This window comes from Streptomyces sp. NPDC088124, assembly GCF_040685895.1.
GTDB lineage: Bacteria > Actinomycetota > Actinomycetes > Streptomycetales > Streptomycetaceae > Streptomyces.
In genome coordinates, this window is sequence record NZ_JBFBJB010000016.1 from 1 (window position 1) to 57,671 (window position 57,671).

Annotated in this window: 45 protein-coding genes and 1 pseudogene (1 of these 46 running past the window's edge); 18 read left to right on the plus strand and 28 right to left on the minus strand. The window is 72.8% G+C overall.

What is annotated here, in order from left to right; genetic code table 11:
* Positions 1–162 precede the first annotated feature (162 nt).
* Genes AB0P17_RS15050 through AB0P17_RS15065 form a run of 4 tightly spaced genes read right to left on the minus strand, consistent with a single transcriptional unit; the run spans position 163 to position 6,267 of the window.
* Positions 163–1,050, minus strand: a complete 888-nt coding sequence (locus AB0P17_RS15050; RefSeq protein ID WP_365811029.1) for a carbohydrate ABC transporter permease — start codon at positions 1,048–1,050, stop codon at positions 163–165.
* Positions 1,047–2,033 (minus strand): sugar ABC transporter permease, encoded by a 987-nt coding sequence (locus AB0P17_RS15055; protein WP_365811031.1) that lies wholly within the window; start codon positions 2,031–2,033, stop codon positions 1,047–1,049. The genes AB0P17_RS15050 and AB0P17_RS15055 overlap by 4 nt, the downstream gene beginning before the upstream one ends.
* Positions 2,030–3,340, minus strand: a complete 1,311-nt coding sequence (locus tag AB0P17_RS15060) for an extracellular solute-binding protein (protein ID WP_365811033.1) — start codon at positions 3,338–3,340, stop codon at positions 2,030–2,032. The genes AB0P17_RS15055 and AB0P17_RS15060 overlap by 4 nt, the downstream gene beginning before the upstream one ends.
* Positions 3,337–6,267, minus strand: coding sequence for a family 78 glycoside hydrolase catalytic domain (locus AB0P17_RS15065; RefSeq protein ID WP_365811035.1), 2,931 nt, complete (start codon positions 6,265–6,267; stop codon positions 3,337–3,339). Before AB0P17_RS15065 ends, AB0P17_RS15060 begins: the two co-directional genes overlap by 4 nt.
* A 414-nt stretch (positions 6,268–6,681) precedes the next feature.
* On the opposite strand from AB0P17_RS15065, the gene AB0P17_RS15070 reads away from it, so the two are divergent.
* Entirely contained in the window at positions 6,682–8,295 is a 1,614-nt protein-coding gene (locus AB0P17_RS15070; protein WP_365811036.1) for an alkaline phosphatase D family protein, read from the plus strand.
* Between the two features lie 115 nt (positions 8,296–8,410).
* On the opposite strand, the gene aspA is transcribed toward AB0P17_RS15070, so the two are convergent.
* The 7 genes from aspA to AB0P17_RS15105 form a co-directional block, all read right to left on the minus strand.
* Complete coding sequence (gene aspA / locus AB0P17_RS15075) at positions 8,411–9,829, minus strand: aspartate ammonia-lyase (protein ID WP_365811038.1); 1,419 nt, start codon at positions 9,827–9,829, stop codon at positions 8,411–8,413.
* Positions 9,830–10,181: 352 nt separating this feature from the next.
* On the minus strand, positions 10,182–11,285 hold the full coding sequence (locus AB0P17_RS15080; RefSeq protein ID WP_365811040.1) for an asparaginase: 1,104 nt from the start codon (positions 11,283–11,285) through the stop codon (positions 10,182–10,184).
* Positions 11,282–12,796, minus strand: coding sequence for an amino acid permease (locus tag AB0P17_RS15085; protein ID WP_365811042.1), 1,515 nt, complete (start codon positions 12,794–12,796; stop codon positions 11,282–11,284). Before AB0P17_RS15085 ends, AB0P17_RS15080 begins: the two co-directional genes overlap by 4 nt.
* Positions 12,793–13,530: a FadR/GntR family transcriptional regulator gene (locus AB0P17_RS15090; protein ID WP_365811044.1), complete on the minus strand. Its 738-nt coding sequence runs from the start codon at positions 13,528–13,530 to the stop codon at positions 12,793–12,795. The genes AB0P17_RS15085 and AB0P17_RS15090 overlap by 4 nt, the downstream gene beginning before the upstream one ends.
* Before the next feature lie 119 nt (positions 13,531–13,649).
* Complete coding sequence (locus AB0P17_RS15095) at positions 13,650–14,609, minus strand: TauD/TfdA family dioxygenase (RefSeq protein WP_365811046.1); 960 nt, start codon at positions 14,607–14,609, stop codon at positions 13,650–13,652.
* 354 nt (positions 14,610–14,963) lie between these two features.
* Positions 14,964–15,587: a peptide deformylase gene (locus AB0P17_RS15100; protein WP_365811048.1), complete on the minus strand. Its 624-nt coding sequence runs from the start codon at positions 15,585–15,587 to the stop codon at positions 14,964–14,966.
* Between the two features lie 126 nt (positions 15,588–15,713).
* Positions 15,714–16,154 carry an SPW repeat protein gene (locus AB0P17_RS15105; RefSeq protein ID WP_365811050.1) on the minus strand — a complete coding sequence of 147 codons (441 nt, stop codon included), beginning with the start codon at positions 16,152–16,154 and terminating at the stop codon, positions 15,714–15,716.
* Positions 16,155–16,355: 201 nt separating this feature from the next.
* Here AB0P17_RS15105 and AB0P17_RS15110 point away from each other — a divergent pair, with 201 nt between their 5' ends.
* From AB0P17_RS15110 to AB0P17_RS15130, 5 genes and pseudogenes are all read left to right on the plus strand, one after another.
* Complete coding sequence (locus AB0P17_RS15110) at positions 16,356–17,045, plus strand: GntR family transcriptional regulator (RefSeq protein ID WP_365811052.1); 690 nt, start codon at positions 16,356–16,358, stop codon at positions 17,043–17,045.
* A gap of 94 nt (positions 17,046–17,139) precedes the next feature.
* Positions 17,140–18,149 (plus strand): annotated as a pseudogene (locus AB0P17_RS15115) (1-aminocyclopropane-1-carboxylate deaminase).
* 195 nt (positions 18,150–18,344) lie between these two features.
* Complete coding sequence (locus tag AB0P17_RS15120; RefSeq protein ID WP_365811053.1) at positions 18,345–19,211, plus strand: hypothetical protein; 867 nt, start codon at positions 18,345–18,347, stop codon at positions 19,209–19,211.
* A 100-nt stretch (positions 19,212–19,311) separates the two neighbouring features.
* Complete coding sequence (locus AB0P17_RS15125) at positions 19,312–20,022, plus strand: response regulator transcription factor (protein WP_365811315.1); 711 nt, start codon at positions 19,312–19,314, stop codon at positions 20,020–20,022.
* Positions 20,019–21,521, plus strand: a complete 1,503-nt coding sequence (locus tag AB0P17_RS15130; protein ID WP_365811054.1) for an ATP-binding protein — start codon at positions 20,019–20,021, stop codon at positions 21,519–21,521. The genes AB0P17_RS15125 and AB0P17_RS15130 overlap by 4 nt, the downstream gene beginning before the upstream one ends.
* Here the strand turns inward: AB0P17_RS15130 and AB0P17_RS15135 are convergent.
* A complete protein-coding gene (locus tag AB0P17_RS15135) occupies positions 21,496–22,350 on the minus strand; it encodes a hypothetical protein (RefSeq protein ID WP_365811055.1) in 855 nt (284 codons plus the stop codon). The genes AB0P17_RS15130 and AB0P17_RS15135 overlap by 26 nt on opposite strands.
* 142 nt (positions 22,351–22,492) lie before the next feature.
* Here AB0P17_RS15135 and AB0P17_RS15140 point away from each other — a divergent pair, with 142 nt between their 5' ends.
* Positions 22,493–23,566 (plus strand): bile acid:sodium symporter family protein, encoded by a 1,074-nt coding sequence (locus AB0P17_RS15140; protein WP_365811057.1) that lies wholly within the window; start codon positions 22,493–22,495, stop codon positions 23,564–23,566.
* Positions 23,567–23,647: 81 nt separating this feature from the next.
* Here AB0P17_RS15140 and AB0P17_RS15145 read toward each other — a convergent pair whose 3' ends face one another.
* The 7 genes from AB0P17_RS15145 to AB0P17_RS15175 form a co-directional block, all read right to left on the minus strand.
* On the minus strand, positions 23,648–24,280 hold the full coding sequence (locus tag AB0P17_RS15145) for a TetR family transcriptional regulator C-terminal domain-containing protein (RefSeq protein WP_365811059.1): 633 nt from the start codon (positions 24,278–24,280) through the stop codon (positions 23,648–23,650).
* Positions 24,277–26,298, minus strand: a complete 2,022-nt coding sequence (locus AB0P17_RS15150) for a CocE/NonD family hydrolase (RefSeq protein ID WP_365811061.1) — start codon at positions 26,296–26,298, stop codon at positions 24,277–24,279. The genes AB0P17_RS15145 and AB0P17_RS15150 overlap by 4 nt, the downstream gene beginning before the upstream one ends.
* Before the next feature lie 101 nt (positions 26,299–26,399).
* Positions 26,400–28,256 (minus strand): ABC transporter ATP-binding protein, encoded by a 1,857-nt coding sequence (locus AB0P17_RS15155; RefSeq protein ID WP_365811063.1) that lies wholly within the window; start codon positions 28,254–28,256, stop codon positions 26,400–26,402.
* The gene (locus tag AB0P17_RS15160) at positions 28,256–29,176 is read right to left on the minus strand and encodes an ABC transporter permease (RefSeq protein WP_365811065.1); all 921 of its coding nucleotides are present in this window, start codon (positions 29,174–29,176) and stop codon (positions 28,256–28,258) included. Before AB0P17_RS15160 ends, AB0P17_RS15155 begins: the two co-directional genes overlap by 1 nt.
* Positions 29,173–30,132: an ABC transporter permease gene (locus AB0P17_RS15165; RefSeq protein ID WP_365811066.1), complete on the minus strand. Its 960-nt coding sequence runs from the start codon at positions 30,130–30,132 to the stop codon at positions 29,173–29,175. Before AB0P17_RS15165 ends, AB0P17_RS15160 begins: the two co-directional genes overlap by 4 nt.
* A 7-nt stretch (positions 30,133–30,139) precedes the next feature.
* Entirely contained in the window at positions 30,140–31,789 is a 1,650-nt protein-coding gene (locus AB0P17_RS15170; RefSeq protein WP_365811068.1) for an ABC transporter substrate-binding protein, read from the minus strand.
* 147 nt (positions 31,790–31,936) lie between these two features.
* Positions 31,937–32,959: a WYL domain-containing protein gene (locus AB0P17_RS15175; protein WP_365811070.1), complete on the minus strand. Its 1,023-nt coding sequence runs from the start codon at positions 32,957–32,959 to the stop codon at positions 31,937–31,939.
* 103 nt (positions 32,960–33,062) lie between these two features.
* Here AB0P17_RS15175 and AB0P17_RS15180 point away from each other — a divergent pair, with 103 nt between their 5' ends.
* Positions 33,063–34,007 (plus strand): D-2-hydroxyacid dehydrogenase family protein, encoded by a 945-nt coding sequence (locus AB0P17_RS15180; protein WP_365811072.1) that lies wholly within the window; start codon positions 33,063–33,065, stop codon positions 34,005–34,007.
* Between the two features lie 135 nt (positions 34,008–34,142).
* On the opposite strand, the gene AB0P17_RS15185 is transcribed toward AB0P17_RS15180, so the two are convergent.
* The 3 genes from AB0P17_RS15185 to AB0P17_RS15195 all read right to left on the minus strand — a co-directional run bounded on the left by AB0P17_RS15185 (position 34,143) and on the right by AB0P17_RS15195 (position 37,987).
* Positions 34,143–34,787, minus strand: a complete 645-nt coding sequence (locus AB0P17_RS15185) for a hypothetical protein (protein WP_365811074.1) — start codon at positions 34,785–34,787, stop codon at positions 34,143–34,145.
* A gap of 56 nt (positions 34,788–34,843) precedes the next feature.
* Positions 34,844–36,778, minus strand: coding sequence for a cellulase family glycosylhydrolase (locus AB0P17_RS15190; RefSeq protein ID WP_365811076.1), 1,935 nt, complete (start codon positions 36,776–36,778; stop codon positions 34,844–34,846).
* Positions 36,779–36,964: 186 nt separating this feature from the next.
* On the minus strand, positions 36,965–37,987 hold the full coding sequence (locus AB0P17_RS15195) for a LacI family DNA-binding transcriptional regulator (protein ID WP_365811078.1): 1,023 nt from the start codon (positions 37,985–37,987) through the stop codon (positions 36,965–36,967).
* A gap of 253 nt (positions 37,988–38,240) precedes the next feature.
* Between AB0P17_RS15195 and AB0P17_RS15200 the strand changes: the two genes are divergently transcribed.
* From AB0P17_RS15200 to AB0P17_RS15210, 3 genes are read left to right on the plus strand one after another with little or no spacing between them, the layout of a single operon-like run.
* Positions 38,241–39,602, plus strand: a complete 1,362-nt coding sequence (locus tag AB0P17_RS15200) for an extracellular solute-binding protein (RefSeq protein ID WP_365811080.1) — start codon at positions 38,241–38,243, stop codon at positions 39,600–39,602.
* Positions 39,599–40,471: a sugar ABC transporter permease gene (locus AB0P17_RS15205; RefSeq protein WP_365811081.1), complete on the plus strand. Its 873-nt coding sequence runs from the start codon at positions 39,599–39,601 to the stop codon at positions 40,469–40,471. The genes AB0P17_RS15200 and AB0P17_RS15205 overlap by 4 nt, the downstream gene beginning before the upstream one ends.
* Positions 40,468–41,301: a carbohydrate ABC transporter permease gene (locus AB0P17_RS15210; RefSeq protein WP_365811083.1), complete on the plus strand. Its 834-nt coding sequence runs from the start codon at positions 40,468–40,470 to the stop codon at positions 41,299–41,301. Before AB0P17_RS15205 ends, AB0P17_RS15210 begins: the two co-directional genes overlap by 4 nt.
* Here AB0P17_RS15210 and AB0P17_RS15215 read toward each other — a convergent pair.
* Positions 41,279–41,773 (minus strand): NUDIX domain-containing protein, encoded by a 495-nt coding sequence (locus tag AB0P17_RS15215; RefSeq protein WP_365811085.1) that lies wholly within the window; start codon positions 41,771–41,773, stop codon positions 41,279–41,281. The two genes, AB0P17_RS15210 and AB0P17_RS15215, sit on opposite strands and share 23 nt — an antisense overlap.
* 70 nt (positions 41,774–41,843) lie before the next feature.
* Entirely contained in the window at positions 41,844–43,451 is a 1,608-nt protein-coding gene (lnt, locus tag AB0P17_RS15220; protein WP_365811086.1) for an apolipoprotein N-acyltransferase, read from the minus strand.
* A 254-nt stretch (positions 43,452–43,705) separates the two neighbouring features.
* Between lnt and AB0P17_RS15225 the strand changes: the two genes are divergently transcribed.
* The gene (locus tag AB0P17_RS15225; RefSeq protein WP_365811088.1) at positions 43,706–44,788 is read left to right on the plus strand and encodes an O-antigen ligase family protein; all 1,083 of its coding nucleotides are present in this window, start codon (positions 43,706–43,708) and stop codon (positions 44,786–44,788) included.
* A gap of 103 nt (positions 44,789–44,891) precedes the next feature.
* Here AB0P17_RS15225 and AB0P17_RS15230 read toward each other — a convergent pair whose 3' ends face one another.
* Positions 44,892–45,458, minus strand: coding sequence for a hypothetical protein (locus AB0P17_RS15230; protein WP_365811089.1), 567 nt, complete (start codon positions 45,456–45,458; stop codon positions 44,892–44,894).
* A gap of 73 nt (positions 45,459–45,531) precedes the next feature.
* On the minus strand, positions 45,532–46,314 hold the full coding sequence (locus AB0P17_RS15235; protein WP_365811091.1) for an aspartate/glutamate racemase family protein: 783 nt from the start codon (positions 46,312–46,314) through the stop codon (positions 45,532–45,534).
* Positions 46,315–46,372: 58 nt separating this feature from the next.
* Here AB0P17_RS15235 and AB0P17_RS15240 point away from each other — a divergent pair, with 58 nt between their 5' ends.
* Entirely contained in the window at positions 46,373–47,581 is a 1,209-nt protein-coding gene (locus AB0P17_RS15240; RefSeq protein ID WP_365811093.1) for a glycosyltransferase, read from the plus strand.
* Between the two features lie 31 nt (positions 47,582–47,612).
* Here the strand turns inward: AB0P17_RS15240 and AB0P17_RS15245 are convergent, their stop codons facing one another.
* The gene (locus AB0P17_RS15245) at positions 47,613–48,956 is read right to left on the minus strand and encodes a TerD family protein (RefSeq protein WP_365811094.1); all 1,344 of its coding nucleotides are present in this window, start codon (positions 48,954–48,956) and stop codon (positions 47,613–47,615) included.
* 258 nt (positions 48,957–49,214) lie between these two features.
* Between AB0P17_RS15245 and AB0P17_RS15250 the strand changes: the two genes are divergently transcribed.
* The 4 genes from AB0P17_RS15250 (at position 49,215) to AB0P17_RS15265 (ending at position 54,258) form a co-directional block, all read left to right on the plus strand.
* A complete protein-coding gene (locus AB0P17_RS15250) occupies positions 49,215–49,709 on the plus strand; it encodes a DUF6643 family protein (protein WP_365811095.1) in 495 nt (164 codons plus the stop codon).
* A 135-nt stretch (positions 49,710–49,844) separates the two neighbouring features.
* Complete coding sequence (locus AB0P17_RS15255) at positions 49,845–50,708, plus strand: MOSC domain-containing protein (protein WP_365811096.1); 864 nt, start codon at positions 49,845–49,847, stop codon at positions 50,706–50,708.
* 220 nt (positions 50,709–50,928) lie between these two features.
* A complete protein-coding gene (locus tag AB0P17_RS15260) occupies positions 50,929–51,528 on the plus strand; it encodes a hypothetical protein (RefSeq protein WP_365811317.1) in 600 nt (199 codons plus the stop codon).
* A 297-nt stretch (positions 51,529–51,825) separates the two neighbouring features.
* The gene (locus AB0P17_RS15265) at positions 51,826–54,258 is read left to right on the plus strand and encodes a right-handed parallel beta-helix repeat-containing protein (protein WP_365811097.1); all 2,433 of its coding nucleotides are present in this window, start codon (positions 51,826–51,828) and stop codon (positions 54,256–54,258) included.
* Here the strand turns inward: AB0P17_RS15265 and AB0P17_RS15270 are convergent.
* Positions 54,210–56,681, minus strand: coding sequence for a hypothetical protein (locus tag AB0P17_RS15270; protein WP_365811098.1), 2,472 nt, complete (start codon positions 56,679–56,681; stop codon positions 54,210–54,212). The genes AB0P17_RS15265 and AB0P17_RS15270 overlap by 49 nt on opposite strands.
* Before the next feature lie 294 nt (positions 56,682–56,975).
* On the opposite strand from AB0P17_RS15270, the gene AB0P17_RS15275 reads away from it, so the two are divergent.
* Positions 56,976–57,671, plus strand: the 5' portion of a protein-coding gene (locus AB0P17_RS15275) for a DeoR/GlpR family DNA-binding transcription regulator (RefSeq protein ID WP_365811100.1). Its footprint extends 156 nt past the window's final position; only the first 696 of its 852 coding nucleotides appear in the window; it begins with the start codon at positions 56,976–56,978; its stop codon lies off the right edge, out of view.

Sequence of the window (57,671 nt, forward strand, 5' to 3'; positions counted from 1 at the left end):
GGTGACCGCGCGGCCGACCGGCTCGCCTCGTAGCCCTGCGCCTCGTGGCCCTGCGATCCGTCCCTCGCCCGCCGTCGGCCGGGCGTCCCCGGCGGCCGAGCACCCGCCGCAGCCGGGCCGTCCTCTCCGCCGGGCATCCGCCTCAGCCCATGAGGCCGTGCCTCAGCCCTTGAGGCCGCTCGCGAACCCCTTGATGACATAGCGCTGGAGCAGCAGGAACACGATCAGTATCGGCAGCGCGGCCAGTACCAGTCCGGCGAAGACCAGGCCGTAGTCGGAGACGTACTGGCCGACGAAGGAGAACACCCCCACGGGCACGGTCTCCTTACCGGAGCCGCCGAGGTAGAGCAACGGGGTGAAGAAGTCGTTCCAGATGAACACCGCGTTCAGGATGATCACGGTGCCGGTGATGGGCCGCAGCAGGGGGAAGACGATCCGGGTGAAGGCCTGCCGGTGGTCGCAGCCGTCGATCAACGCCGCCTGCGCGTAGTCCGCGGGCAGGGCGCGGATGAAGCCGGTGTAGAGGAAGACGGTGAACGGGAGCTGGATGCCCGTGTAGAAGAGGACCATGCCCTGGTAGGTGCCGAGCCAGCCGAGGCTGTCGACCAGCTTGTAGAGCGGGATCATGCCGAGCTGGAACGGCAGCACGATCCCGAGCAGGAAGAGGACGTAGAGCCCGTACCCGAGGCCGCGTGCCCGGCGGGCCAGGTAGTAGGCGCCGGTGGAGCCGAGGACGATCAGCAGGAGCAGGCTGACGGTGGTGATGAGCGCGCTGCTGACCAGGGCGGGGCCGAGCGAGGCGGAGGACCAGGCGTCCCCGAAGTTGGCGAAGGTGGGCGGCGCGGGCGGGGACAGCGGCGACTCGGCGATCTGCCGGGGGTCCTTCATCGCCAGGGTGACCAGCGCGTACACCGGGAAGAGGAAGACCACCGCGACGGCGATCATCACCAGTTCCAGGGCGTAGCCCCCGAACCGGGAGCGGGTCCGGCGGCGTTGACGCGCGTTCCGGGCCGCGGCGGCGTCCTGCGGGGCGGTGGCGGTGGTGCTCACGCGGTGACCTCCCGGGCACGCAGATAGCGGAGCTGGACCAGGGAGACGGCGGCGACGAACAGCGCGAGGACGAGTGCCACCGCGGTGCTGTAGCCGAACTTGCCGTAGACGAAGGCCTCTTTGTAGAGCACCGTGGACAGGGTCTCGCTGGAGGTGCCGGGGCCGCCGTTGGTGGCGGCGTACACCTGGTCGAAGAGTTTCAGCCCTCCGATGGTCGACAGCATCAGGTTGATCGTGAGCGCCGGGGCGAGCAGCGGCCAGGTCACGTAGCGGAAGCGCTGCCAGGCGCCCGCGCCGTCGATCCGCGCCGCCTCGTGGAGTTCGGCGGGCACGCCCTGGAGCCCGGCGAGAAAGATGACCATCGAGTACCCCGCGTACTGCCAGACCACCATCGCGGCGACCGACCAGAGGGCGAGCGCGGGGTTGCCGAGCCAGTCCTGGCGCAGCCCGCCGAGCCCGACGGCGCCGAGGATCCCGTTGAGCCCGGCGCCGTCGTCGGGGTTGTACACGTACTTCCAGAGGAAGGCGACCATGACGGGGCTGACGACGGCGGGCGCGAAGAAGATCACGCGGAGCAGGGAGCGCGATCTGATGTTGGCGTGCACGCCGAGCGCCAGCAGCAGGCCGATGCCGTTCTGGACGACGACCACGGCGAGGGTGAGCAGCAGGGTGTTGGCGACGGACTCCAGAGCGCGCCTGTCGTCCAGCAGCGTACGGAAGTTGTCCACGCCGACGAAGGAGAAGCCGCCGACGCCGGACCAGTCCGTGAAGGCGTAGACGACGCCCGCGAGGCTCGGGTAGAGGACGACGACGGCGTACACCACGAGCGCGGGAACGACGAAGCCCCACGGGGGGAGGGTGCCGTCGCGCACCCGGCGGGCGGTGCGCGCCGCCCCGCTCCCGTCCGTCTTCCGGGCCGTCCCGGGGGCGGCGGGGGACGGCGGCCCCGGGCGCGGTGTGGTCCGCTCGGGCAGGGGGTTCACGATGTCTTGCCGTAGGCCGCGTCCAGCTGTCCCAGCGCGCCCTTGACGTCCGTCTTGCCCGCGAGGAGATCCTGTACGGCGGCGAAGTGGGCGGGCTGCACCTCCGCGTTGGGCCATGCCTGGTCCATGAAGGGGACGGCGCGGTCGGCGTCGATGATCGGCAGGAAGTCCGCCAGCACGGGGTCGATCCTGGTCGTGGCGTCGCGCTGGAACGGGATCGCGGAGACGGCGGTCGCCCAGGCGTTGATGTTCTCCTGCCGGCCGAGGAAGTCGACGAACGCCTTGGCCTTGTCCGGGTTCTTGGCGTGGGCGGCGACGCCCAGTCCGACCACGATCCCCGCCGGTATCCACAGTTGGGCGGCGTTGTCACCGCCGGGGAAGGGGAACATGGCCAGGTCGTCGGGGGTCCTGGTGGCGTCGCGGAAGGTGGAGAGCACCGCGGAGACCTGCACGGCCATGGCCGCCTTGCCGCTCGCGACGAGGGAGGCCTGCTGCTCGAAGGTGGTGCCGTTGGGGTTGTCGTTGAAGAAGCCCTTGGTCTGGAGTTCCTTGTACTTGCCGAGGGCGTCGGCCCAGCCGGAGTCGGCGAACGTGGTGCGTCCGGCGGCCATGTCGGCGTCGAAGCCGGGGGTCGTGGCGTAGACCGCGTTGGGGACGAGGGCGTACGTGATGAGCTGGGTGACCCAGGGCGTCTGCGCGCCGAGGGCGATCGGCACGATGCCCTTGGCCTTCAGCGTGGCGCAGACGTCGAGGAGTTCGGCCCAGGTCGTGGGCGGCTGGACACCGGCCTTGGCGAAGGTCTTCTTGTTGTAAATGGCGCCGATGACGCTGCTGCCGGCCGAGTAGAGGTAGGTCTTGCCCTCGTAGCGGTAGGCGGCGTCGAAGTTCTTGGGTATGCCCTGGGTCCACTTCTGCGCCGAGAGGTCGGTGAGCAGCCCCGCCTTGGCCAGCTCGACCATGGACATGGCGCTTCCGCTGCCGGGGAACAGGACGTGCACGTCGGGGGCGTTGCCGCCGGCGAGCTGGGTGCGTACGACGGTCTGGACCTGGTCGGTGGGGGCGAAGGAGGTGGCGAAGGTGTCGTCGGGGTGGCTCTTGCGGTAGGCGGCCAGCAGTTCCTCGACGGGCTTCTGCTGGTCGGCGACGCCGACGATACGCACCTTGCCGTCGCCGGAACCGCCGGAACCCGCACACGCGGTGAGGGCCGGGGGCAGTGCGGCGAGGGCCGCCGCCCCGCCGCCCATGCGGAGCAGCCCTCGTCGGCTGAGCGTGCCGGGGAGGGGCGGGACGCGGGAACCCGTGGTCATGTCATGTCCTCCTCGTGGGGGCCGGCGTGCGTCGGCGTCGCCGGGCCTGGTGTGCGCGGGAGTGCGGCGGCGCGGTGCAGCGGTCCGCGCTCCGGTGTGCCCGCCGGTACGTAGGCGGCGGTGAAGCGGTAGACGCCGGAGGCCACGCGGTAGACGGCGCGGCCGGGGCCGGTCCCGGCGAAGGTGAGGTGGGCGCCGTCGACGGGTACCTCGCCGGACTCGCGGACGGACCGGGGGTCGGTGGTGGGTACGTGGATCTCGGCGGTGGCGCCCGGGGGCACCCGGACCCGCAGGGAGAGCGTGTCGCCGCGCCGTTCCCAGCGGACGGTGACCGTGCCGCGGACCGATTCGTACCGGGCGCTCGCGTGGGTGAGGTCGCCGGGGGCGGGGCGTACGGTCAGGTGCCGGTAGCCGGTGGAGTCGGCGCTCTGGTCGAGTCCGGCGACGCCCCGGTAGAGCCATTCGCCGATCGAGCCGAGCGCGTAGTGGTTGAAGGAGTTCATCGCCGGGGCCCGGAAGCCGGCGTCGGGGGTCCAGCCGTCCCAGCGCTCCCAGATCGTGGTGGCGCCGTGGTGCAGCGGGAAGAGCCAGGAGGGTGCTTCGGTACGGCGCAGCAGGGCGTGGGCGAGGTCGGCGCGGCCGTGCGCGTCCAGGACGGGCGCGGCGAGCGCGACCCCGAGGAAGCCGGTGACGAGTCCGGGGCCCGCGGACTCGACCAGTTCGGCGAGGCGCCGGGCGGCCGCGGGCGCCTGTTCTCCGGGGAGCAGGTGGAAGGCGAGCGCGAGGAGGTAGCCGGTCTGCGTGTCGCCGTCGATCCGCAGGGAGTCGCCGTCCGGGCCGTCCTGCCCGTCCTGCCCGTCCGGGCCCGGCGTCCGGGTGACGAAGCGGTCGTTGAAGGCGGCCCGGACGCCGGCGGCCAGCCGGTGGTGCTCGCGGGCGAGGTCGTGGTGGCCGAGCACCTCGGCGGCGCGTGCGGTGAGGTGGGCGCTGTGCGCGAAGTAGGCGGTGGCGACGACCTCGCGCGGGGTCGGGGTGCCGGGGGCCAGCCAGTCGGAGAAGTGCGGGCCGACGCGGTGGCGCCAGACGAGGTCCGGGTTGTGACGGCGGATCAGCTCCACCCAGGCGCACATGCCGGGCAGCGCGCGGACGAGGAAGCGCGGGTCGTCGTACGTACGGTAGAGGTGCCAGGGGATGATGACGCCCGCGTCGGCCCAGCCGGGGGCTCCTTCGTCGGCGACCCCCACGAGGCGCGGGGCGACGTTGGTGAAGCCGCCGTCGGGGGTGCGGGCGTCGTCCACGTCGCGCAGCCACTTGGTGAAGAACGCGGCGACGTCGGCGTTGAGGGCGGCCGTGGGCAGGAAGACCTGCGCGTCCGCGAGCCAGCCGAGGCGTTCGTCGCGCTGCGGGCAGTCGGTGGGCACGCTGACGAAGTTGGAGCGCTGGCCCCAGGTGACGCAGTCGTGGAGCCGCCGGATGTCCGGGTCGGAGCAGTCGAACGAGCCGGCCCACGGGGTGTCGCTGTGCAGCGCGACGGCGACGATGTCCGGCGCGGCCAGCTCGGCGAGGCCGGTGACCTCGGCGTAGCGGAAGCCGTGGTAGGTGAAGCGCGGCTCGAAGACGGTGTGCGCCCGCCCGTCACCGATGAGCAGGTCGGTCGCGGCGGCCGTGCGCAGGTTGGCGGTGTAGAGCTCACCGTCCTCGTCCAGGACCTCGGCGTGGCGCAGCGTCACCCGGGCGCCGTGGGCGAGGCCGTCGACGCGCAGCCGTACCCGCCCGGCGAGGTTCTGGCCGAAGTCGACGACATGGACGCCGTCGCGCAGCCGGGTGACCGTACGGGGGGTCAGTTCGGCGGTGGCCCGCACGGGTTCGTCGGGCGCGGCGACGAGCAGCCGGTGGTCGGCGTCCGTGACCCGCGCGGGCGACCAGTCGGCGTCGTCGAAGCCGGGCAGGTCCCAGCCGTCGGCGGAGCGGCGCAGATCGTGGCACTCGCCCATGAGCAGGTCGGCATGGCGAACCGTTCCGGTACGGGTGCGCCAGGTGTGGTCGGTGACGACTCTCGTGGTGCGGCCGTCGGCGTCGACCAGGTGGAGTTCGGCCAGCAGCTGGGGCGTCGAGCCGTAGTGGGCACCCGCCCTGCGGGGTTCGAAGCCGACGAACCCGCTCCACCAGCCGTCGGCGACGGTCGCGGCGAGGACGTTCTCGCCGCCGCCGTCCCGGATCAGTTCCGTCACGTCGTACGTCTGGTACTGGATCCGGTGGTGGTAGTCGGTCCAGCCGGGGGCGAGTTCGGCGTCGCCGACCCGGGTGCCGTTGAGCCGGATCTCGTAGAGCCCGCGCGCGCTCACGTACAGCCGGGCGCGGCTGACGGCCCCGGGGATGCCGGGGAACGCGCGCCGCAGGACGGGGCAGGGGGTGAGCCCGTGGTGGTCGAGGGCCGCCTCGCCCTCGGTCGGCGCGTCCATCACCTCGATCGGGTCAGGGTCGTGGGTGATCCAGCTCGCGCGCCAGCCGTCGCCTGCGGGGCGATCAACGGCCGGGTCGACGGCCGGGTCGACGGCCGGCGCCATGACGAGGCCGGTCTCGAACCAGGTGCCGGCCGCCGAGGGAGCCCCCGGCCCGGCCGGGTCGACGGTGACCTGCCAGTGGTAGCGGGTACGGGGCTCCAGCGCGGGCCCGGTGTAGCGGACGCCGACCGCCCGGGAGTCCGTCAGCGGACCGCTGTCCCAGAGGGGTTCACCCCCCGCGGCGAGGTCCTCGGGCCGCCGCCCGACCCGTACCCGGTGCCCGGCCGGGTCGTCGCCCCGGCGGTCGGAGGCGAGCCGCCACGAGAGCAGCGGTCCGGGCTCGTCGATTCCCAGGGGGGTGACGCGGTGGTCGCAGCGCAGACCGTAGGGGCGCAGGCGCCCCGCTGCGGAGGGACCGGACACGGACACGTCCTTCCTGCGCGCCTTGGGGCCGGTCGTAACGACAGGCCCTGACGGCGCGTCACCATCGTTCCTACGCCGTCGTCCACCACCCACCCGGCGTGAAGACGACACGTCTCCATGTGAAATCTAACGTGAATTCTGTGGCGTGGACACTATGAGCCGCCCGCGAGAGGTGTCAAGGGTGTTACACAGGGCTGGTCGGACACCTCATGGCGCGATCGGCCGGCACCGCGATGCCGCCGTACAGTCGCCTGCGACAGGCGTTGTCGACCTGGCGGCGGGTGGTCTTGTGACGGGTGAATACGTGTGATATTCACCGTGTGATTACAACATGAACGGACGTTAAATCACGCGTCATTTCCGCCTCGGGTCACGCGGGAATCGCGCACGACGAACGGACGAGGATTCATGCGGATGAACAGTGGGATCAGCACCAGCGGAACCACCTCGGCCACCGGGTTCGGGAGAAGGGCGATGCTCGGCGCCACCGGAACGGTCGCACTGGCGGTCGCGGCGGGCAATCTGTCGGCGGGCCGGGCGGGCGCCGCCGAACGCCGCCTCCGCGAGGACCCGTTCACGCTCGGGGTCGCATCGGGCGACCCCTGGCCGGACGGCTTCGTCCTCTGGACCCGGCTGGCGCCGCACCCGCTCGCCCCCGACGGAACCGGCGGCATGGACCCGCGCGCGGTCACGGTCTACTGGGAGGTGGCGGAGGACGAGCGCTTCCGGCGCGTCGTACGCCGGGGCTGGACCCGGGCGGTGGCCGAACTCGCCCATTCCGTCCACGTCGAGGTCAGCGGACTCAGACCCGGCCGCCAGTACTACTACCGCTTCCGTGCCGGCGGCGTGCTCTCCCCCGTCGGCCGCTCGCGCACCGCGCCCGCGCCGCACAGCGACCCCCGCTCCCTGAACTTCGCGTTCGTCTCCTGCCAGGCGTGGTTCGAGGGGTTCTACACCGCCTACCGGCATCTCGCCGACGAGGACGTCGATCTGGTCCTCCATCTCGGCGACTACATCTACGAGAACCCCATCGACGCCATGGGCGGCGTGCGCAAGACCCCCGTCGCCGCCGAGCTGCGCCCCGAGCCGATGGACCTGACCCAGTACCGCAACCGGCACGCGCTGCACCGCTTCGACAACGACCTCATCGCCGCTCACCAGGCCCATCCGTTCGCCGTCGTGTGGGACGACCACGAGGTGGAGGACAACTGGGCCGGTGACATCTCCAAGCACCCGGACGTCGACCCGGCGACATTCCGGGTGCGCGCGGCAGCGGCGTTCCAGGCGTACTACGAACACCTGCCCCTGCGGCTGCCGAACAAGCCGCGCGGCTTCGACGCCCGGATGTACCGGAGTCTGCGGTACGGGCGGATGGCGACGTTCCACATCCTCGACACCCGGCTGTACCGCGACGACCAGCCGTGCGGCGACGGCACCAAGACCGGTTGCGAGGAGCGGCTCGACCCCGACCGCACCATCCTCGGCGCGGAGCAGGAACGATGGCTCTACAACAGCCTGGGCCGCTCCGACGCGAAGTGGAACCTGATCCCCCAGCAGATCGCCATGAACCAGGTGGACACCGACCCCGGTCCCGGCCAGTCCTTCGTGATGGACTTCTGGGACGGCTATGTGGCCTCCCGCGAACGGCTCTTCAAGGAGATCACCGACCGGAACGTGGCCAACCCCGTCGTGCTCACCGGTGACATGCACCGCCATCTCGCGGCGGACCTCAAGCGGAACTTCGACGACCCGGACTCCCCCGCCATCGGGGTCGAGTTCGTCGGCACCTCCATCTCGACCAAGATGGACGGCATGGACCTGGACCCGTCCGGGGCGAACCTGCTGGCCGCCAACCGGCACATCAAGTTCACCAACTACCAGCGCGGTTACGTCCGCTGCTCCCTCACCCCGCGCAGCTGCCGCGCCGACTTCCGGGTGCTGCCGTACGTCACCACCCCGGGCGCGCCGGTGTCGACGCGGATGTCCTTCGTCACCGAGGCGGGCCGGCCGGGCGTGCAGCCCGTCTGACCGGACGCGCAGGTGCGCGCGGGCGCGCCGGTCCCGTACTCGCGGAGTCTCAGGAAAACCCGACGAGAGTACGTACGGACCGGCGCGCCCGCGGAGGGGCCGCGGGTGCGGCGTTTTACGGGGCGACGGGGCGCGGCCCCGTACCGGCGATCTCCTCGGGGCGCAGCAGCGCCGCGAGCCGGTCGGCCGGGAGGAGCCCGCGCTCCAGCACGAGTTCGGCGACGCCCCGGCCGGTGGCCAGCGCCTCCTTGGCGATCTCGGTCGCGGCGGTGTAGCCGATGTGCGGGTTGAGCGCGGTGACGAGCCCGATGGAGTTCTCGACGGTCGCGCGCAGCGTCTCGGTGTTGGCGGTGATGCCGGAGACACAGCGTTCGGCGAGGGTGACGCAGGCGGCCCGCAGATGGGTGATGCTCTCCGAGAGCGAGTGCAGGATGATCGGCTCGAAGGCGTTGAGCTGGAGCTGCCCCGCCTCGGCGGCCATGGTGATGGTGACGTCGTTGCCGATCACCTCGAAGGCGACCTGGTTGACGACTTCGGGGATCACCGGGTTGACCTTGCCGGGCATGATGCTCGACCCGGCCTGCACCGGCGGCAGGTTGATCTCGGCGAAGCCCGCGCGCGGCCCGGAGGAGAGCAGCCGCAGATCGTTGCAGCTCTTGGAGAGCTTGACCGCGATGCGCTTGAGCACTCCGGAGAGATGGACGAAGGCGCCGCAGTCCTGGGTGGCCTCCACGAGGTTGGCCGCGGTGACCAGGGGCAGCCCGGTGAGGTCCGAGAGATGGCGGCGGGCGGCCTCCGCGTAGCCGGCGGGAGCGTTGAGACCGGTGCCGATGGCCGTCGCGCCGAGGTTGATCTCGTGGATGAGGAGGACGGCCTCGGCCAGCCGGCTCTGGTCCTCCTCCAGCATCACCGCGTACGCCGAGAACTCCTGGCCGAGCGTCATGGGCACGGCGTCCTGGAGCTGGGTGCGCCCCATCTTGAGGATGTCGTGGAACTCCGCCGCCTTGGCGGCGAACGCCTCGCGCAGAACGGTCATCGCGTCGAGCAGTTCGCGCACGGCGATGATCGTGGCCACGTTGACGGCGGTCGGGTAGACGTCGTTCGTGGACTGGCTGAGGTTGACGTCCTCGTTGGGGTGCAGGTGCGTGTAGTCGCCCTTGGCGTGCCCGAGGAGCTCCAGCGCCCGGTTGGCGATCACCTCGTTGGCGTTCATGTTGGTCGAGGTGCCGGCGCCGCCCTGGATGACGTCCACGACGAACTGGTCGTGGAACCTGCCCTCCTCCCGGATCTCCCGGCAGGCGGCGGCGATGGCCGCGGCCTTCTCCCCGGCGAGCAGCCCGAGGTCCTCGTTGGCGCGGGCCGCGGCCTCCTTCACGGCGGCGAGCGCGTTGATCAGATGCGGGTAGGCGGAGATGGCCGTACCGGTGATGGGGAAGTTCTCCGAGGCGCGCAGCGTGTGCACGCCCCAGTACGCGTCGGCGGGTATGTGGCGGTCGCCGAGCAGATCGTGTTCGGAGCGGTGGCCGGCAGTCATGTCGCAGGGGTGGCAACGGTTTGTCGATGAAAAGGGCATAAGGACCTACTAGCTCGTTTGGGTGATGATCACGGGATCGGCTTGCGGCGTCGGAGGGCCAGCGGAGTAGCGTCGGCGATGCGACCTGGGACGCCGGGTGTGGTGTCGGCGTGCGGGGCCCCTGTTCCACCAGCGAGATGGCTCAGGGCCTCCCCGTCGCCTCCGGCCACACCCAATTGGCCAGGTTGTGAGGGACTCCGCCCGCCCGGTGCGGACCACGGACAGGATCCGTGCCGCCTCCCGGGACGCGAAAGCGGACGACCAGTGCGCCCAAGACCGTTCGGGGCGTGCCAGTGCGCGGACCCACCCCCGCTCACTGCTCAGGAACGGTTCCTTCGTGAGGGTGGGCGGACCGTGCGGACAGAACGACAGACCCATCGGACGAGGCGGGCTCCGGAATCGATACGGGAGCCAGCGCGCCCGCCGCCCGCAGGCTCCCCACCTCCTGGCCGCCGCCGAGCACGGGGGTACGGGCGAACGGGGCGAGGATGCCGGGGTCGACGCCGCACCGGGCGAGGGCCGCGGCGGTCACCGGCATCCTGGCGCGGTCCGCGCCGTCGGCGATCTTCACGCCGACGGCCCGGCCGTCCGGGAGCGCCGCGACCTGGACGCCCTCGAAGCCGTCCTTGGCGAGCAGTCCGGGCACGGCCCGCATCAGACCGGCCACGTCCCGGCCGGCGCCGGCGACCAGCTCCGGGTGGGCCCGCATGGCGCCCGCGACGCGGCCCTCGTCGGTGTCGGGGGCCGCGGCCGCCAGCCGGGCGAAGGCGCGGGTGAGTCCGTGCAGGGAGACGGAGAACAGCGGGGCGCCGCAGCCGTCGACGGTGACGCGGGCGATGCGCTGTCCCGTCAGCTCCTCCACGGTCTGGGCGATCGCCTTCTGGAGCGGGTGGCCCGGGTCGAGATAGCCGGTCAGGGGCCACTGCCGGGTCAGCGCGGTCCTGAGCATGGAGGCGTGCTTGCCCGAGCAGTTCTGGGCGAGGCGGCTGGGCCCGAGGCCCCGGCGCAGCCACGCCTCGCGCTCCGCGACGCCGTACGGCAGATCGGGGGTGTTGGCCAGGTCGGCCTCGGTGAGCCCGGCGGAGTCGAGGATGCGCCGGGCCACGGCGAGGTGGGTCTCCGCGCCGGAGTGGCTGGCCGCGGTGAGGGCGAGCGCCTCGTCGTCGGGCACGGGGAGCCCGGCGCGGAGCAGGGCGACCGCCTGGAGGGGCTTGAGCGCGGAGCGCGGATAGAACGCGGCCTCGATGTCCCCGGCCAGGAACTCCACGCTGCCGTCGGCCGCCAGGACGACGACCGAGCCGTGGTGGACACCCTCGATGATGCCTCCCCGTACGACGTGGGCGAGGGGCACATGGCCCGGCGCGCGGACGACGGGAGGCTCGCCCGGGGTGCGGCGCGGCGTGGTGGGGTGGCTCATGGTCGGCTCTCGGTGTTCTGGTCGCGGTCGGTGGTGCCGGCGCGTTCGAGGGCCGCCGCGTCCCTGAGGGCCCCGACCCGGCCCCGTACCAGGTACCAGCCGCCGACCAGCGCCGCGGCGATCAGCGGCAGGGCCAGCACCGTCGTGCGGCCCGCGCCGCCGTCCGCGTACATCAGGACCAGGACGGATCCGAGGAAGATCAGGGTGATGATCTCGGTGTACGGCGAGCCGGGGAGCTGGTAGGAGGGGCGGGAGAGCAGCCCCGCCCGCGTCTTCCGCCAGAAGAGCAGGTGGCAGATCATGATCATGGACCAGGTGGCGAGGATGCCGAGCGCCGCGAAGTTCAGGACGATCTCGAACGCCTTGCTGGGCACGACGTAGTTGAGGCCGACGCCGAGCACACAGATGCCGGAGGTGAGCAGGATGCCGCCGTACGGCACCTGGCTGCGGCTCATCACCCCGGTGAACCTCGGCGCGGAGCCCGACTTCGCCATGGAGCGCAGGATGCGTCCGGTGGAGTAGAGGCCGGAGTTGAGGCTGGACATCGCGGCGGTGAGGACGACGAGGTTCATCACGTCGCCCGCCGCGGGGATGCCGATGTTGGAGAGCACGGTGACGAAGGGGCTCTCACCGGCGGAGTACTTGTTCCAGGGCAGCAGCATCGTCAGCAGCACGACCGAGCCGACGTAGAAGAGGGCCACGCGCCACATGATGGAGTTGATCGCCTTGGGCATGATCTTCTCCGGCTCCTTGGTCTCACCGGCCGTGACACCGACCAGCTCGACCGAGGCGTACGCGAAGACGACGCCCTGGATGACCAGCAGCATCGGGAGCATCCCGGCCGGGAAGAGGCCGCCGTTTCCAGTGATCAGGGACGGCCCGGGGGTGTGGCCGTCGACCGGGTGCTGGGTGGCCAGCAGGAAGATACCGATGAGCATGAACAGGACGAGCGCGCCGACCTTGATGATCGCGAACCAGAACTCCAGTTCGCCGAAGATCTTCACGGATATGAGGTTCACGGTCAGCACGACCGCGAGGGCGATCAGGGCGAGCACCCACTGCGGTATGTCGGAGAACATGCCCCAGTAGTGGGTGTACGTCGCCACCGCCGTGATGTCGGCGATCCCGGTGGTCGCCCAGTTCAGGAAGTACATCCAGCCGGCGACGAAGGCGCCCTTCTCGCCCATGAACTCACGGGCGTAGCTGACGAACGCCCCGGAGGACGGCCGGTGCAGGACCAGCTCGCCGAGGGCACGTACCACGAGGAAGGCGAAGAGGCCGCAGACCGCGTAGGCGACGGCGAGGGAGGGGCCCGCACTGGCCAGCCGGCCGCCGGCGCCGAGGAAGAGCCCGGTGCCGATGGCCCCGCCGATGGCGATCATGTTGATGTGCCGGGACTTCAGGGTCTTGCTGTATCCGGCGTCACCGGCGTCGACATGGGCGCCCGCGGAAACCGGTGGTTTCTCCGGCGGACACGCCTGCTGCTCGGTCTGAAGGGATTGCTCGCTCACGCCTGGTCTTCGCCTTCTTCGGGGGGTGCCGTGCGGTGGGGGGACCGCACGATGGTGGTCAGGGTCGACTCGACCCGTGCGAGGTGGTGGGTCATGGCGTCGACGGCGTCGTCCTCGGACTGCTCGACGAGGGCTTCGACGATCGCCCGGTGCTCCAGGTTGGACTGCTCACGCCGCCCGCCGAGTTCGTTGAGGAACGCCGACTGGCGGGCCAGCGCGTCGCGGATCTCCTCTATGACCCGGCGGAAGACCGGGTTCTGGGCCGCCTGGGCGACCGAGAGGTGGAAGAGGGTGTCCATCGCCACCCACGCGGTGGTGTCGGTCTCGTGTTCCATCCGCTCCAGCAGATGGGTGAGGTGGTCGAGATCCTCGGCGGTACGGCGGGTCGCCGCGTACCCGGCGACCGGGATCTCCACATGGCGGCGCACCTCCAGGAGGTCGCTCGCCGAGTAGTCGCCGAAGGTGGGATCCTCCACCGGGCCGTTGGAGACGACGAAGGTGCCTTTTCCGGTGCGTGAGACGGTCAGTCCCATGACCTGGAGTGCCCGCAGGGCCTCTCGGAGCACGGGCCGGCTCACTTCGAGACGGCGGCAGAGCTCCGCCTCGGAGGGCAGCTTCTCCCCCACCGCGTACTCGCTCCGCTCGATGGCGCTCCGGAGATGGTTCAGCACGGCTTCCATCGCGCTGATCCTTCTGGGCAGGGCCCCGGCTGTCTGGCTGTCTGACAGGTTCACCCGGGCATCGTGAGGTGCGTGAACCGGAACTGTCAAGAGTCTGAACTGGGATCTTCCGGGTCCCGGAGGCTCGGCGGAGCCTCCGGGACCGTCCCGCGCCCGTCCGGCGGACGGGCCGGTCAGAAGGGCCGGTCGCCCGCGATGGCGACGCGTTCGGCGACGCGGCGGTGCGGGGCGTAGTCGCTCACGGCGTAGTGCTGGGTGGCGCGGTTGTCCCAGAAGGCGATGTCGCCCGCCCCCCAGCGGAACCGCACCTGGAACTCGGGGACATGGGCCTGCTGGAACAGCAGCCGCAGCAGCCGGTCGCTCTCCGCCCGCTCCAGCCCCACGATCCGGGTGGTGAAGGACGCGTTGACGAAGAGCATCCGCCGTCCGGTGTCGGGGTGGCGGCGCACCACCGGGTGCTCGACCGGCGGGAACTCGTCCTGGAAGGCGGCCAGTCGCTCGGCCGAGTAGAAGCGGGAGAAGCCCGGAATGTAGTCGTGGACGGCGCGGGCGCCGTCGATACGGTCCTTCACCTCCCGGGGGAGGTTGTCGTACGCGGCGGCCATGTCGGCCCACATCGTGTCGCCGCCGGACGGCGGCACCTCGCGCAGCTGCAGTACGGCGCCGAGCGCGGGCCGCTCCCGGAAGGTGACGTCGGTGTGCCAGACGTTCTCGAAGGTGGGGACCGCGGTGCGGTCGAAGCGGACGACGTCCGGCGCGCCGGCCGTGGCGAGCAGTGGGTTGGTCTCCAACTCGCCCCAGTTCAGGGCGAAGGCGCGCTGCTCCCCGGAGGTGAGGTGCTGGCCGCGGAAGAAGAGCACCTTCCACTCCAGCAGGGCGCGGTCGAGTTCGGCGCGTACGGCGGGCTCCAGGGAGCGGGACAGGTCGAGGCCCCGGATCTCGGCGCCGATGGTGCGCGCCTGTGGCACGAGGCCGAAGAGTTCGTACGGCCGCTCCTGCCACCCCTCCGGGAGGCGGCGCAGTTCCCGGTGGCCTTCGTAGAGGCCGTCGGCGGGGATGCGGTGGTCGCGCAGCGGGGGCGGTACGGGGGCGGCGGGCGCGGAGGCGGAGGCGGGTACGGCTGTGGTGGTCACAGGGCTCCTCAGTTCGGCACGGCGGAGTGGGTGCGACGGGCAACGCGAGGGTGGTGCCTGGAGATACCGGCCCGGGCCGGGGCGGGGTCAGCGGCCGGCTACGGAGCTACCGGGCCCTCGGCGCGGATCAGCGGCAGGGACAGCAGAGCGCCGGGGGAGAACCCACCCGGCCTCGGCGGCGCAGAAAACTGACGCCGCGGGGCGCGCACACACCGTGGGGGTCGCCGAAGCGCGACTCCACCGCACGGAGAGAAGAATGCGTGCCCATGGCAGGCACCGTACCTCAGGAACAGCCGGTCCGTCCCTTCCTCGGGCAACTCGGATGACTCAGGCGACTCAAGTGACCCGGGCGACTCAGGTGAGAGGAAAGCCCAGTTCCCGGGCGGCGAGGGCGGGGGTCGGCTGGGACCAGCGCTCGGTGAGGTGGTGGGTGGCGGAGAGCGAGCGGGTCTCGGCCAGGTCGAGGTAGAGCGTTCCGTCGAGATGGTCCGTCTCGTGCTGGACGATCCGGGCCGGCCATCCCGAGAACTCCTCGTCGGTCTCCCGTCCCCGTTCGTCCTGGCCCCGGAGCCGTACCGTCCGGTGCCTGGCCACCACGGCCGCCCAGCCGGGGACGCTGAGGCACCCCTCGAAGAAGGCGGCGCGGTCCTCGCCGACGGGCTCGTACGACGGGTTGACCAGCACCCGGAAGGGCTGCGGGACGCGGCCCCGGGCCGCGAGGACCTCCTCGGGCACCTGCGCGGCGTCCTCGATGACCGCGATCCGCAGCGGGATCCCGATCTGGGGCGCCGCCAGCCCCACGCCGGGGGCGGCGTGCATCGTCTCGCGCAGGAGCCGGACCAGGCGCGCCAGCCGCTCCTCCCCCAACTGTCCTTCGTACGGGGCCGCCGGGCGTCGCAGGACCGGGTCACCGGCGGCGACGACGGGCGGCGTCCCGGGGGTTTCGAGCAGGGCGTCCACATGGTCGATGAGCGTCATCGCGCCATGGTCCCACTGCCCCGGGACCACCGGGATCACAGGGACCACCGAGAACCGGTTCCGTACGGAGCGCGGCCGGCCCGCTCGGGGACGGGCCGGCCGCGCCCGGTGCGCGGACCGTGCCGCTCACACCTTCCGGGCGGCTCTCATCGCCGTACCGGCACAGGCCAGTCCGAACAGGAACGTGAGTGCGCCGATGACGACGTTGGTCCAGATGACGCCCGCGTCGGGAGCGGTGCCGACGATCCATGGAGCGATGATCAGCCAGACACCCATGGCGCACAGGGCCCAGCTCAGCCCGGCCATCCGCACCGGGGCGAGGGTGAGGCCGAGCGCCATGACGACGATCGCGATCCCCATGATCAGGTTGTGTGCCGCGAGGGCCGGCTGGTTCAGGGTGAAGTGGACGATCCAGGGCGACAAAGCACAGAACAGGCCGACGAGGAACACCGGCCCGTCCAGGAGCGCCGCACCGCGCCCGCCGAGCATGCGGGCGTACCTCGCGCGCATCTCGGGAACATCGGGGTGACTGGACAGGTCGCCCCTCGAATGTGAGACGTCGGCCATACGACTCGCCTCCTTCGTTCGTGCAAGTCTGACCGCGATGTACGGCATCGAGCCGCAACACCCCCAGTTTGCGCGCTTTCCTGACTTTTGTGTAGCAGTCACCGCATACAGAATTTTTATTTACCGATATGACAGGTGAGGGCATCTGCCCCGCTTTCCCCACCCTTGACAGCGTTCCCAAAGACGCATGCAATATATTGCATGCCGATTCCCGATACCTCGCTCGCCGGCCGGGTCCTGCTGCGGGACCGCGCCTTCACCGCCCTGCGGGACGCCATCGTCGACGGCACGCTGCGGCCCGGGGAGCAGCTCCGGGAGGGCGAGCTGGAGCGCTGGATCGGGGTGAGCCGTACCCCGATCCGCGAGGCACTGATGCGGCTGGAGCGCAGCGGTCTGGTGGTCAGCAGGCCCGGCCGGTCGACCCGGGTGAGCGCGCTCGACGACCGGGCGGTGCGGGACGCCCAGCCGGTGGTGGCGGCCCTGCACGAGCTGGCCGTACGGCTCGCCACTCCGGCGCTCACCCCGGCGGACATCGAGGCGATGCGGGCCGGGAACGCGGCGTTCGCGGCGGCGCTGGAGCGCGGTGACGTGACGGCGGCGCTGGCGGCCGACGACGCCCTGCACCAGATCTGCGTGACGGCCGCGTCCAACACCGTCGTCACCGAGGTGCTCGACCAGTACGGACCGCTGCTGCGCCGCGTCGAGCGGGTCCGGTTCTCCTCCGCGGCCGGCCTCGGCTCGGTCGCGCTGCACGACCGGATGATCGATGCCTGCGCGGCCGGTGACGGGGCCACCGCGGCGGCGTTCGCGCACATGACCTGGATGACCCTCGCCGGCCCGGGCCCCGCGCCGGAGGTCTCCGGCGGTCACGGACTGGTCCGCGCCCGCTGAGCGGGCGCCGCCCGCCCCCGTACGGCGCCTCGCGCTCCCCGCACACTCCCCCACGCGCCCCGCACCACCACCGACCGAGCGAGAGGAACCCCCCGTGGCGATCGAGGACTTCGCACGCTATCCGCTGCTCTTCGGCCCGAGCCCGATCCACCGGCTGGAGCGGTTGAGCGGTCACCTGGGCGGCGCGGCCGTCTGGGCCAAGCGCGAGGACTGCAACTCCGGGCTCGCGTACGGCGGCAACAAGACCCGCAAGCTGGAGTACATCGTCCCCGACATCCTGGAGCAGGGCGCGGACACCCTGGTCTCGATCGGCGGGTACCAGTCGAACCACACCCGACAGGTGGCCGCCGTCGCCGCCCGGCTCGGCCTGAAGGCCCGGCTCGTGCAGGAGAAGTGGGTCGACTGGCCCGGCCCCGTGAACGACAAGGTGGGCAACATCCTGCTCTCCCGGATCATGGGCGCGGACGTCCGCCTCGACCCGGCGGGCTTCGGCATCGGGATCAAGGACTCCTGGCAGCAGGCGCTGGACGAGGTCCGCGCCGAGGGCGGCACGCCGTACGCGATCCCGGCCGGCGCCTCGGAACACCGGCTCGGCGGCCTCGGGTTCGCCAACTGGGCGTACGAGGTGGAGCGCCAGGAGGCCGAGCACGGCGTCTTCTTCGACACGATCGTCGTCTGCAGTGTCACGGGCTCCACGCAGGCCGGGATGATCGCCGGGTTCGCCGGGCAGGCCAGGCCCCGGCGGGTCATCGGCATCGACGCGTCCGCCAGGATCGAGGAGACCCGGGACCAGGTGGAGCGGATCGCCCGCCACACGGCGGAGCTGATCGGCCTCGGACGCGACCTGCGCGACGACGAGATCAGCCTCCTCGAAGGCTGGGCGGGCGACCGTTACGGTGTTCCCGTCGAGTCGACGCTGGAGGCCATCCGGCTCACGGGCCGTCTGGAGGGGATGATCATCGATCCGGTGTACGAGGGAAAGTCGATGGCCGGGCTCATGGATCTGGTCCGTACCGGCGAGATCGGCAAGGACTCGACCGTGCGCTCTACGCCCACCTCGGCGGCCAGCCCGCCCTGAACGCGTACAGCGGCGCCTTCGCCTGACCTGCGGGGACCGGGGCGACACCGGGGCGACACCGGGACAGCGCCCGGTGGTCCCGGGGCCCGGAAGGGGTGGTCCGGGGCCGCCTTTTCGGCTCCGGACCGGCTCCGGATAAGCAGTTGAAGGAAATAGCACTCGATGTAGTGATCTATAACGGCAAATCGACCCATAAGATCTCAACGACCGTTGATCACGGCATGGAACCCAGAGAGTTGTGGGAGCGTCACTCCGTGCTGGCGGCGGCCTTCTGCGGCAGTGACGACCAGGTCCGGGAAGCCCAGGGGATTCTCGACGAGGCGCAGGCGGGCCGGACCCGGATGCTCGCCGCCTTCGCCGTGACCGTCGGCAGCGACGGCGCCGTCGCCAACCTTCTCGGACTCCACGAGCGCGAGGTACGGCTCGCCCGGCGCACCGTCGGCAAGGACGACGCCCGTACGGTCGCCAAGCACCTCCTCGCCGTCGAACCCGATGACCTCCGGACGCAGGTGACGGCACCGGTCGAGTCCCCGGCCGGTCCCTCGGCCACCGGGTTCGGCTCGGGACCGCACGCGGCGGACTTCCCGGGCGCCGAGCAGCCGCTGTCCCCGGTCCAGACACCGCTCCCGGCGCACACCCCGGGCCAGCCCGTACCGGTCGCGGACACCGCCTGGTCGGCGGCGCTGGACGCCGTCCTGGTGGGCGGCTGGCACACCGGACTCGATCTGACCGCGCTGGCCACGGAGTTCGGCCTGGAGCTGGCCCATCTGGTCGCCCGGGTCCAGCGGCTCTCCGCGGAGGGCCGCCTCAACCAGCCGTCGGTCCACGAGGACCGGGCGGGCCGGCACCGGCGGCTCGACGCCGTTCCCCAGACGGAGCTGGGCGGCCACTCCTCCGGCGGGGCCCCGGGCCACGCGGTGCCGTTTCCGCGGAGCAACGACGACATCAACTGGCAGCAGATTCCGCCCCACACGTCCCCGTGGGACAACACCACAGCGACGCAGACCGACTGGAACGGCATCGTCAGCCACTGGCACCACACCGCTCCCGCGACCCAGACCTGGGAGCCCTCGAACCAGTACACCTGAGCCCGGCCCCGGCAGGGTGGCCGCCCGGCAGGCCGCGGGAGCGAAGGATCCACGGCCCGGCGGTCCGGTGCTCGTACGCGACATACTGGGCGGCGTGACCATGCACCGCGTCCTGATCGTCGAGGACGACCACGGCCTGCGGGACGTGCTCGCCCGGGGCCTGCGCGACGAGGACTTCGACGTCGTGACCGCCGCCGACGGCGCCGGGGCGCTGCGGGCCGCCGACGCCCGGGTGGACGCGGTGGTCCTGGACATCGGGCTGCCGGACTCCGACGGCCGCGACGTCTGCCAGGCCATGCGGGCCGCGGGGATCACCGCCCCGGTGGTCTTCCTGACCGCGCACGACACCCTCACCGACCGGCTCTCCGGCTTCTCCTCCGGCGGTGACGACTATCTCGCCAAGCCCTTCCATCTCGCCGAACTCGCGGCGCGCGTCCGGGCCGCCCTCCGGCGCGCGGGACGCGACCCGGCGATCGACGTGCGGGGGCTGCGGCTCGATCCCGTACGGCACGAGCTGACGGCGCGGGACACGGCCGTGCCGCTGACACCGACCGAGTTCCGGCTGCTGGCCTGTCTGATGGCCGCGCCGGGTACCGCCGTACGCCGCCGGGCCCTGCTGCGGGCGGGCTGGCCGGAGGGGGCGCAGGTGAGCGACAACACGCTGGACCAGTATCTGACCCGGCTGCGCCGCAAGCTGCGGGCGGCGGGCGCCGCGCACGGGATCAGCACCGTACGGGGCGTCGGCTACCGCTTCGACCACGGCGCGGGCGGGACCGCCGACGGGGCGGCCGACCGGACGGGACCGGTGTGACGCGCGAGCCCCGGGAGCGGCCGGATCCGCCGGGCCGGTCGGGGCGGCTGGAGCGGCTCGGACGGCTGAGGCGGCTCGGACGGCTGGGGCGGCTCGGGCGGCTGGAGCGGCTCGGGCGGCGGTTCGCGCGGCGGCTGTCGGCGCGCACGCTGCGTGGCCGGCTGGCGCTGGTCGCGCTGGTCACCAGCGCGCTCTGGGTCGCCGTCCTGACCACCGCGTTCAACCTGGCACTGGACAGCAGGCTGCGCGCGCAGGCCGACGACGTCCTGCGGACGAAGGCGGAGGCCGTCGCCACCACCGTCGAGGTACGGCCGGACGGCCGGCTCGTGGTCCATGAACCGGCCCAGGACCAGGCGCTGGACACCGGGGTGTGGATCTACCAGGGCCGGCGCGCGATCGAGTCCCCGCCCGGCGCGCCGCCCGCGCTGCGGCGGAGCGCGGACGCGCTGGCGGGCCGGGCGCGGGCGTTCGCCGAGGTCTCCGAGCCCTCCGCCACCCGGCTCTACGCGCTGCCGGTCCGGGGGCCCGACGGGAGCCGTGCGGGCACGGTGGTCGCCTCGGTCGGGCTCGACCCGTACCGCTCCACCGCCGACACGGCTCTGGTGGCGTCGGTCGTGCTGGGCGCGCTGCTGCTGTGCGCCGTCTATCCGCTGACCCGGCTCGTCGTCCGGCGGGCCCTGCGGCCGGTCGGGGCGATGAGCGCGCAGGCCGCGCAGTGGAGCGAGGAGGGCGCCGCCCGGCGCTTCGGCACCGCCGACCGGCCGGCCGAACTGACCGCCCTCGCCGCCAGCCTCGACGAACTGCTCGACCGGCTCGCCGCGGTCCTGCGCCATGAACAGCAGCAGGCGGCGGAGCTCTCCCACGAACTGCGCACCCCGCTGGCCCGGATCACCGCGGAGGCCGACTGGCTGACGTCGCGCCCACGCGACGCCGCGGAGCGGCGGGCCGCCCACGAGGCGATCGCGGGCGCGGCGGCCACCATGCGGCAGATCTGCGACAGCCTCCTCTCCGAGGCACGCACCCGCGAGGCGCCGGTGCCCGGCCGCTGCCGGCTGCCGGAGCTGACCGGGGCGCTGGCCGCGCGGGTGACCGCCGACCATCCGCAGGCGCCGCCGGTGCGCGCCCGCGCCGCCGCCGGGACTCCTGCCGGGGCCATGATCACGGCCGGTGTCTCGGCGGCGGTCGCTGAGCGGATCCTGATGCCGCTCCTGGACAACGCCCGGCGTTACGCCGTGCGCTCCGTCGTGATCGAGTACGCGGCGGTGCCGGGGGCCGTCGAGGTGAGCGTCGTGGACGACGGCCCGGGCGTCCCGGCGGAGTTCGTCCCCTCGCTCTTCGAGCCCGGCCGCCGGGCCACCCCCGGCGACGGACACGACGGGGCGGGGCTGGGACTGGCGCTGGCGCGCCGGCTGGCCAGGGCGGCCGGCGGTGACATCACCCTGGAGCGCGCGGGCGACGGCAGCGGGGCGCGGTTCACCGTACGTCTTCCGGCAGGATGACCCGGCCTCCCGCGTGGCCGGGGACCGGCGCGGGCGCCCGGCCCTCCGCCGCCACGTCCCGCTTCGTACGGGCGAGATGGACGACGAGGGCGACGATCACGGCGAGGAAGAGCAGGCTGGTGCCCACGGTGCCGAGCCCGAGTCCGCCGTCCCCGGCCGGCTGGGACAGGTAGTCGCCGAGCGAGGCACCCAGCGGGCGGGTGAGGACGTACGCGGTCCAGAACGCCAGGACGGCGTCGAGGTCGAGGGCCCGGTACGCGAGCGCCACGACGGCGATCAGCGCCGCGAAGACGACGGCCGAGACCCAGTAGCCGAGACCCAGGCGCTCGGCCGTGAGGTCTCCGGCCGAGGTGCCCAGTGCGAAGGTGAACAGGATCGCGAGCCAGTAGAAGCACTCCCTGCGGCGGGTCCGCACGGTGTGGATCGACAGCGTGCGCTCACTCGCGTACCAGAGGGCGAAGGTCACGGCCAGAGCGAGCGCGAACACCCAGGTGGTCGTGGTCAGCGGCACGCCGAGACGGTCGGTGAGGTTGTCGCTGACCAGTGTCCCGACCACGCTGATCAGGACGACGGTCAGCCAGTAGCGGCCCGGCACGTAGGCGCGCGCCCGGAACTGGAAGAGGAGCGCGACGAGCAGGAGGGCCCCCATCACGTACGAGGTGTTGGCGAGCCCCAGGCCCAGGTTGGCGTTGAGCAGGTCGGCCGCGGTCTCCCCCACCGTGGTGCACAGGACTTTGATGACCCAGAAGTAGACAGTGACCTCGGGAACCTTGTTCAGCGTCTCGCGTCCGCGGGGCCGGGCCGCCGCGGCGTGCTTGTTGGTCGTCATGCACGGGAGGCTGACAGGCCGTACCTGAAGACTTCCTGACCGGCGGCGGCACGGACCGCCGGAGCCGTCCCGATCCGTGGCCATTACATCCACATTGTGAGACATTGTTGCGCCGAGCGGCGCCGAGGCGTTGCATCGCGCCGTGCGATCCGAACAAGACTCCCCCGCCGACCCCGCCGACCCTGCCGACCCCGAAGGCCCTGCCGACCCCGAAGGCCCCACAGCCCCCACGGCCCCCGCGGAGCCCGCCGCCGATGCCTCCGGGCGCGCGGCGCGGCGGGCGGTCACCGTCTTCCCCGTCCTCGTGCTCGCCGCGGGCGCCCTGGGTCTGCTGACCCCGGGCACGTTCGCGGGGTGGTCGGTATCGGTGCCGTACCTGCTGGGCGTCGTCATGTTCGCCATGGGGCTGACCATGACGCCGAAGGACTTCGACGGGGTGGCGAAGCGGCCCTGGGCGGTCGGGCTCGGTCTCGTCGCGCACTACGTGATCATGCCGGGGCTCGGCTGGCTGATCGCCAACGCCCTCGATCTGCCGCCCCAGTTGGCGGCCGGGGTGATCCTGGTCGGCTGTGCGCCGAGCGGCACCGCCTCCAACGTGGTGACGTATCTCGCCCGGGGCGATGTGGCGCTGTCGGTCTCGGTCGCCACCGTCTCGACCGTCCTGGCGCCGCTGGTGACGCCGCCGCTGACGCTGCTGCTGGCGGGCGAGTTCCTGCCGGTCGACGCGGGCTCGATGGTCACGGACATCCTGAAGACCGTGCTGCTGCCGGTGCTCGCCGGTCTGGCGGTCCGGCTGCTGGCGGGGCGGTACGTCGACCGGGTGCTGGGGACGCTGCCCTGGCTGTCGGCGGTGACGATCGCCGTGATCGTCGCGGTGGTGGTGGCGGGCAGCGCCGCCGCGATCAAGTCCGCGGCCCTGCTGGTGTTCGTCGCCGTCGTGCTGCACAACGGGCTGGGGCTGGCGCTCGGTTACGGCGCGGGCAAGGCGGCCGGGCTGGGCCGGCCCGCGAGCCGGGCCATGGCCTTCGAGGTCGGCATGCAGAACTCCGGGCTGGCCGCCTCGCTCGCGACCGCGCACTTCAGCCCGCTGGCCGCGCTGCCCGCCGCCGTGTTCTCGGTGTGGCACAACGTGTCGGGCGCGCTGGTGGCCGCGTGGATGGCCCGCCGGGCCCGGAGGTCCGAGGCGCCGGCCGGGGCGGCGGAGCCGGCCCTGTGACGCCCGCCCGGCGCCGGTCGTCCGGGGCAGCCCCATGGCGGGCGCCGAGGACCCGGCGGGCCCGGCCGGCCCGGCCCGCCGTCAGTTCCGTCCCTCCAGCTCCACCTCGATCAGCCGGCACAGATGGCGGCGCGCGTCCCGCGTGGTGAGCGGCGGGGCCTGGCGCAGCCGCTGGAGCGCGAGGCCGTCCGCCAGGGCGGCGAAGCGCACGGCGAAGTCGGCCGGGTCCTCGCAGGTGAAGTCGCCCTCCTCCCGGCCCCGTTCGACGAGGGCGCGGATCTCGCCGTGCCAGCTCTCGTACCGCGCCGCCTGACCGCGCGCGAACGCCTGGTCCCGGTCGCCCGCGTTCCAGTAGTCGAACCACATCCGCCAGTGCCGGTCGGTGTCGTCGGTGAACAGCGCGTCGATCAGCAGCCGCAGCCCCTCCGCGGCCCGGGTGGCCCGGTCGGCGGAGGCGCTGAGCGCGGAGTAATAGCGCTCGATGTGCAGCACCATCGCCTCGGAGAGCACTTCCTGGACGCTCTCGAAGTGGTACGTCACCGTGCCGACCGACACCCCGGCCGCCGCCGCGACGTCCCGTACGCCGACGGCCGCCGAGCCGCGCTCCGCGATGAGCGGCACCGCCGCCTCCGCGATGAGCCGGCGGCGCACCTCGGTGGGCTGGCGGGTCCGGCTGGCGGCGGCGACGGCCCGCCGTGGCGTCCTCGCCGTCATCCGGATGTCCTGGGGGTGGTGCTGTGCCAAGACCGCTCGGCCACTGTCTCTCCGTCCGCCCGTGCCAGGAGGGTGCTGTCCATGATGAACTCCGTTGCCGTGGCGCGTAGTTCGGTACTGGTCGTGATGTGCGCGTCCCAGCCGTCCGGGCGCCGCAGCCGGATCGTCCAGGAGGAGGACGCCACCGCCGACAGCGGATCGTCCCCGCGGATACGGTAGACCTCGCGGGCGCTCTCCTCGTACCGCAGACCGTCCGGATAGGTCCGGGAGCCGCCGTAGTTCGGGTCGACCTCCAGGGTCCACTCACCGGTGGCCACGTCGTGCCGTACCACCCGCTCGGGGCGCGGCGGGGCGGCCGGGTCCGGGGTGTCCACGGTCACCGCGAGCGGCACGGCCTGTTCCGGCTCCTCGAAGCGGATCGGGGCGCGCCCCGTGTCGTACGCCGGATCCCGTACGGGCAGCAGTACGGCGCTGTCGCCGGGGAGCACGGTCAGGGCGCCGCGCTCGCCGTGCGGCCAGACCCACGGCCAGTACGCGTCGGAGACGGCGACGCGAACGCGGTGCCCCGGCGGGAAGGCGTAGCCGGTGGCGTTCAGTTCGAACTCGACGTCCTCGAAGGTGCCGGGCACCCACGGGTCCGCCCGCTCCCTGCCGTGGCGCGAGAGCAGGTTGAGCACGCCCCGGGTGACGAGGGTGGACGAGCCGTCGGGCGCGACGTCGCAGAGGCGGGCGACGACATGGGCGCGGGGGGTGGCGCTGTCGAGCCGCAGCCGAACCCGGGGCCGGCCGAGGACCTCGGTCCGGCCGGTCAGCGGCGGGGAGTCGAAGCAGACGGAGCGGCCGTCCTCCTCCCGCTGGTCGGGCGGGAGGTCGGTGGCGTTGCCGAAGGGGAAGAACCGGCCCGCGTCGAGCCCGGTGTGGTGCGGCGAGCGCACGGTCACGGGGGCCGCCCCGGCCTCGCCCAGCGGCCGTTCGTCCCAGGTGACGGCGGGCGACGGCCAGGAGTCGGCGCCGACCCAGCGGCCCGGCATCGTCGGGTACGAAGTGGCGGGCGGGACCGGGTCGTTGATCCAGGCGCGCAGGGCGGGCTCGGCCATGACGCCGGTGTCGGTCCCCTTGAGGTGCTGGTCCCACCAGCGCAGCGTCTCCTGGAGGAAGCCGATGGCCGGCCCCGGCGGCAGGCCCCGGTCGGGGTACTGGTGCGACCAGGGTCCGATCAGCCCGCGTACCGGCGCGTCCAGCCGCTCGACCAGCCGCAGCACGGTGTCCCGGTACGGGTCGGCCCAGCCGCCGACGGCGAGGACGGCGGCGTCGACGGCGGAGTAGTCCTCGCAGACGCTGCCGTGCCGCCAGTAGTCGTCGCGCTCCTGGTGGGCGAGCCAGGTGTGCAGGTACGGGGTGATCGCGTCGAGCCGTTCGCGCCACATCGGCAGCCAGCGGTCCGCGCCGACGTGCGCGGGGTCCGGCGGCCGGGCGGTGAACGCGAGCATCGTGCCGGCCCAGGCGAGCATGTCGATACCGAGGACCGCGCCGCCCATGTAGTGGACGTCGTTGTCGTACCGGTCGTCGGTGGAGCAGACGGTGACGATCGCCTTCAGCGGCTCGGGACGCAGGGCGGCGATCTGGAGGGCGTTGAAACCGCCCCAGGAGATCCCGAACATGCCGACCTTGCCCGTGCACCAGTCCTGCGCGGCCAGCCAGTTGACGACATCGACGCCGTCGGCGAGCTCGGTCTCGGTGTACTCGTCGAGCATGACGCCCTCGGAGTCCCCGCTGCCGCGCAGATCGACGCGTACGGACGCGTAGCCGTGCCCGGCGTACCAGGGGTGGCGCTGGGCGTCCCGGGGCGCGGTCCAGTCGCTCTTGCGGTACGGCAGATACTCCAGCAGGGCGGGGACCGGGTCGGCCGCCGCGTCGACGGGCCGCCAGATCCGGGCGTGCAGCCGGGTGCCGTCCCGGGTGGGGATCCAGACGTCCTCGGTGTGGATCCGACGGTCGTACGTCTCGCGGTACTTCACTGCATCCTTCCTTTGCGCCTGAGCCGGCGCCGCTTTCGCGGACTGGGTTGCCCTTGGTAGGGGTTGCTCAATTGATGGTCGCGGTCAAGGCGGGCCCTTGGTCAGGTGGTTGCCGGGCGCCAGCGGCGGATGCGGTGGCGGCTGGTGATCTCCGTCCAGATGTCGTCGCCGGACGCCGCGTCCTGCCAGTCCTCCTCCGGCACCGCCGCCCGCTCCGTCCCGGGGTCGGGCTCCAGCGCGGCGGCCATGAGGCGGCGGGTGTACGGGTGGGCCGGAGCGAGGAAGACCGCGTCCGTGGGGCCCTCCTCCACCACCACGCCGTGCCGCAGCACCAGGACCCGGTCGGCGATCCCGCGGACCACGGCCAGGTCGTGGCTGATGAAGAGGCAGGCCAGCCGGCGCTCCCGGCGCAGGTCGTCCAGCAGCCGCAGGACCTCGGCCTGGACGGAGACGTCGAGCGCGGTGGTGATCTCGTCGGCGATGAGCACGTCGGGCTCGCCCGCCAGTGCCCGCGCGATGCCGATCCGCTGCCGCTGGCCGCCGGAGAGCTGGGCGGGCAGCCGGTCGGCGAACTCCGGGGGGAGGCGTACGTCGGCGATGAGGCGGCGGGCCCGTACCGCCGCGTCCGCGCGGGTGGCCGCCGTACCGAAGACGCGCAGCGGGCGCCGTACCGCGTCGCCCACGGAGCGGCGGGGGTTGAGGGAGGTGTCGGCGTTCTGGAAGACGAGCTGGACCTTGCGGCGCAGGGCGCGGGGGCGCCTGCGGGACGGCGCGGTGAGGTCCCCGCCGCCCGGAGCGCCGTTGCCCCGGCCGCCGTCGCCCCGGCCGCCGTGGTGCCCGCCGCCGTGGTGCCCGCCGCCGTCGCCCTGGCTGTCCGTCGCCGTCATCGTGCCGCCGGAGGGGGCGCGCAGCCCGGCCAGCGACCAGGCGAGCGTGGACTTGCCGCTGCCGGACTCCCCGACGAGCGCGACGATCTCGCCGCGCCGGACCTGGAACGAGACGCCGTGGACGGCGCGGGTGGTCCCGTAGTCGATGGTCACGTCGCGCACGGCGACGGCCTCGGGGGCGTCGGCGGGCAGCACCGGCCGGGGGCGGATCTCGCGGGTGCCGTCCTCGGCGACCAGCGCGAGGCCCTCGTCCGCGAGGCGCGGCACACTGGCGAGCAGCCGGCGCGTGTACGGCTCGGCGGGCGCGCCGAAGAGCCGGTGCGTGGGCGCGCTCTCCACGACGCGGCCCGCGCGCAGCACGGCGACGTGGTCGGCCATGTGGGCGACCACCCCGAGGTCATGGCTGACCAGGACGGCGGCGAGGCCGAGTTCGTCGCGCAGCGCCCCGATCAGGTCGAGGACGCCGCGCTGGGTGACGACGTCCAGCCCGGTCGTCGGCTCGTCGAGGACCAGGACCCGGGGCCGGGCGGCGATGGCCATGGCGATCGCCACGCGCTGCTGCTGGCCGCCGGAGAGCTCGTGCGGATAGCGCCGGGCCAGGTCGGCGGGGCGGGGCAGCCGGACCTGTTCGAGGAGGTCCGTCACGGAGTGGCGGTCGGCGTCCTCGCCGCGCAGTGCCTCGGCGATCTGCCGGCCGACGCGCATGAAGGGGGTGAGCGCGTGTCCCGCGTTCTGGGCGACCATCGCGACCGTACCGCCGCGCAGCCGCCGCAGCTCCCGGGCGGGGAGGGCGAAGACGTCCTGTCCGTCGACGCGTACGGTGCCGGCGGTGATCCGGGATCCGTGCCGCAGGTGGCCCAGGAGCGTGGCGGCGACAGTGGACTTGCCGCTGCCCGACTCGCCGACCAGGGCGAGGGTCCGGCCGGGCCGCACGTCGAGGGAGACGTCGTGGACGACGGGTACGTCCACGCCGCCGGAGCGGTAGGCGACATGGAGGCCGGCCACCGAGACCAGCGCGGCGTCCTGGGCGGTCGTACGGGCGGCGGCGTCGCCGGTGGCGTGCGTGGTCATCAGGATCCCTCCCGTATCCGGTCGACGCCCCACGCCTTGGACAGGCCGTCGGCGGCGAGGTTGAGTCCGACCACGAGGGTGGCCAGGGCGATGATCGGCGCGAGGCTGGCCATCGGTACGACGGTGATGGCGGTGCGGTTCTCCGCGACCATCAGTCCCCAGTCGGGGGTGGGCGGGTTGGCGCCGAAGCCGAGGAAGGAGAGGGAACTGATCAGCAGCACCACCCAGGAGGCGCGCATCGCGAACTCGACGCACACCACGTCGGTGATGTTGGGCAGCACCTCGCGGCGCAGGATCGACCAGGTCGACTCGCCCCGGGCGCGCGCCGCCGTGACGTAGTCCGCGGGGACGACGGCGAGGGCCGCGCCGCGCACCACCCGTACCACCTGGGGTACGTAGACGACGGCGATGGCCAGCACGATGACGGCGGGTCCGGAGCCGAGCGCGGTGACGATGACGAGCAGGGCGAGGATCGAGGGGACGGAGAGCACCGCGTCCAGCACCCGCATCAGCGCGTCGTCCAGCCGGCCGCCGCGCAGTGCGGTGGCGCAGCCGAGGACGGTGCCCAGGGCGACGGTCAGCAGGGTCGCGGCGGCGGAGACGCCGAGCGCGTACCGCCCGCCGTACAGCACCCGGGTGAGGACGTCACGCCCGTACTGGTCGGTCCCGGCCCAGTGGTCCGCGCCCGGTCCGAGCAGGGCGCGCGCGGAGTCGCCCACGGTGGGCGCGTACGAGGTGAGGAGCGGGGCGAGCAGGGCGACGACCACATGGACGGCGACCACCGCGAGGCCGATGGTGGCGGTGCGGGAGGAACGTACGGTCCGCCAGGCGCGGACGGCGGGACCGGGGCGTACGGACGGCGCGTCCACCGCCGCGGAGGGCCGCGGGACACTCACGGAACTCATCGGGTCCTCACTCATCGAGTCCTCCCGCCGCGGATACGGAGCTTGGGGTTCAGGGCCATCGCGCCGAGGTCGGCGGCGAGGTTGCACAGGACGTACACGACCGCGCTGATGAGGGCGACGGCCTGGATGACCGGCAGGTCGCGGTTCTGCACGGAGGAGAGCATCAGCTTGCCGATGCCCGGGTAGTTGAAGACGTTCTCGACGACGGCGACGCCGCCGATGAGCCAGGCCACGTTGAGCGCGATCACGTGGAGCGTGGGGAGCAGGGCGCTGGGCAGCGCGTGCCGGGTCACCACGTGCCAGGAGGAGAGGCCCTTGAGCCGCGCGGTGGTGACGTACTCGCTCGCCAGCACGTCGATCACGGAGGTACGGGCCATGCGGACGATGTACGCGGCCATCACGACGGCGAGCGAGGCGGCGGGCAGCCAGACGGCGGGCAGCAGTTGTCCGGCGGTGGCGGCGGGCCCGTAGAGCACGACGGCGGGGAAGAGCGGGAGCGCGACGGAGAAGGCGAGGACGAGGACGGTCGCCACGACGAACTCGGGGACGCTCATCCCGACCAGGCTGACCGTGGAGATGAGGTGGTCGGGCCAGCGGTCGCGGTAGTACCCGGCGACGACGCCGAGGACGAGGGAGCCGGTGACGGCGAACAGGACGGTGACGCCGGCGATCAGCAGGGAGTTGCCGAGGTGCTGCGCGACCTCGCCGCCCACGGCCTTGCCGGAGACGAGCGAGCTGCCGAAGTCCCCCTGTACGGCGCCCTTGACCCACTGGACGTAGCGCTCCCAGGCGGGCTGGTCGAGATGGAGCTTGTCGCGGAGCGCGGCGACGGCGGAGGGCGTGGCGTCCTTGCCGAGGACCTGGGTGGCGACATCACCGGGCAGCGCCTGGACGGCGAGGAAGACGAGGACGGAGGAGAGCAGGAGGGTGCCGAGGGCGGTGACGACGCGGCGGGCCAGGAAGGTGAACACGGTGGTCTCAGGCTCCCTTCAGGCCGATGCCGAGATAGTCGAACTCGAATCCGTGCTCGGCGTAGCCGCGCACCTTCCGGGAGATGCCGACGAGCCGGTCCGCGAACATCGGGGTCATCGCCCCGCCCTTCTCGATGACGAAGGTCTGGGCCTGGCCGTACAGTTCGCGCCGGCGCGTGTCGTCGGTCTCGCGCCGGGCCCGGTCGAGCAGCGCGTCGAACGCCTTGTCCGACCAGGCGGTCTCGTTGTAGCCGGAGCCGCTGCGGAAGACCTGGTTGAGGAGTTGGTCGACGGGGCGGCCGGTGAACCAGTAGGTGGCCATGAGCGGCTTCTTCATCCAGATCTGGGTGTAGTACGAGTCCGCCGAGGCGGTCTTGACCCTGACCCGGATGCCGGCGCGCCGGGCCGACTCCTGGTAGGCGAGGGCCATGGACGTGAAGATCGGGTCGTAGGACGAGGTGTAGAGGTCCACGGCCAGCCGCTCCTGGCCCGCCCGCTTGAGGAGATACCGGGCCTTCTCGGGGTCGTGCACGGGGTGGGTGGCGAGGTGGTTGGGGTCGCTGGGCGGTACGGGGTTGTCCCAGCCGAGGGTGCCCGCCCCCTGGAGGGCGACCTTGAGGACGTGTTCGGGGTCGTAGGCGAGCTTCATCGCCTGCCGTACCCGGACGTCGGTGAAGGGCTTCTCGGTGGTGAGCATCGGCAGGACGTACCACTGCGCGTCCTTGACGCGGGCGATGGTGGCGCGGTCGGAGGCGGCGACGACCCGGGCGGTGGCGAAGTCCAGATTGGTCTGGGAGAGCAGATCGACCTGTCCGGCGAGCAGGGCTCCCGAGCGGGCCTGCATGTCGGCGACGGAGTAGAAGTCGATGGCGTCGAGGACGGGGCGGCCGGCCCAGTGCTCCTCGTACGCGGTGACCCGGCCGGGGCCCGCGGCGGCGAAGGACGTCAGCCGGAAGGGGCCTGTGCCGATGCCGGTGCGGCCGATGGAGCGGGCGCTGCCGTCGGGGATGACATAGCAGTTGTAGTGCGTCAGCAGGCTGGGGAACTCGGCGTTCGGGGTCTTCAGCGGGACGACGAGGGTGTGGGCGTCCGGAGTGCGCAGCGTCTTCGGGTCGACGAGCGGGGCGAGGACGGCTGCCTGCGGTGAGGCGGTCGCGGCGTCGAGGATGTGGCGGAGGGTGTAGGCGGCGTCGGCGGAGGTGAAGGCGCGGCCGTCGTGGAAGGTGAGACCGCGGCGGAGCCGGAAGGTCCAGGTGCGGGCCTGGTCGTCCGGTTCCCAGGACTCGGCGAGGTCGGGGGCGAGCAGACCGTCGGGGCCGACCCGGACGAGCCGGTTGTAGAGGGCGCCGAGGTATTCGTACGCGGAGAGCGCGCTCGCCGGGTCCAGGGTCTCCGCCTCGGAGGCGGGCGGCCTGGCGATCCGCAGGGTGCCGCCGCGGTCGGGCCGGCCGGCGGGCGCCGCGGCGGGCAGGACGCCCGTCGCCGATCCGGCTCGGGCGCCGCCGCCGGAGCAGCCGGTGAGCAGCCAGGAGGCGCCGAGCGCCGCGCCGCCGGCCGCCGCGGCGGTGAGCAGCGCGCGCCGCGGCATCGCGGGCGCCGCGGCCGTCCCGGCCGGGACGGCCGCCCCGGGGTCCGTTCGTCGGTCAGTGTCGGACATGTACCGGACACCCTTCGCATTGATTCGTTCCGCTGAACGATTGGGTGAAGTGCGTGAACGATAGCCAGGCGTCACTCCCCCGCCAACCCCTTGTGCGCGGAAATTAACGCGGGAAATCGACTCGTTACCTGGGGCGGGGTGCTTCCGTCAGCCGGCGCGGGGGGCCGTCGGCGGGCCGTAGAGCGCCGCGAGTTCGGCCCCGAGGCGTGCCAGGTGCGCCCGGGCCGCCGGGGGCGCGAGGACCTCGATCCGGGCGCCCAGCCCGGCCAGTTGGGCCGCCAGGACCTCCGGCGAGGGGCCGTCGACCTCGAACTCCATCCAGCCGTGCGGCAGCGGTCCGCCGAGCCGCAGCCGTCCGGCGAACAGCCCGCGCAGCAGGGCCTCGGCGCCGCGCTCGGCGCGTGCCCGTACGGTCACCGCGCGCATCCGGTCCTCCATCGTCGCCGCGAGGGAGCGCCAGGCCGCGGCGAGATCGAACCCCTCCGGGCGGACGACGGGCTCGCCGGTCGGCTCGACGGAGGTGATCCGGCTGAGCCGGAAGATCCGCAGCCCGCCCGCGCCGGTGCCGGTGCCGACGCCGGTGCCCGCGACGAGGTAGCGGACGCCGCTCTTGGTCGCGAGGCCCAGCGGATGGACGATCCGCTCGTCGGCCGGCCTGCCGGGCCGCTCGTACTCGAGACGAATCTGCGTCCCGTCGACCACGGCGCGCTCCAGCGCCCTGAGGTGCGGCGAGCCGCTCTCGTACGGCGTGGGCGACCGGCCGGCCCCGCCCGGGGCGCCGGTCCGCGGCGCGGTCCCGGCCTCGGCGTCGGCGCCGCCGCCGGTGCCCCTGCCGGTGCCGGCGGGCGGTGCCTGCGGCGGGGCCGGGACGAGCCCGCGCGGCGCCGTCCGCGGCTCGGGGGTGGCCGACGAGACCCCCGCGACCAGGAACAGTTCGCGGATCTCGCCGACGGTCAGCCCGGTGAGCTCGGTCCGCGCCCCGCCCACCAGCGCCCAGCCGCCGCCCCGGCCACGCTGCGGATAGACGGGTATACCGGCGGTCGCCAGCGCCTCCAGGTCACGGCGCGCCGTGCGCTCCGACACTGCCAGCTCGGCCGCCACCTCGGCCGCGGTCACCCGTCCACGCGACTGGAGGAACAGCAGCGTCGCCACCAGACGATCCGCCCTCATACCGCCATTCTCCTCCTGAAACCGGTCAGAAGATGGCCTGTTTGGACTGATCCACTTGATCCATGTGACCGTAGATCCGTCTGCCAGCCTGAAGGAGCCATCCATGCGTATCGCCGTCCTCGACGACTACCAGCGGGCCGCCCGCCGTTTCACCGACTGGGACGCGCTCGACGGCGACGTGGTCTTCTTCCACGAGCCGCTGTCCGGCGTGGCCGCGGTGAGCGCGGCGCTGGCCGGTTTCGATGTGGTGGTCGCCATGCGGGAACGCACCCCGTTCACCGCCGAACTCTTCGAGCGGCTGCCCGCGCTCCGGCTGCTGGTGACCACCGGCATGGCGAACGCGTCGGTGGATCTGGCGGCGGCCCGGCGGCAGGGCGTGACGGTCTGCGGGACGGAGTCGGTGCCGCACGCCACGGCGGAGCTGACGTGGGGTCTGATCCTCTCGCTGGCACGGCACATCCCGGCCGAGGCGGCGGGGATGCGGGAGGGCGGCTGGCAGCGGACGATCGGCCGCGATCTGCACGGCCGGACGCTCGGGGTCGTCGGTCTGGGGCGGCTCGGCTCCCGGGTCGCCGCGATCGGCGCCGCGTTCGGGATGCGGGTCGTCGCCTGGAGCAGCAATCTGGACGCGGACCGGGCCAGGGCGGCGGGGGTGGAGCCGGTGGACCGGCGGACGCTGTTCTCCCAGGCCGATGTCGTCACCGTGCACTACAAGCTGAGCGAGCGCAGTACGGGGCTGATCGGCGCCCAGGAGCTGTCCTGGATGAAGCCGACGGCTCTGCTCGTCAACACCTCACGGGGACCGCTGATCGACACCGCCGCGCTGGTCGAGGCCCTGCGCGCCGAGCGGATCGCGGGGGCGGGCCTCGACGTGTACGACCTGGAGCCGCTGCCCGCCGACGACGTGCTGCGCACCCTCCCCCGCACCGTCCTGACCCCGCACCTCGGCTATGTCACCGAGGCCACGTACGAGGTGTTCTACGGTCAGGCGGCCGAGGACATCGCGGCGTTCCACGCGGGCACGCCGCTGCGCGTCCTCAACGGCTGACCTGCCCCGGGGACGGCGCCCGCTCCGTTGGACACCCCATGGCGACGGCGCCCGCTCCGTCGGGACACCCCCGTGGGAACGTCCCGTGGGGACGGCCGCCCGCCGTGGGGGCGGGCGGCCGTCGGGTCTCCTCGGTCAGGACTCCTCGAAGTAGGCGTCCAGGACCTCGTCCAGGTCCGCCTCCCACTGCTTGAGGAGGTTCTTGGCCGGTGCCTCCACCTCGGCGTCGAACCAGCGGCGCGACGAGATGTGGACCGTGACCGTGAACCGGCGCCCGAACCGGGGGGTCTTGACCTCGACCGCGCCGATCTCGTCCCAGTCGAACTCGGCCTCCTGGTCGTCCAGCCGGAACCGGACGCCCTCCCGGTCCGCGGTGATCGAACCGCGGCGGTCGCTGACCTCGAAGACGGGTCCGTCCCCGGGGCCGTCCTCGGGGCCGTCCGCTGGACTGTCCTCGGTGCCGTCCTCCGCCGGATCCTTCTCCGCCGGCTTCTTCTCCGCCGCCGGATCCCGCTCGTCGTGCTCGTCGTCCTCGTCGCGCTCGCCCGGCGCGTCGCGCTCTTCCGGTCGCCGCTCCGCCTCCGGCTGCTCCTCTCCCTCCTCCGCCGTCGCCGGAGCGGCCGCCTCGTCGGCGGCCGGCTCCTCGGTCTCGTCCCCGGCCCGCCCGGGCTCCTTCCCCGCCGGCTTCGGCGGGGCGGGGGCCACGAGACCCGGGATGTACGCCGGGTCTGTCCCCGCGGCGAACTCGGTCTGGATTTTCGGATCTATGCGCTGCTCCACGGCAGGAAGTATGGACGACGAAGCTGTATGAGCCCAGCTAGGGCCTCTCGTTTGGATCAGGCTGCCCCGACCAGCCGCAGCACCCGTACCCCGTACGGCTCCAGGGTGACCTCGTCCGCGTCGGAACCGTCCAGTCCTGTCAGCCGCAGTCCGGCCTCGACAACGGGTTTGACCACCAGTTCCTCCCGGCCCTGGCTCACCAGCCAGACATAGCGGCGGCCGTCCTCGTGGTCCAGGAGATCGACCGCCACCCTCAGGTCGTCCACGGTCACCGGACGGCGTACCCCCGCGTACGCGGCGAGCGCGTCGTACAGCCGCACCGTCTGTTCCGGGTTGACGCGCGGTGTGACGGAGGCCATGTGCTCCAGCGGGTAGGTGCACAGCACCACGGCGCCCGCGCCGGTCTCGCGCAGCAGCAGGGCGGGGCGCCCCCGGCCGTCGGTGGCCAGCACCTCGGCTCCGTACGGCTCCACGGGCAGGAAGACCCGGCTGCTCGGCGTGCCGGCGGCGCGGAAGGAGAGGGTGTCGCCCTCGGCGAGGGTGCCGAACGGGCGGGTGAGGGTGAGTTCGACGGTGTCGTCCTCGATCGGGTCGACCAGGCCGTACTCCAGGCTGTGCCGGACTCCGAAGAGCCGGTCGAGATGCGCGTACCAGGGGCCGCGCTGCTCCTCGTGGGCGCCGGGTGAGTAGGAGACGTAGACGGTCGCGCCGCCCCGGGCCAGTTCCTCCAGCCGGTACCAGCTCGGGGAGAGCAACTGCTTGGTGGAGGGCAGCAGATAGAGCCGGTGGCCGTCCGTGATGCCGTCGCTCTCCCGTACGACGGTGGCGGGGGCGTCGGCCAGCCGGGAACTGATCCAGGCCTGCCGCCCGGTCCGCTCCACGTACGAGCGGTCCTCCTCCCGGGTGAAGGGGTAGAGGGTGTCCAGGTACGAGGAGACCACCAGCGCGGTGTCGGTGCCGGGCCGGACGCAGTGGCCGAAGTCGATGCGCTCCAGCAGTTCCGCGAACGCCCGGACCTCCTTGAGCTGGGGTTTGGGGGTGCCCTCGCTGTCGGTCAGCCCGAAGTGCATCTCGAAGGCGTGGTGGGAGTAGGGCGGTTGCTCCCGCAGGGAGTCGTAGTCGGTGTTGTTCCAGGCGATCCAGCCGGTGGCGCCGGCCAGCAGGCTGTTGTGGAGGGCCTGGCGGTAGTAGCGGGCGGCGCCCGGTCCTGACGCGAAGTCGGAGGTGAGTCCGAACTCCTCCAGGACGACGGGTAGTCCGAAGCCGCCGGTCAGTTCGCACACCCACGCGGCGGCGTAGTGCTGGCGGACCGGGTCGTCCTCCATGCGGTAGACGTGCGGGCCGAGCCAGTCGGTGAGGGCGGCGCAGTCCCGCAGCCGGAAGCCGTTGTCGTGGCCGGAGTTCTCCAGGCCCCAGGCGCCGTCACCGAGCGAGACCGGCTGCCGGGCGCCGGAGGCCCGTACACCGTCCACCACGAGCTGGGCCCAGGCGGCCACCTCCTCCCGCGTGGCGCCCGGCCGCCCGTAGATCGGCATCTCGTTGGAGACCAGCCATCCGGCCACGGCCGGATGGTCCTTGAAGCGGGCCGCCATCTCCCGGGCGAACCACGCCTGCCGGGAGACCAGCCAGACATCGGTGTAGAGGTCCCGGCCGCCGCGCCAGGCCGGGTCCCAGTTCTCGCCGGACATGTGGCCCACGAGGAAGGTGGGGACCGTGGTCATGCCGAGGGCGTGGTGCCGGTCCAGGAAGTCCGCGTAGTGCGCGCAGAGCCGCTCGTCGATCCGGTCGGGCTCCGGCATGAAGTCCGGCCAGTAGAAGAACGACCGGGTCATGTTGAGCCCGTGGTCGCGCAGCACCCGCAGCTCCTCGTCGACCACCTCGCCGCGGTACGAGCGCCACATGAGCGGCCCTCCGGTACGCGACCAGAAATTGGCGCCGATCCAGGTGACGGGGTACTCGCCGGCGGAAATCCGGGCAGCGGGACGCGGCATCTTCGTACTCTCCCTAGAACGGGGATTGATGAAATACCTGCGTGTGTCGTCGTGCGCGAGAAGTGCCTCGGGTGCGCGTGGAGATCGTGTGCGGCCCCGGTGCGGACGGGGGCGGTGCCACATCTTTTCCAGTGAATCGCTGTACCGGTTTAGCGTCAACCCCGCCCGGCATTACCATAAACCGGCTCAGGAGTCCGTCGCGGGCGGCGGCGCGACGCTGCCGCGCGGGGTGAGACGGGACGCCGGGTCCTGGCGGTCGGGTACCGCGAGCCCGCCGGCCGCCTCGCGCAGCATCCGCGCCGCACGCGCGCCGTGGGCCACGATGTCCCTGCTCAGCGCGGTCAGCGGCGGGTCCACCAGCTCGCACAGGGCGGAGTCGCCCCAGGCGACGACGGAGAGGTCGGCGGGCACCCGTACGCCCAGGGAGTGCGCGGCGGTCAGACCCGACACGGCCATCACGTCGTTGTCGTAGAGGATCGCGGTGGGCGGCCGGTCCGCGCCGAGGAGGGCGCGGGTGGCCGCCGCGCCGCCCTCCCCGCTGTAGTCGGCCTCGACGGTCCTGCCGGTGAGCCCCCGGTCCCGTACGGCCGCGTCGAAGGCCGCCGTACGGATCGCCGTGTGGCGCAGCGGAGCCGGGCCGCCGACCCTGGCGAGGCGGCGATGGCCCAGGCCGGCGAGGTGGTCGACGACGGTGGTGACGGCCGCGGCGTCGTCGCTCCACACGGCGGGCAGCCCGCCGGTGCCGATGGGCGCGCCGATCACCACGGTGGGCAGGCCCAGCTCCTCCAGCACGGGGACGCGGGCGTCGTCGACCTGCAGGTCCACCAGGAAGACGCCGTCCACCCGGCGCCGGGCCGACCAGGAGCGGTAGAGCGCGATCTCGGTGGCCCGGTCCTCGGCCATGGTGAAGACGAGGGGGGTGGTGTCGGCGATCAGTTCGGCTTGGATCCCGGAGATGAGCTGCATGAAGAAGGGTTCCAGGCCGAGGGTGCGCGCCGGGCGGTCGATGACCAGACCGAACGCCCCCGCCATGCCCCCGGAGAGCGCCCGCGCCGCGCTGTTGGGCTGCCAGCCCAGCTCCTGGGCGATGGCTCGGATGCGCCGCCGGGTGGGTTCCGAGACGCCGGGGCGGCCGTTGAGGGCGAAGGAGACGGCGGCCTTGGTGACGCCGGCCCGATCGGCGATATCGGCCATGGTGGGGCGCTTCACGGTGGGGTGCCTCGCTTTTCTCCGCAGGTACGGACGGCGGCCCGGGACGGAGCCCGGCGATGAATATGGCCGAATCGGTCCGGGAGGAAAACCCGGCCCTCGCACATCGTTCACCGGGGAAGTCGAGAAAAGCAATGCACCGGCATTGACACTCGCTTTCCGGCGCCTTTAATTTCACGGCGCCGGAAGGTGTGCGGACCACCTCATCGGACCACCCCCACCCACCCTCGTACAGCCGAGCCAAGGGGCCGACATGACCGTACCGACCGTGACCACCGCACGCGCGGGCCGCAGGACGCCGCCCTCCGTGACCCTGCTCGCCACCGCCGTCGCCGGCGCGCTGCTGGTGGCCGGCTGCACCGGCGGTGGGGCCGCCTCCCGGGGCGAGGAGGCGAAGGCGGCCGACGACCCGTCGAAGGTCTCCGGGACCATCACCGTGCTGACCCACCGCACGGACTGGGTGCAGGACGGCACGATGAAGAAGTACGCCGACGCGTTCCGGAAGGTCTACCCCAAGGTGACCGTCAAGTTCGACGGGATCACCGACTACGAGGGGGAGGTCAAGATCCGGATGAACACCGAGAACTACGGCGACGTCCTCATGATCCCGGCGGCGATCAAGCGGAACGACTACCCGAAGTTCTTCGCCTCCCTGGGCAGTCGGGCGGAGCGGGAGAAGAAGTACCGGTTCACCGCCTTCAGCACGGTGGACGACAAGGTCTACGGGCAGAGCCCGATCGGGGTGACGCCCGGCTTCCTCTACAACAGGAAGGTGTGGAAACGGGCCGGGGTCACCGAGTGGCCCACGACGCCCGCCGACTTCCTCGACGATCTGAAGGCGATCAAGTCGCGGACGGACGCGGTGCCGTACTACACCAACTTCAAGGACATGTGGCCGCTCACCTCGTGGACCGACGCGCTGGGTTCGGTGAGCTGCGACGCCCAGGCGAACAACCTGCTGGCGACGACCGATCCGTGGGCCGAGGGGTCCGAACTGCGCGCCATCGACACCCTGCTGTACGACATGGTGCGCGGCAAGCTGGTCGAGAAGGACCCGTCGACCACCAACTGGGAGGCTTCGAAGCCGCGGTTGGCCAAGGGCGAGATCGCCACGATGTGGCTGGGCTCCTGGGCGATCAGCCAGTTCCGGGCCGCCGCGGAGCAGGCCGGCACGGACCCCGGCGACATCGGCTTCATGCCCTACCCCGCCCAGGTGGACGGCGCGTTCTGCGCGGTCGCGTCGCCGGACTACGCGCAGGCGGTGAACGTGCACTCCGAGCGGAAGGAGGCGGCGCGCGCCTGGATCGACTGGTTCACCGAGAAGTCCGGGTACGCGGCGGACAACCTGGCGCTCTCACCGCTGAAGGGCGAACCGCTGCCGGACGTGCTGAAGCCGTACACGGAGCGGGGTGTGACATTCATCGAGCTGGACCAGAGGGACGCGGCGCTGGTCAACGAGATCGACAACGCGGCCGAGGTCGGCCTGCGGAAGCCGGACTACCGCCAGGACCTGGTCGACGTGGCGCGCGGCGCCGCCCAGGGCGATCTCGACGGGTTCCTCTCCGGCCTCTCCCGGCGCTGGACCGAGGCGGAGAAGAGCGCGGGCGCGCGATGACACGGCGGCTGTGGCGGGAGCTGACGCCCTGGCTCTTCCTGCTCGTACCGCTGGCGCTGCTGGTGGTCTTCACGTACGCCCCGGTCGTCAACATGATCGTGTACAGCTTCACGGACTGGGACGGGGTCAGCCCGGACCTCGCGTTCACCGGGATCGGCAACTACGTGGAGCTCTTCACCCGGCCCGAGCTGTTCCAGGTCTTCTTCGTCAGCGGCTACTACCTGGCGGCGTCGGTGGTGCAGATCGCCGCCGCGCTCTACTTCGCGACGGTGCTGAGCTTCCGCACCCGGTTCCGCACCTTCTTCAAGGGGGTGCTGTTCTTCCCGTATCTGATCAACGGGGTCGCGATCGGTTTCGTCTTCCTCTACTTCTTCCAGGACGGCGGCACGCTCGACTCGGTGCTGCGGCTGTTCGGGGTCTCGGGTGACCACGCCTGGCTCTCCTCCTCCACCTCGGCCAACATCTCCCTGGCCGGGGTCTCGGTGTGGCGCTTCATGGGGCTGAACTTCGTGCTGTTCCTCGGCGCGATCCAGTCGATCCCCGGTGAGCTGTACGAGGCGTCCGAACTGGACGGGGCAACCCGCCTGCAGCAGTTCCGGCACATCATCGCGCCCGGCATCCGGCCGGTGCTGAGCCTCAGTGTGATCCTCGCGGTCTCCGGTTCGCTCTCGGTCTTCGAGATCCCGTACATCATGACCGGCGGGGCCACCGGCACCGAGACCTTCGTGATCCAGACCGTGAAGCTGGCGTTCCAGTTCAACAAGACGGGGCTGGCCTCGGCGGCGGCGGTCGTCCTGCTGCTGATCATCCTGGCGGTGACCTGGGTGCAGCGCCGTCTCGTCCCGGACGACAAGGTGGAACTCGTATGAGCGCCCGCGCGCGGCTGGCCGGCTCCCTGAAGTACCTCTCCCTGGTGATGGCGGCCGTGGTGGTGCTGCTGCCCCTCGCGGTGGTCTTCCTGACCTCGCTGAAGACCGGGAAGGAGATGGCCGACGGCAGCGGCGCGCTGGCGCTGCCGGACAACCCTCTCAACTTCGGGAACTACGCGACGGCGTTCTCCGACGGCAGGATGCTCGGCGCCTTCGGGAACACCGCGTTCATCCTGCTCTTCGCGATCACCGGGACGGTGGTCATCGGCTCCATGACGGCGTACGCCGTCGACCGCTTCGACTTCCGGTTCCGCGGGCTGGTGGTCGCGCTCTTCCTGGTCGCGACGCTGGTGCCCGGGGTGACGACGCAGGTGGCGACCTTCCAGATCGTCAACAGCTTCGGGCTCTTCGACTCGCTCTGGGCGCCGATCGTGCTCTACATGGGCACCGACATCGTCTCGATCTACATCTTCCTCCAGTTCATCCGGGGGATCCCGGTCTCGCTCGACGAATCGGCGCGGCTGGACGGCGCGAACTCCTTCACGGTCTTCTGGAAGATCATCTTCCCGCTGCTCAAGCCGGCCGTCGCCACGGTGGTCATCATCAAGGGCATCACGGTCTACAACGACTTCTACATTCCGTTCCTCTACATGCCGTCCGAGGAACTGGGCACCATCTCCACGTCGTTGTTCCGCTTCAAGGGCCCTTTCGGGGCGCACTGGGAGAACATCTCGGCGGGGGCGGTGCTGGTCATCGTGCCGACGCTGGTCGCGTTCCTCTTCCTCCAGCGCTACATCTACAACGGGTTCACGCGGGGTGCGACTCGCTGAGACCGCCGGGGGCGAACCAGGTGGGCGCGTCGTTGAGCGCCTGCTTGATCCGGAAGCGCGCGAACTCGGGCAGCTCCGGCAGGGCGTCCACGGAGAACCACGCGACGTCCAGCGACTCGTCGTCGTTGACGCGCGCCTCGCCCCCGACGGCCCGGCAGCGGAAGGTGATGTCCATGTACTGGCACACGTCGCCGTTGGGATAGACGACCGGCTGCAGCGTCTGGACGAGCACGACCCGCTCCGCCTCGCACCGTACGGCGGTCTCCTCGTACACCTCGCGCACCGCCGCGACGGCGGGCTGCTCCCCCGGCTCGGGGATGCCCCCGATGACCGACCACCCGCCCGTGTCGGCGCGCCGCCCGAGCAGCACGCGCCCCTCGTCGTCGAAGACGATGGCGCTCACGCCCGGCAGGAAGAGCAACTGGTGGCCGGCGTCGGCCCGGATCTCGCGGATGAAGTCAGGGGTTCCCATGCCACCGACCTTAGGGCCTGTCGTCGGCGGCCTGATCCACACGAGGGCCCCGGACCGGCGGCTCCGGCGCTCAAGCCGCCTTCCGCGGGCGCCGGTCGCGTGCGGCGCCGACCGCCACCCAGCCCAGTCCGGCCAACGCGACGGCCACCAGAAGCGCTTCGGGCAGCGGGCCGAGGCGGGTCGCGGGCGTCAGCGAGGAGCGCAGCGGGACCTTCGCGACCAGCGCGTCCGGGGTGAACATCCCGCTCCGCTCGGTGATCCGGCCGTCGGGCTGGATGATGGCGCTGACCCCGCTGGTCACCGGGACGACCACGGTCCTGCTGTGCTCGACGGCCCGCACCCGTGACATCGCGAGCTGCTGGTACGTCATCTCGCTGCGGTCGAACGTGGCGTTGTTGCTGGGTACGGAGATGAGCTGGGCGCCGTGCGTGACGGCGTCCCGTACGGTCCAGTCGAACGCCGCCTCGTAGCAGGTGGCCAGGCCGACCTCGGTGCCCGCCATATCGAAAACACCGGTTTTGTCACCGCGGGCGAAGTCCCTGCGGACCATCTCCGCGTAGCCGGGACCGATCCACCGCACCACGGAACGCAGCGGAAGGTACTCGCCGAACGGCTGGATCTCCCGCTTGTCGTACGTGGCGGTCGGGCCGCGCTCGGGGTCCCAGAGGATCTGCCGGTTGTACAGCGGGCCGCTGTCGGGCGTGACGACGGCACCGACGGAGATCGGGACGCCGATCGCCTTGGCCGCCTGGTCGATCACGTCGTACGCGTCGGCGTTGCGGTACGGGTCGATGTCGGAGGAGTTCTCCGGCCACAGCACGAAGTCGGGCCGCGGCTCCTTGCCCGCCTTCACCTCGGCGGCGAGCTGAAGCGTCCTGCGCACGTGGTTGTCGAGGACGGCCCGGCGCTGGGCGTTGAACTCCAGACCGGCGCGCGGCACGTTGCCCTGGATCGCGGCGACGGTCGCGGTCCCGTCCTGCGCCGAGTCGCTGACGAGCGGCAGCGCGGCGAGCGCCGCGGCGACCGGGACGAGAACGGTGGCCGCCGCCGCGGCGACCGCGCCCCGCGGGACCGTGCGGGTCGCGCGGTACGCGAGGACCTGGCGGACGCCCTCGTACAGCCCGAAGCCGCAGAGCACGACGGCGAAGCCGAGCACGGGGGTGCCGCCGACCGCGGCGAGCGGCAGGAAGACGCCGTCCGCCTGGCCGAAGGCGATCTTGCCCCAGGGGAAACCGCCGAACGGCACCCGGGCGCGCGCCGCCTCGCCGAGGATCCAGACCGCCGCGGCCCAGACCGGCCACAGCGGCAGCCTGCTGACGGCGGCGATCCCGAGCCCGGTGAACGCGATGAACACGGCTTCCAGCGCGACAAGACCGAGCCAGGGCCCCGGTCCCACCTCGGTGCCGGTCCAGTGCAGCAGCGGCAGCAGGAAGCCGAGCCCCGCGAGGTAGCCGAGACCGAGCGCCGCCCGCGCCCGACGCCTGTACAGGCTCCAGGCGAGCAGCGCGAAGCCGGGCAGGGCCAGCCACCACAGGGAGCGGGGCGGGAAGCTCGCGTAGAGCAGCAGACCGGCCGCCGCCGCTCCGGCCGGTCGGGCGAACCGCCGGGACAGGGACCGCCCCGGGCCGGTCGGGGCGGCGGGCTGCGGGGGTTCGACGGTGGTCATGGTGGCGCTCACCTGGCGGAGTCTACGGTGACACCGCCGATGCCGGGAGTGAGACCTCCGCCCTTCCGTCGGCGCCCTCGGGGGTGGAAGCCGCGGGACGGCGGCCCCTCGGCCGGGACCGGAGGGAATCCTTCTCCGCAATCCCTCCACAAACGCCCGTCCCTGCCGTTAACGTGTGCGCCAGTCCGTGCGCATGGCCCGGATCCGGCCATGCGCAGGGCGAGGCCCGGCAGAGTTCGAGCACAAGGCCCTGGGGGGTCGGCACCATGTCCGCACCGGCGGAACGGAGCGCGGCGGGGCGGCGCGGCAGAGCACCCGACGCGGTCGGCGCCGCGCTGCTCGCCGGCTGCGCCGTATGGGCACTGATCAGCACGGCCGGGCGGGAGGCCAGGCCCGAGGGGGTGCTGCTCGCGGTGCTCGCCGTCACCACGGGGTACGTCGTCGGCCGGATCAGCGGATCGCTCGTACCGGTCGCGACCGCGTCCGCCATGGCGCTCCTCTGGCTCGCCGGAGCGATCGCATCAAGCCAGGAGACGTTCGGCACGGCGGTGAGCGCGGCCGCCCCTCCCGGCGACTCCGGCGCGGTGGCCGCGCTGCTGGTGCTGGGCGGCGGGGCCGCCTGCTGCGCCGGTACGGGGGCCCGCCGGGCGTCCGGGCGGGTGGCGCTGCGGCTGCTGGCCCTGGTGATCGCGGGCTGCGCACTGCTGCTCGGCTCGGTCGTGGGGTTCCTCGCCACCCTCGGCGTGCTGCTGTGCTCGCTGGCCGCGGCCCGGCTGCGCGGGCGCGTCCTGTGGCTCGCGGGGTACGCGCTGATCACGGCACTGGTCGTCGGGACGTCCTGGGCGGTGGCGGAGCGCGCGCTCCCCGAGGGGCTCACGGTCTCGTTGGAGGGGCAGCTCACCCAGCACCGGGTGGAGCTGTGGCACGACGCCGCGGAGCTGGCGAGGGAGCGTCCGGGGCGCGGGATCGGCCCGGACCGGTTCGGTGATCTCAGCCCGACGGTGTCCCGGTCGCTGGACGACGACGGCAAGCCGCATTCGGCGCCGCTCCAGCAGGCGGCCGAGCAGGGTGTGGTGGGCGTGGTGCTGCTGGGGGCGCTGTTCGGCTGGTTGCTGTACGTACTGGGGCGCTCGCCCTGCTCCACTCCGGTGATTCTGACGGCGGGGGCCGCGCTGACGGCGCTGGCCGCGGTGGCGACCGTGGGGAACGCGCTGAGCTTCACGCAGGTGACGGCGGGCGCGGGGCTGCTGGCCGGGCTGGCGACGGCCCGGCCGGCGGCGGGCACCGGCCCCGGCGCGCCGCCGGAACCGGCCGGGAGCGCGCGGACCGGGGCCCCGGCGGAGGTCTAGGTGTCCGTGTAGGTGTACGTGCGGGGGTTGTCGCGCGGGATCACGCGGGGCTGCTGACGGGCGCGGGCCGCTCGGGAGGGCAGCCGCGGGGGAAAAGGGGTGCTCAGGCGCCCGCCGTGCCGGTGCCGGTCGCGGGCAGCAGGCCCAGCCGGTGGCGGATGATCCGTACCGCCGACTCGGCGTCGTCGACCGTGACCGTGAACATCCGGCCGTCGCCGAGCTTGAGGACCAGGGCCTCGCCCCGCCGCACCACCACCGCCGTGCCCATCTCGGGGCGCCAGCGGTAGCCCCAGCCGCCCCACTGGCGTGGGGTGACCCGGGGCGCGAAGTCGGCGTCCACGACCTGGGCGAACTCGATGCGTCTGCGGGGCAGGCCCATGTGACCGCAGCGCACCTCCAGGCACTCCTCGTCGACGCTGACGGCCACATGGACGAAGGCGAGCGTGCCGAAGAGGATCAGCAGGCCCGCCGCCACACAGCCGACGACGGACATCAGCAGGGCCACGGGACCGCTGTTCCAGCTGGAGTCGACGGCCAGCTCGACGCCGAGCGCGACACAGGCCGCGCCGACGGCCGCCAGCAGCCACTGCACACGGTTGGTGGCCCGGCCGTTCCAGGTCTCCGGCGGGGGCGGGGCCACCGGGCTCTCAGGCCCGGGATGCTCCTTCATGCCATGCAGCGTACTCAGATTCCGCCCGTCGGGGAGCCCCTGTGGACAACCGGCGGGCGCTACGCCGAACGGGTCACTCGGCCCGTACGAGACCCGCGAGCGCCCGCCCCTCCGCGTAGGCCAGCGCGGAGGGCGGCAGCGCGGACTCGCGCCCGCCCAGCAGCACGGTGAGCCGCCCGACCGCACCGTCGGTCTTGGGCCGCCCGCCGGCCCGGCGCAGCGCCTGCGCGGCGACCGCGCCGGCCGAGCCGTACAGCGCGGGGTCCGGCAGGCCGGGCCCGCGGACCGCGGCGAGGATGCGCCCGGCGACCAGCTCGTAATGGGTGCAGCCGAGGACGACGGCCCTGACGCCACGCGGTGTCAGCGCGGCGGCGGCCGCCACCGCGCGGTCGATCGCCTCCTCGTCCGCGTGCTGCACGGCGTCCGCGAGCCCGGGGCACGGCACTTCGGTGACGTCGGCCGCGGCGGCGAAGTCGCGGATCAGGGCGCTCTGGTAGGGGCTGCCGGTGGTGGCCGGGGTCGCCCAGATCGCGACGGAGCCGCCGCCGGAGGACGCCGGCTTGATCGCCGGGACGGTGCCGATGACGGGCACCCGCGGCTCCAGTGCGGCGCGGAGCGCGGGCAGCGCGTGGACCGAGGCGGTGTTGCAGGCGACGATCAGGGCGTCGGGCCGGTGTCCGGCCGCGGCGCGGGCGACGGCCAGGGCCAGCTCGGTGACGTCCTCGGGGGTACGGGGCCCCCAGGGCATCGAGTCGGGGTCCGAGGAGAGGACGAGATCGGCTTCGGGGCACAGCCGCCGTACCGCGTCCGCCGCCGCGAGCAGGCCGATGCCGGAGTCCATGAGCGCGATCTTCACCCGGTCACCATAGTCGACGGCACTTGCGGTCCTCCCCAGGTGGTGCAGACTGCGGCGAATGAGCGCCGTTGTCTGGATCGCCGTGGGTTCGCTGGCCGCGTGGGGCTGGCTGTTGCTGGGTCAGGGGTTTTTCTGGCGTACGGATCAGCGGCTGCCCGCGCACGAGAGGTGCGCGGACGATCCCAAGGGGCACGAGGGGGACGACGGCCGGAGCTGGCCCTCGGTCGCCGTCGTCGTACCGGCGCGGGACGAGGCCGCCGTACTGCCTCGGTCGCTGCCGTCCCTCCTGGCCCAGGTCTATCCCGGCAGCGCGGAGATCTTCCTGATCGACGACGGCAGCCGGGACGGGACGAGCGCCCTGGCGCGTGAGCTCTCGGCGCGCCACGGCGGGCTGCCGCTGACCGTCGCGTCGCCCGGCGAGCCCGAACCCGGCTGGACGGGCAAGCTGTGGGCGCTGCGGCACGGCATCGCGCTGGCCCGCGCCCGCGATCCCGAGTATCTGCTGCTGACGGACGCGGACATCGCCCATGAGCCGGACAGCCTGCGGGAGCTGGTGGCCTCCGCGCGGCCGGAGGGGTTCGACCTCGTCTCGCAGATGGCGCGGCTGCGGGTCGTCAGCGGCTGGGAGAAGCTCATCGTCCCCGCGTTCGTGTACTTCTTCGCGCAGCTCTATCCGTTCCGCCGGATCAACCGTCCGGGCGCGCGGACCTCGGCCGCGGCGGGCGGCTGTGTCCTGCTGCGCACGGAGGCCGCCGTGCGTGCCCGGGTGCCGGAGTCGATCCGCCAGGCCGTGATCGACGACGTGTCCCTGGCCCGCGCGGTGCGGCGGAGCGGCGGACGGATCTGGCTGGGGCTGGCGGAGCGGGTGGACAGCGTGCGGCCCTATCCGCGGCTGGCCGACCTGTGGCGGATGGTCTCGCGCAGCGCGTACGCCCAGTTGCGGCACAATCCACTGCTGCTCCTGGGCACGGTGGCGGGGATGGCGGTGGTCTATCTGGCGCCGCCCGTGGCGCTGTGCGTGGGGGTGTTCGGCGGGAACGGGGCCGCGGGGTGGCTGGGGTTCGCTGCCTGGGCGGTGATGACGGGGACGTACGTCCCGATACTGCGCTACTACCGGTTGTCCCTGTGGCTGGCTCCACTGCTGCCGTTCACGGCGCTGCTCTATCTGCTGATGACGGTCGATTCCGCGGTGCGGCACCACCGGGGGCGCGGGGCGGCCTGGAAGGGCCGGACGTACACCCGTCCTGAGACCGCCCCCGACCCCTGACGGACGGGGGTGGTCCGGCCGTCGGCGTAGGTCACTTCCTGCCGGGCGTCCAGTTCATGCCCCACCCGTAGGCGTAATCGATGGTGCGCTGCGGGCTGACGCCCCGTTCCGGTACGAGAAAGCGTGCCTCGCGCTGGACGACGAGATCGGAACCGGTATTGGTGATCAGCGCGAGTGAGCAGACCGTCGAGGCCACCGTGCATTCGCCGAGCGAGAAGTCGATCGCGGCGCCGTGCTGCGGCTGGAGAGTGACCGTCGCGTCGAGATCCGCGAAACTGCGGGCGCCTTCGTAGATGGTCACGAAGATGACGACGCGGCGCAGCCGGTCCTTGTGGTCGAGGTTGATGGTGAGGTTCTCACCACTGGAGACCGCGCCCGTGCGGTCGTCGCCGTCGAGATGGATGTACGGCGGCTGGTTGAGCGCGCCGAAGGCATTACCGAGCGCCTGGACCACGCCTTTGCGGCCGTCGGTCAGTTCGTAGAGCGCGCACAGGTCGAGATCGAGATCTCCGTGCATGGCGACGGCCCGGCCGAGTTTGGCGCCCCAGCCCTTGAACTGTTTACGCACCTGCCAGTTGAGGTTCACGCGCATCGCACCCGAGGTTCCGCCCTGTTTGGCGAGGGAGACGGAGGGCGCGTCCTTCGTCAGCGTCACCTTGCTGAGCCGTACGGGCGTGGCGGGGCGGGACGGAGCGGGCTGCGCCGGGGGCGTCGGGGCCGCCGAGGGAACGGTCGGGCGCGTGGGCGGTACGGGCGGAGCGGTCCGTACCGGGGGCGCGGCCGGGGCGGGCGGCGTGGTGCGGGACGGAGCCGGGGGCGGCGCCGGGGCCGAGGGGCCCGGGTCGTCGACCGAGATGCCGAAGTCCGTTGCCAGACCGGCGAGTCCGCTGTCGTAGCCCTGTCCGACGGCCCGGAACTTCCACTGTCCCTGCCGGCGGTACAGCTCGCCGACGACGAACGCCGTCTCGACGGTCGCGTCCGTGGAGTCGTACCGCGCGAGCTCCGCGCCGGTGGCCGCGTCCAGCACCCGTACGCGCAGTCCCGGAACCCTGCCGAAGGTGCCGCCGTCGGCGGAGGCCGCGAGGACGATCCGCTCGACGGCGGGTTCGACCCCGGCGAGATCCACCGCGAGGGTGTCCGTGACCTCGGCTCCCCCGGGCTTCTTGCCTTCGTGCCGAACCGTCCCCGAGGCGTGCCGCGGCTGGTTGTAGAAGACGAAGTCCGCGTCCGAGCGGACCTTTCCGGAGACGAGCAGGAGGGCCGACGCGTCGACGTCCGGCACCCCCGGTCCCGAACGCCATCCCAATTCGACGCGGACGGCGGGCGCCGTCACCGGAAGATTGGCTCCTTTAAGCATGGACATGCTCGCCCCCATCGCGCATCGCTGAGTCCGAGGATTCGGTCCCGTCAAACCTAATCGAGACGTCGGCGCGATGCCCCCGTTGGTGCCGCGGACACCGCGGGACTCACTGGTAACCCCCCGCGAACTTGCCTTTTACACGATCCCAACGCGCCAGGACGACCGTTTTTCCCACGTTCGCTCGCATTGGGGATGCGAAGACACCCAGAGGTCCCCAAAGAACCCCCAATCCCGACTCCCCAACCGGCGGGTCCTGGGCTTAACTTATGTTCCATGACCTCCCCCCGCGCCACCTACGGCGGCGGTTACTACACCGCCCCGGCGTTCCCGGACACCCCGATCTACGACTCCCTGGTCGCGGAGCGGGGCACGCCTCAGATCGCCCCGATCCGAGTGCCCGCCGCCTACGACACGGGCAACAGCTATCTGCCGGCCCTGCCCGCCGCGCTGCCGGCCCTCCCGGCGGCTCCCTCGCACACCGCCCCGTCCTACGGGAGCGGCTACCCGCAACAGCAGCCCATGCAGCAGATGCCGCAGCCGATGCCGCTCCAGCAGGCGCCGGCTCCGTACATCCCGCAGCAGGCCGCCGCGCCCCGGGGCTACCAGCAGGCTCCCCAGCCCCAGCAGTACGGGCAGCCCCAGCCTCAGCGCCCGATGCCCGGTACCGGGTACGAGGCGATGCGTCCGGCCGCGGCGCGCCCGGCCCCCGCGGCACCTCAGCAGTACGAGGACCCGTACAACCGGCCCTACCAGGGCCGGGGCTACTGAGACAGCCCGCTCGGGGCCCGGGGCGCCGACGGGAGGCACCGGACAGGAGAGGCGGCAGGAGGCACCGACGGCATCCGGCCATGCCCCGGGCCGGGCGGGGCGGGGTCCCGTCGGGTCGGCTGACAGGATGGCTTCATGCCGAAGCCGTTCCACGCCGTTGTACGCGCTCTGGGGGTCCACCCGGTCAAGTCGATGGCCGGGTGCGCGCCCACGAGCGCCGTGGTGGAGCCCTGGGGGCTCGCCGCGGACCGTCGCTGGGCGCTGATCGACGGTACGGGGAAAGTGGTCACGCAGCGCCAGCGTCCGGGGCTGGCGCTGGTCCACGCGGAGCCACTGCCCGCGGGCGGCGTCCGGCTGCGCGGGCCCGGACTCGGCCCGGTGGACGTCGCGGTTCCGGAACCCGCGGCGGGGAGCGCGACGGGAACGAACCTCGTCGTGATGGACATCTTCGGGACCAAGGTCGAGTCGGTGCCGGCGAGGCCCGGCGCGCGTGAGGTGGAACGCCGGCTGAGCGCGTACCTCGGGGAGGAGGTCCGGCTCGTCCACCTCGACGACCCGGCCACGCGCCGCCCGGTCAACCCGCTCCACGGGCGGCCCGGCGAGACGGTCTCCTTCGCCGACGGCTTTCCCCTGCTCGTCACCTCCACGGCGTCGCTCGACGCCCTCAACGCGCTGATCGCGCAGGGGGACCACCCGGAGGAGGGTCCGTTGCCGATGGACCGGTTCCGGCCGAATCTCGTGGTGGCGGGTACGGCGCCCTGGGCGGAGGACGGCTGGCGGCGTCTCGCCGTCGGCGAGGTCGTCTTCCGGGTCGCCAAGCCGTGCGGTCGCTGCGTCATCACCACCACCGACCAGCGCACGGCGGAGCGCGGCCGGGAGCCGCTGCGGACCCTCGGCCGCCACCGCCGCCTCGACGGGAAGCTCGTCTTCGGGCAGAACCTGGTCCCCGAGTCGACCGGCACGGTGCGGGTGGGGGATCCGGTGACGGTGCTGGAGTGACCCGCGCCACGCGGCCGTACGGCCGAAAAGCCCCCTCTTCGGCGTGACACCGCGGGCTCGCGGGAACACGCCGCGCGGAACCGTCCGTTGAGCGGACGGGCGCATGTCGGTGCATGGGGCACCGAGGTGAGCTTGCTCTCTCTTCAGGCCGACGGCGCGTGCAACCCACCGTCCCCGGCTAGGACGGACACCGGAAAGGGGGTGCGGACTGGTGCGCACCATGGTGGGACTGTGGCGCTGGCGGCGCAACCCCTTGCGCAGGGGCACCGATGTCGCGGAGGGGTGGGTCGCGCTGACGGCGGTGCTGCTCTTCGCGCTGGCGGCACCGGCCGCCGGCTGGCTCTGCGGGGACCGGGTCGACGCGGCACTGCGGGAGACGGCGCGGCTCCAGGCGGAGCAGCGGCACACGACCTCCGCCACGGTCGTCTCCCGCACACGGGAGCGGCCGTTCCTGGCGTACGACACGGAGTCGGCCACGGAGCAGGACACGGGCAGCCGGGTGGTCGCGACCTGGCGGGCGCCGGACGGCACGGCACGCACGGGCACGGTCTCCACGCCGCTGCGCGCCCCGCACGCGGGCGACACCTTCACCATCTGGGCCGACGGGGAGGGACGGCACGTACGGCCCCCGATGACCGTCGAGGCGGCGCGGGCCCACGCCGTCCTGGCGGGGTTCGGCCTCGCGGCCCTGACCGTCGGGGTGGTCGAGGGCGTCAGACGGCTGATCGTATGGCGGCTCGTACAACGGCGGTACGAGCGGCTCGACCGTGCCTGGGCCAAGGCCGGTCCTGACTGGGGGCGTACCGGGGCGGGGAGTTAGGGTCGGTCGGACCTGACCCGACCGACCCGGCCCGGCCGGAGGGGTCGGCGGGAGCCCCGGCCCCGATCGGGCCGGTTCCTGTCGCGGGACACGCCCCGGTGGCACGGGCGGGAAGTTGTCCGCCATGTCCGGGGCGCGGCGGAAAGCGGCCTCCCGGAGCCGCCGCTCGCGTCAACTCGGCGGCGCCGCGCGCGCTACGGTGGTGCCGCCCGGTATGCCGCACTGACCGGGGACCGGGGCCGGCACCCGGGACGGCACGACACGGGCACACGCACGAGGTGGGGACAGAACAACACCATGGCACAGGGCACGGTCCAGGTGACCAACACCGGTACATCGCGCTGGCGGCGGCGCACGGGCGAGTACGCCTCCCTCGCCGCCGCGCTGGAGGCCGCCGGGGACGGCGACATCCTCACCGTCGCCCCCGGGACGTACCGGGAGAACCTCGTGGTCACGCGGGCGGTCACGCTGCGCGGCGCGGAGGGCTCCCTCGGCTCCGTACGGATCGCGCCGCTCGACGGCGTGCCGCTGATCGTGCGTGCCTCCGCCACCGTCCAGGACCTCCATGTGGAGGGCCAGGACGCCACGGCGCCCGCGCTGCTGGTGGAGGACGGCACACCGGATCTGACGGATCTGCGGATCGTGACCCGCTCCGCGGCGGGGCTGGAGGTCCGCGGCGCGGCCCGCCCCACGGTGCGGCGGTGCACGGTCGACAATCCGGCCGGGGTCGGTATAGCCGTACTCGACGGCGCCGGCGGGGTGTTCGAGGAGTGCGAGATCGTCGCGGCGGGCCAGGCGGGCATCTCGGTGCACGGCGGCGCGCATCCCCGTCTGGAGCGCTGCCGGGTCCACCACGCCTCGGGCTCCGGGCTGGCCGTCACCGGCGAGGGCAGCGGTCTGGAGGCGATCGGCTGCGAGGTGTACGAGATCAAGGGCACCGGTGTGCAGATCGCGTCCCGCGCGGCGGTCCATCTGACCGACTCGTCGGTGCACCGCACCTCGGCGGACGGCATAACCCTGGACACCGACGCCGTTCTCACACTCTCCGACTGCGACATCCACGACATCCCGGAGAACGCGGTCGATCTGCGCTCCCGTTCGGTCCTGACGCTGACGCGTTCCACCGTGCGCCGCTTCGGCCGCAACGGACTGTCCGTGTGGGACCCGGGCACCCGCGTCGACGCCAACCAGTGCGAGATCCACGACAGTACGGGCGACTACCCGGCGGTCTGGGTCAGTGACGGCGCGACCGTCGTGCTCGACTCCTGCCGGCTGCACGACGTGCCCGACGCGCTCTTCGTGCTCGACCGGGGCTCGCGCGCGGACGTCGTCGACAGCGACATCTCCCAGGTGCGCAACACGGCCGTGTCGGTGAGCGACGGGGCGACCGCCCAGCTCGACGACTGCCGGATCAGGGAGGCCTCCACGGGCGCCTGGTTCCGCGACCACGGCAGCGGCGGCACCCTCGCCTCCTGCACCATCGACGCCGTCCAGACGGGCGTCATCGTCACCAAGGGCGCCGATCCGGTCATCGAGCGCTGCACGGTGACCTCGCCCGCCGAGGCGGGCTTCTACGTCTCCGCCGAGGGCCGCGGCACCTTCCGCAACTGCCGGGTGACGGGCAGCGGCGGTTACGGCTTCCACGTCATGGACGGCTGCCGTACGACGCTCACCCGCTGCCGTACGGAGCGCTGCGCGCGCGGCGGGTACGACTTCGCGGAGGACGGGCCGACCGTCGAGGACTGCACCAGCGACGAGAGCGGCGTGCTGGCCCCGCCGTCACCGGCCGCGGAACCGACGGCGAAGCTGACGGCCACCCAGTCCCCCGGTCTGCTCGGGGCGGTGCCCACGCAGGCCGCCCCCGCCACGCCGCCCGGCGTCACCGCCACCGCCGAGCCCGCGCGCGGCTCCGAGGAGGTGCTCGGGGAACTGGACTCGCTGGTCGGCCTGGACAGTGTCAAGCGCGAGGTGCGGGCCCTCACCGACATGATCGAGGTCGGCCGCCGCCGCAAGGAGGCGGGCCTCAAGGCGGCCTCGGTCCGCCGCCATCTCGTCTTCACCGGCTCCCCCGGCACCGGCAAGACCACCGTGGCCCGGCTGTACGGCGAGATCCTGCACTCCCTGGGCGTGCTGGAGCGCGGCCATCTCGTCGAGGTCTCCCGGGTGGACCTGGTCGGCGAGCACATCGGCTCGACCGCGATCCGTACGCAGGAGGCGTTCGACCGGGCGCGCGGCGGTGTGCTGTTCATCGACGAGGCGTACGCGCTCTCCCCCGAGGACTCGGGCCGTGACTTCGGCAAGGAGGCCATCGACACCCTGGTGAAGCTGATGGAGGACCACCGGGACGCGGTGGTGGTGATCGTCGCCGGGTACACCGCGGAGATGGAGCGGTTCCTCACCGTCAACCCCGGTGTGGCGTCGCGTTTCTCCCGGACCATCACCTTCAGCGACTACGTGCCCGAGGAGCTGCTGCGGATCGTCCAGCAGCAGTCCGAGGAGCAGGAGTACCGGCTGGGCGAGGGCACGGCCGAGGCCCTGCTGTCGTACTTCACGGACCTGCCGAAGGGGCCCGCCTTCGGCAACGGCCGTACCGCGCGCCAGACGTTCGAGTCGATGGTGGAGCGGCACGCGGGCCGGGTCGCCCAGCTTCCGGAGACCAGCACGGACGACCTGACCCTGCTCTACGCCGATGACCTGCCGGAACTGCCCGGGCTGCCCGAACTGCCCTGATCCGCACCGGCGTCGGGCAGCCGCAGGGGCGGGGCCGGCCGGTGTCCTTCGGTGCGCTGCGTCGGCAGTTGGGGCGGCAGCCGGTCGAGCAGCTCGGCGCGCTCCTCGGCGAAGACGGGGTCGGCCTGGTAGTCGGAATGGCCGAGGATCGGCTCGGGCAGCGGGTGGAGCACCGTACGGCCGTAGGCGAGCGGGTCCTTCAGCGGGCCCCGGTCGACCTCGGCCCCGTCGCCGTCGGCGGGCACCCGGACCGGGCCGCCGATCGGGTCGGTGGCGCGCCACAGGTTGCGCCAGCAGTGCAACTCCTTGCTCAGGTCGCCGAGTTGTTCCGCGCCGAAGTACGCGGGGAACCAGCGGCCGTAGAGCCGCTCCAGCGGTGAGCCGTACGTCAGCAGCGCGACCCGGTGGCGGGTGGCGGACGAGAGCTGCCAGACGGCCGCGGCGGCGAGCACACTGCCCTGGGAGTGGCCGGAGAGGACCAGCCGGCCGCCCGAGCGCTCGGTCCAGGTGGCGATGCGCCAGGTGAGGTCGGGGACGGCGCGCTCGGCGTAGCAGGGCGGCGCGAACGGGTGGGCGGCGCGCGGCCAGAACGTACCGACGTCCCACAGGATGCCGATGGTGCGGCGGGCCGAGGGATCGCGGTAGGCGCGCCGCCCCCAGGTGACCAGCAGTATGAAGCCGAGGCCCACGAACCAGGAGCCCAGCGCCTGCGCGGTCTGCGCCACGGACTCCAGGAACGGGGAGGTGCCCCGCATCGCCTTGCCCGGCACCTGGCCGCTGAGCCACGATCCGGCGACCGCGGCGGCGCCGAGGAACAGGGCGGCGCCGGAGACCAGTCCGACGATCCGGGGCGCGGAGTCGGTGAGCCCGGCGCGGGCGCGGGTGCCCGCGATCTGCCGGGTGCGCGGGGAGTCGGCGGCGATGTCGCCGTACTCCTTCTCGACGGCGGGTGCCAGGGCACGGGTGACGCGTACGGTACGGACGCACAGGACGGCGAGGGGGATCAGCAGCAGCACCAGCAGGACCGGGATGACCGACGCCTGCCAGCTCAGCAGCGCCGGAGGGCCGATGATCGCGCCGCCGCCCATGCCGGGTGTGGCGTCGCCGTCCAGCCAGTCGGCGACGCGCTGGGCGACCCCGCCGGTCATCACCCCGGCCAGGGCGCAGGCGAGCATCGCGACGGCGGGCCCGGCGAGTCCGCGCAGCGCGGTGCGCGGCTGGGCGGCGCGGCGGTGGAGCACGTGCGCGGTGACGGCGAGGGCGACGATCAGGGCGACCTGGGCGAGCGAGAGGACCCGGAAGGAGAGATTGCCGGGCAGCCCGCCGGAGGAGGCCCAGCCGGGTCTGGACCACCCGGCGTACACCACGGCCAGCACGAGCACCGCGACGGAGCCGGCGGGCAGTCTGCTGATCACCATCCGGTCGAGGGAGCCGTCGCGGCGGCGCTCGCTGCGGCCCCTGCTGCACACGACGTACAGCACCGCGCCGAGGCCGGCGACGAGCGCCGCCTGGAGCAGCAGGCCGAGAAGTTCGAACGGCCCGTCACCGGCCCGCCGGTCGTGGTCGGCGCCCGCCGCGACGAGGGCCGCGGCGATGGTGAGGAAACCGGCGGCGGTGTGCGCGGCGCGCAGCCGGGCGACGAGGCGGCGGCCGTACCAGAAGCCGGGCCGGCCGAGGGCGGGGCGCACCCGGGCCTGCCCGTCGTCGCCGGGGGCGCCGGGGGCGCCGGGAACGGCCGCGGGATCCGCAACGGCCGCCCCCGAAGGGGACGGCTCCGCGGCGCGGTCGCCGGTGAGGGGCGGGCGCTGCGCCTCGTACGCGCTCCATGTCCGGTTGGAGAGGAACCACAACAGCGTGACCAGCGCCGCCGGCACCACGGCGGCCAGGGCGAGGCGGCGGCCCGGCTGGGACCACCAGCCGTGGGACTCCGGGGAGAGGAAGCCGAGCCAGGAGCGCTGTTCGACACACTGCGCGGAGCCGGCACACTGCCACGCCGTCAGGTCGAGCGCGACCTCGCAGGCGGCGGCGGTGAGCAGCACGGTGAGGGTGAGGGCGACCAGCCGCACCAACAGGCCGTACAGCCGCTGGGACCTGCCGAGTCCCTTGGTGGCCGGGCGCATCCAGTGGGCGAGGTTGACCACCATGAAGGGCAGGAGCAGCAGCCACAGCGCGCGGGAGCCGTTGCCCGAGGTGAGGTTGGACCAGCAGTACGCCTCGGGGATCGGCCGGTCCCGGTAGCGCTCCGGGTGCTGCTCGGCGTCGGCGTCGTCGGCTCTCCGGTAGACCGCGGCCGTCTTGTCGCCGGTGACTCTGACCGTGCGCGGGTCGTCGAGCATCTCCTGCGGGGTGGCCCCGCCGACGCCGTGGACCAGCAGTTCGAGTGCGGCTCCGCCAGGGTGCGGATCCGCTGTTGGTGAGGACACTTCGTAGCTCGCTCTCTCGTGGCGGACCGGGAACGGTGGGGGGAGTAGCGATGTGACGATGAGGAGACCGGTGGGGAGGGGCCGGAAGGGAGGGACCCGTGTGAGTACCAGAGTCCCGGATGGTGGTGGTTCGGCGCCGGTCCGTCACCGAATCTCCTCGTCACTCTCTTCCAGCGGGCACCGGGGCGGCTGTCCGACCCCCGTGGCAGGATGGGGCGCACAGCGGACAGGGCGGGGGCGTGCGATGCCGGTGCACGGCCGCGTTCCACGACGAGACGGAAGGCCGGCGCGGTGGTGAGCGACAACCAGAACCTGCTGGCGGAGCAGCGCCGCGCGCTGATCCTGGACGAGGTGCGCCGGCGGGGCGGGGTCAGGGTCAACGAGCTGACGCGCAGGCTCAATGTCTCCGACATGACGGTGCGCCGGGACCTCGACGCGCTGTCCCGGCAGGGCGTTGTGGCGAAGGTGCACGGCGGCGCGGTGCCGGTGGCCGAGGCGAGCACGCACGAGCCGGGGTTCGAGGCGAAGTCGGCGCTGGAGCTGACGGCCAAGCAGGACATCGCGCGGGCGGCGGCGGCGATGGTGGTGCCCGGCAGTGCGATCGCGCTCTCGGGCGGGACGACGACGTACGCGCTGGCGCACCTGCTGCTGGACGTGCCGGATCTGACGGTGGTGACGAACTCGATGCGGGTGGCCGATGTGTTCCACGCCGCCCGGCAGACGGAGCCGGGTGGCGCCGGCCGTCCCGGTGCGGCGATGGTGGTGCTCACGGGCGGTGTACGGACGCCGTCCGACTCGCTGGTGGGACCCGTCGCCGACCAGGCGATCCGCTCGCTCCACTTCGATGTGCTCTTCCTCGGCGTGCACGGCATCTCGGTGGAGGCCGGGCTCTCCACCCCCAACCTGGGCGAGGCGGAGACGAACCGGCGGCTGATGAGGTCGGCGCGCCGGGTGGTGGTCGTCGCCGACCACACCAAGTGGGGCACGGTG

What these genes read in the sequence shown, in the direction of transcription:
- aspA (WP_365811038.1), bottom strand. Translation starts at nt 9,829, where the DNA reads ATGACTGCCGGCCACCGCTCCGAACACGATCTGCTCGGCGACCGCCAC.
- AB0P17_RS15210 (WP_365811083.1), top strand. Translation starts at nt 40,468, where the DNA reads ATGAGCGCCCGCGCGCGGCTGGCCGGCTCCCTGAAGTACCTCTCCCTG.
- AB0P17_RS15175 (WP_365811070.1), bottom strand. Translation starts at nt 32,959, where the DNA reads ATGAGGGCGGATCGTCTGGTGGCGACGCTGCTGTTCCTCCAGTCGCGT.
- AB0P17_RS15145 (WP_365811059.1), bottom strand. Translation starts at nt 24,280, where the DNA reads ATGACGGCGAGGACGCCACGGCGGGCCGTCGCCGCCGCCAGCCGGACC.
- AB0P17_RS15170 (WP_365811068.1), bottom strand. Translation starts at nt 31,789, where the DNA reads ATGTCCGACACTGACCGACGAACGGACCCCGGGGCGGCCGTCCCGGCC.
- AB0P17_RS15125 (WP_365811315.1), top strand. Translation starts at nt 19,312, where the DNA reads ATGCACCGCGTCCTGATCGTCGAGGACGACCACGGCCTGCGGGACGTG.
- AB0P17_RS15110 (WP_365811052.1), top strand. Translation starts at nt 16,356, where the DNA reads ATGCCGATTCCCGATACCTCGCTCGCCGGCCGGGTCCTGCTGCGGGAC.
- AB0P17_RS15205 (WP_365811081.1), top strand. Translation starts at nt 39,599, where the DNA reads ATGACACGGCGGCTGTGGCGGGAGCTGACGCCCTGGCTCTTCCTGCTC.
- AB0P17_RS15240 (WP_365811093.1), top strand. Translation starts at nt 46,373, where the DNA reads ATGAGCGCCGTTGTCTGGATCGCCGTGGGTTCGCTGGCCGCGTGGGGC.
- AB0P17_RS15255 (WP_365811096.1), top strand. Translation starts at nt 49,845, where the DNA reads ATGCCGAAGCCGTTCCACGCCGTTGTACGCGCTCTGGGGGTCCACCCG.
- AB0P17_RS15155 (WP_365811063.1), bottom strand. Translation starts at nt 28,256, where the DNA reads ATGACCACGCACGCCACCGGCGACGCCGCCGCCCGTACGACCGCCCAG.
- AB0P17_RS15260 (WP_365811317.1), top strand. Translation starts at nt 50,929, where the DNA reads ATGGTGGGACTGTGGCGCTGGCGGCGCAACCCCTTGCGCAGGGGCACC.
- AB0P17_RS15100 (WP_365811048.1), bottom strand. Translation starts at nt 15,587, where the DNA reads ATGACGCTCATCGACCATGTGGACGCCCTGCTCGAAACCCCCGGGACG.
- AB0P17_RS15160 (WP_365811065.1), bottom strand. Translation starts at nt 29,176, where the DNA reads ATGAGTGAGGACCCGATGAGTTCCGTGAGTGTCCCGCGGCCCTCCGCG.
- AB0P17_RS15225 (WP_365811088.1), top strand. Translation starts at nt 43,706, where the DNA reads ATGTCCGCACCGGCGGAACGGAGCGCGGCGGGGCGGCGCGGCAGAGCA.
- AB0P17_RS15200 (WP_365811080.1), top strand. Translation starts at nt 38,241, where the DNA reads ATGACCGTACCGACCGTGACCACCGCACGCGCGGGCCGCAGGACGCCG.
- AB0P17_RS15080 (WP_365811040.1), bottom strand. Translation starts at nt 11,285, where the DNA reads ATGAGCCACCCCACCACGCCGCGCCGCACCCCGGGCGAGCCTCCCGTC.
- AB0P17_RS15135 (WP_365811055.1), bottom strand. Translation starts at nt 22,350, where the DNA reads ATGACGACCAACAAGCACGCCGCGGCGGCCCGGCCCCGCGGACGCGAG.
- AB0P17_RS15060 (WP_365811033.1), bottom strand. Translation starts at nt 3,340, where the DNA reads ATGACCACGGGTTCCCGCGTCCCGCCCCTCCCCGGCACGCTCAGCCGA.
- AB0P17_RS15265 (WP_365811097.1), top strand. Translation starts at nt 51,826, where the DNA reads ATGGCACAGGGCACGGTCCAGGTGACCAACACCGGTACATCGCGCTGG.
- AB0P17_RS15230 (WP_365811089.1), bottom strand. Translation starts at nt 45,458, where the DNA reads ATGAAGGAGCATCCCGGGCCTGAGAGCCCGGTGGCCCCGCCCCCGCCG.
- AB0P17_RS15120 (WP_365811053.1), top strand. Translation starts at nt 18,345, where the DNA reads ATGGAACCCAGAGAGTTGTGGGAGCGTCACTCCGTGCTGGCGGCGGCC.
- AB0P17_RS15180 (WP_365811072.1), top strand. Translation starts at nt 33,063, where the DNA reads ATGCGTATCGCCGTCCTCGACGACTACCAGCGGGCCGCCCGCCGTTTC.
- AB0P17_RS15070 (WP_365811036.1), top strand. Translation starts at nt 6,682, where the DNA reads ATGAACAGTGGGATCAGCACCAGCGGAACCACCTCGGCCACCGGGTTC.
- AB0P17_RS15250 (WP_365811095.1), top strand. Translation starts at nt 49,215, where the DNA reads ATGACCTCCCCCCGCGCCACCTACGGCGGCGGTTACTACACCGCCCCG.
- AB0P17_RS15105 (WP_365811050.1), bottom strand. Translation starts at nt 16,154, where the DNA reads ATGGCCGACGTCTCACATTCGAGGGGCGACCTGTCCAGTCACCCCGAT.
- AB0P17_RS15190 (WP_365811076.1), bottom strand. Translation starts at nt 36,778, where the DNA reads ATGCCGCGTCCCGCTGCCCGGATTTCCGCCGGCGAGTACCCCGTCACC.
- AB0P17_RS15245 (WP_365811094.1), bottom strand. Translation starts at nt 48,956, where the DNA reads ATGGGGGCGAGCATGTCCATGCTTAAAGGAGCCAATCTTCCGGTGACG.
- AB0P17_RS15215 (WP_365811085.1), bottom strand. Translation starts at nt 41,773, where the DNA reads ATGGGAACCCCTGACTTCATCCGCGAGATCCGGGCCGACGCCGGCCAC.